Origin of the sequence: Kitasatospora sp. NPDC048715 (genome assembly GCF_043198905.1) — a bacterium.
In the GTDB taxonomy this organism is placed as follows: domain Bacteria; phylum Actinomycetota; class Actinomycetes; order Streptomycetales; family Streptomycetaceae; genus Kitasatospora; species Kitasatospora lactacystinica.
In genome coordinates this window covers 173,015-228,125 of sequence record NZ_JBICVH010000004.1, presented here as the reverse complement: position 1 = coordinate 228,125, position 55,111 = coordinate 173,015, and the positions used below count along the sequence as shown (strand labels likewise).

The window sequence follows — 55,111 nt, the reverse complement described above, 5'->3', positions numbered from 1 at the left end:
GGCCAAGGCGGCCACCTACATCCTCGGCCTCGGCGACCAGGCCAGCGACGCCCAACTCAAGCACCTCCAGGACATCCTGGACCACCACAAGAGCGACCCGCGGTTCGCCACGTCCTTCTACGGCAACCAGGACCCGGCGACCTTCATGGCCAAGTACGGCGCCATGGCGCAGAGCGGGGACTACGCCAACAGCACGGCCCGCAGCGCGGCGATCAAGGGCATCCAGCAGGACCTCGGCCTCACCCTGGCCACCGCGACCGACACCAAGCAGCCGCTGCACGTCTCGGACGAGTGGGAGAAGCGGTTCCGCGCGGCCGGCGCCACGCAGATCCCCGTCCCCGCCGGCGCAAACCCGGCGCACAGCCCGTACGGCTACCAGATCATGGCCAACCTGCTGCGGAACGGGAAGTACGACGACCACTTCCTCGTCCCGGTCGCCCAGCACATCACCCAGCTCACCCAGGAGAACCCGATGCGCTGGGACGCGGCCACCAAGGCCACGTACCCGTACACCGAGCTCAAGTTCATCGGCGTGCCCGACAAGGACGGCAACATCAGGGGCATCAACCCGATGTCCGCGATCCTGGACGGACTCGGCCACAGCCCCGAGGCCGCCACCAAGTTCTTCCACGACGCACCGACCACGTTCAACCCGGACGGCACGGTCAAGAGCACCGGCGGCGAGAACACCTACCTCAAGATGCTCACCGACACCGGTCCCCGGTCGATCCTGATCGACCAGCAGTACCCGCCCCGTCCCAACCCGGGCACCGCCGACCCGTTCGACGTCACCGCGCTCGGCCACGCCCTGGAGGCGGCCACGACGGGCAAGGCGTACGACGACGCCGACGGCAGGTTCCCCCCGCACACCGCCGCGATGAACGACATCATGAATGACGTGGTGAAGACGTTCGGCACCAAGGACGGCCCGGACCTACTCAAGGGCGGCCTGTTCGCGAACCTCAACGGCAGCCTCGGGAACATGACCGCCAACTACATCGGCGACGTCCAGAACGCGCTGGAGGGAGCGGGCGCCGACTCGAACCTCCTCGGCCAGCCCGAGGTCGCGCGCCTGCTCGGCGCGCTCGGCCAGGATCCGGACGCCTACGCGTCGATCGCGGCCGCGCAGCAGGCGTACACCACAGCCCAGCTCCAGGACGTCCTGGCCCACCCCGAGTTGCACAAGGATCTCGGCATGGCGGTCGAGAACGTCGCCAACCCGGCCGGGAAGGTCAATGGTCTGATCACCAGCGCCATGATCGACGCCATCTATGAGAAGCACACCGCCAGCGACGCCGAGTTCAACGCCGCCATCGACACCAAGCGGGAGATCGCCGGTCAGGTCTGGTCGTTCGCCGGCGACGCGATCAAGGGACGAGCGCCCCTGATCGGCGAGGGCATCGACACCGCGGTCAACCAGATCATGGACAACGTCGCCAACGGCTACAAGGTGGACACCCACAACGACGCCAGCGACGAGGCCGCTACCGCGAGGGCGGCAGCCGAGCGCAAGTCGCATCAGGCGATCATCAACGCCATCCACGATGCCGGCCGCAACGCGGGCGCCGACCCGAACTACATCAACGACGTGGCCCGCCGGGCCGCCCAGGAGGAGGACACCGGCTACACCAGCGGCCGGGGCTTGTACCACGATGCCACCCACAAGGGCTGACCCCGCGTCCCACCACCTGCCACGACCGAGAGCGCTGAGAAATGGTTGACGTCGCCCACATCATCCCGCCGTCCCCGGAAGACCCGTCCCCGCGCCGATCACGGGTCCGTCCCTGGCACGCCGTCGTCGCCCTCGCGGTGGCCGCCGCCGTGGGCGGCGGGCTGTGGGCCTGGAAGCCGTGGCAGTCGGTGGAGCTGCCACAGAGCGCGTGCTGGGGGGTACTGGATGCGAACGACCTCAAGCCGCTGACGGGCCCGGACGGGAAGGCCACCGAGCCCCGGCCGTCCCGCGAGATCGCAACCCCGGCGAAGCCCGCCTCGGGGAGCCGTGACTCCCGTTGCCGCGTCATGTGGCCGGACGCGACCATCCTGCTCGACGCGGAGGTGCGACCGGCACGCGACCGGATCGACGCCGACCGGAAGAACGACGCCGGCGGCGGATCGGTCACCCCGCTCGACTTCGGCCCCGGCGCGACCGGGTGGGTCACGGCCAGCAGCATCGTCCCCGGGAACGCGTCGGTCCGGCTCTACGTGCCGTGCGACTTCGACGCCCCGAGGGACGACAGCGACCAGCCCCCGCCGAAGTACTTCGGCGTGCTGGTTTCCGGGGACATCGTCCACGGCGCCTCCCTCGGCAAGGCCCATCAGGCGTATGCGGACATCGCCCTCAAGATCGGCAGAGCCGCCGCGACCGCGTACGAGTGCCGGAACACCATGACGCTGACCGCTACCGCCCCCCGCGTCGCTTCCTAGCACCCGGACAACAGGAGCTGACTGAACCGTGGTCGACGTCGCACACATCATCCCGCGCTCGCCCGACGACCCGCCGCCGCCACCGCCGTGGTGGCGGCGGCCCCGGGTGCTGCCGTGGCTGGCCGGGGGCCTCGCGGTGGCCGCCGCCGTGGGGGGCGGGCTGTGGGCCTGGCAGCCGTGGCGGTCGTTGGAGATCGCGCAGAGCGCCTGCTGGTCGGCGCTGTCACGCGATGACCTGAAGCCGCTGGCCGGGCGGTTCGGGAAGGTGTACGAGGCCGTGCCGCGGGCCCGGCTCCAGACGCCGGCCGTGCCGGACGAGCCCCGGGTCCGCAGTACCGACTGCCGGGTCGTCTGGAACGGGGACGACGGTTCCGGCGGCTTCCTCCTCGACGTCCGGGTCTACCCCGCCTGGGACGGGGTGGACGCCGACCGCGCCCGGGACACCGGGGAGCACCACGCCGTCGCCGACCTGGACTTCGGCCCCGGCGCGGTGGGGCTGGCCAGCGACGATTCGGATCACTTCGTCCGGCTCTACGTGCGCTGCGACTTCCAGGTGCCGCCCGGGGACCGCCCCGACCTGAAGGCCCCGCCGTACGTCCGCGTGGAGGCCGGGGGCGACCCGGTGGACGGCGCCTCGCCGGCCGGGGCCCGCCAGGCGTACGCCGATGCCGCGCTGAAGGTCGCCCGGGTCGCCGCCGCCGAGTACCGGTGCACCAACCAGGTGCAGCTGCCCGCCGCCGCCCCCGCCGTGCCGGAGCTGTCGAAGGGGAAGGCCGGTGGCTGAGCGCCCGCGCCGGCGTCGTGTCCTGCCGATCGCGCTCGGCGCTGCGGTGCTCGTGGCCGGGGTCGGCGGCGGGCTCTGGTACGTCAAGCCCTGGCAGGGGGTGGACGTGCCGCAGAGCGCCTGCTGGAACGCGTTCACCCATGACGACCTGGCCGCCCTGGTGGGCAAGGGACACAAGGCCGTCGCATGGCAGGACCGGAATGCGCTCACGGACCGGGAGTACTCCCACGACGCCGCCTGCGACGTCACGTGGGAGGACGACAATCCGCTGAACCACGCGGTCGCGAAGATCTCCACCGAGAATCGTGACGAGAAGTTCCGGCAGGCCAAGACCAAGGCCGAGTCGACCGGCTGGGAGCCGATCCGCCCCGCGCCGCTGGACTTCGGCCCGGGAGCCCAGGGCTGGTTGTTCCACGAGGGCACGGTGCAGTTGCTGGTCCGCTGCGACTACCTGGACACGGACGGGCAGCCCTCCGGCCGGCCGTACCGCCTGGTCACGATCACCGGCGACCGCTGGTCCTCGGACACCCCCGTCACCGAGGTCCACCGGATCCGTATCGCCGCCGCCCTGCGCACCGCGAGGGAGCTGGTTCGCGCCCAGGGCTGCACGAACGACCCGCAGCTGGCCGCGCGGGCACCCGCCGCGCCGTTCTGACGGCCTCCCGACCGGCCCGTCGCGGCCCCGGGCTTTGCCGGGGGTGGCGGCGAGCAGGCAAGATAGCCGGGTGACCCTCCTTGATCTGATGCCGAAGCCCGCCACCCCCGACGCGCTGTACGAGACGTTCGCAGCCTGGGCGGAGGATCGGGGGATCACCCTGTACCCGGCGCAGGAGGAGGCGCTGATCGAGCTGGTGTCGGGGAACAACGTGATCCTGGCGACGCCGACCGGGTCGGGCAAGAGCCTGGTGGCGGCGGGGGCGCACTTCGCGGCGCTGGCGGACGGGCAGCGGACGTTCTACACCGCCCCGATCAAGGCGCTGGTGTCGGAGAAGTTCTTCGACCTGGTGAAGATGTTCGGCACCGAGCAGGTCGGCATGATGACCGGCGACGCGAGCGTGAACCCGACCGCGCCGATCATCTGCTGCACCGCCGAGGTGCTGGCCCAGATCGCGCTGCGCGACGGCAGCCGGGCGGACATCGGCCAGGTGGTCATGGACGAGTTCCACTTCTACGCCGAGCCGGACCGCGGCTGGGCGTGGCAGATCCCGCTGCTGGAGCTGCCGCAGGCGCAGTTCCTGCTGATGTCCGCGACGCTCGGCGACGTCCGCCGTTTCGAGGAGGACCTGACCCGCCGCACGGGCCGTCCGACCACGGTGGTGCGCAACGCGACCCGCCCGGTGCCGCTGTTCTACGAGTACCGCCGCACCTCGATGCACGACACCCTGGAGGAGCTGCTGCAGACCGGCCAGGCGCCGGTCTACGTCGTGCACTTCACCCAGAAGGAGGCGGTGGAGCGGGCCCAGTCGCTGATGAGCATCAACATGTGCTCGAAGGCGGAGAAGGAGGCCATCGCCGATCTGATCGGCGGCTTCCGTTTCACCACCAAGTTCGGCCGCAACCTGTCCCGTTTCGTGCGTCACGGCATCGGCGTGCACCACGCGGGCATGCTGCCGAAGTACCGCCGGCTGGTCGAACGCCTCGCCCAGGCGGGCCTGTTGAAGGTCATCTGCGGCACCGACACGCTCGGCGTCGGCGTCAATGTGCCGATCCGCACGGTGCTGTTCACCGCCCTGTCCAAGTACGACGGGCAGCGCGTGCGCATCCTGCGCGCCCGCGAGTTCCACCAGATCGCCGGCCGGGCCGGCCGGGCCGGCTTCGACACCGTCGGCCAGGTGGTCGCGCAGGCGCCGGAGCACGTGATCGAGAACGACAAGGCGATCGCCAAGGCCGGGGACGACCCGAAGAAGAAGCGCAAGGTGGTCCGCAAGAAGGCGCCGGAGGGCTTCGTCGGCTGGACCGAGGAGACCTTCGAGAGGCTGATCGGCGCCGACCCGGAGCCGCTGGTCTCCCGGTTCAAGGTGAGCCACGCGATGCTGCTGTCGGTGATCGGCCGCCCGGGCAACGCCTTCGAGGCGATGCGCAAGCTGCTGACCGACAACCACGAGGACCGGGCCGCGCAGCGCCGGCACATCCGCACCACGATCGCCATCTACCGTTCGCTGCTGGAGGGCGGCGTGGTGGAGCGGCTGCCGGAGCCCGACTCCGAGGGCCGGATCGTCCGCCTCACCCTGGACCTCCAGGAGAACTTCGCGCTCAACCAGCCGCTGTCCACCTTCGCGCTGGCCGCCTTCGAGCTGCTCGACCCGACCTCGCCCTCGTACGCGATGGACGTGATCTCGGTCGTCGAGGCGACCCTCGACGACCCGCGCCAGATCCTCGCCGCCCAGCAGAACAAGGCGCGCGGCGAGGCCGTCGGCGAGATGAAGCGGGACGGCATCGAGTACGAGGAGCGGATGGAGCGGCTCCAGGAGATCACGTACCCGAAGCCGCTGGAGGAGCTGCTCACCCACGCCTACGAGGTGTACCGCCGGGCGCACCCGTGGATCGGCGACCACCAGTTGCAGCCGAAGTCGGTGGTCCGCGACCTGTACGAGCGGGCGATGACCTTCTCGGACTACGTCGGCTTCTACGAGCTGGCCCGCACCGAGGGCATCGTGCTGCGCTACCTGGCCGGCGCGTTCAAGGCGCTGGAGCAGACCGTCCCCGAGGACGTGAAGACCGACGACCTCAAGGACGTCATCGCCTGGCTCGGCGAGCTGGTCCGCCAGGTCGACTCCAGCCTGCTGGACGAGTGGGAGCAGCTGGCCAACCCGACCGAGCCGCAGTCCGCCGAGGTGCGGCTGGACGACAAGCCGGCGCCGGTCACCGCCAACGCCCGCGCCTTCCGCGTCCTGGTGCGCAACGAGATGTTCCGCCGGGTCGAGCTGTGCGCGCTGGAGCACTACGAGGAGCTCGCCGAGCTGGACGGCGAGTACGGCTGGGACGCGGACCGCTGGGCGGACGCCATGGACGGGTACTGGGAGGAGTACGACGACCTCGGCACCGGCCCGGACGCGCGCGGCCCCAAGATGCTGATCATCGAGGAGGAGGACTCCTCCTGGCGGGTCCGGCAGATCTTCGACGACCCGGAGGGCGACCACGACTGGGGCATCAGCGCCGAGGTCGACCTGTACGGCTCGGACGAGGAGGGCCGGGCGGTGCTGCGGGTGACCGCGGTGGACCGGCTCGGCGGCTGAGCCTGATCCCGGTCCGGTCACGGGTCCGGTCACGGGCCCGGCCACGGGTCCGGTCCTGACGATGACGAATCCCCCCGGAGGCCGCGGCTTCCGGGGGGATTCGTCATCGGGCCGCTGTCAGGCCGCCGTCATCGGGCCGCCGTCGGACCGTCACAGGCCGCCGTCAGGCCGCCGCCGTCACATCCAGGCGAACGGCGAGCCCGCCGCGTAGGAGAGCGCGCGGGTGGCCTCGTCCAGGGTCTGTTCGCTGCTGGGCGCCGTGCCGGTGGCCCCCGGGAGCGGCGTGGCCGGCGCCCCGGTGCCGCCGGGGGTGGTGGCCGCCGGCCGGCCGTCGCCCGAGCGCGAGCTGGTGACGGTCACGTAGTGCCCGACCGCCTCGATCCGCGGCTCGCCGCCGGTCCGGGCGCCGCCGGGCGGCTGGGCGGGGGCGGTGGTGGTGTCGGCGAGGATGAAGGCGACCGCGCCGGGCTTGGCCCGCAGGGCGTCGGCGGCCCTGGCGGCGGAGGGCTGGTCGGGGAAGCGCAGCAAGGTGACGCTGCTGAGCACCGGGCGGTCCTGGCCGCTGAAGCTGACGGTCAGGTAGCTCTGGCAGCCGGTGTCCTTGAGCGGGTCCTGGGCGCGGTCCTGGAGCACTTCGGCGCAGTTCTCGCCCTGCCGGACGCCGTTGCGCCGCGCCTTGAAGGCGCCGACCTCGACGGGCCGCTGGGCGGGGAAGAGGTTGTCGACGTTGAGGGCCTCGGGGTCGGTGCGCGGCGGCGGGGCGCCGACCACCTTCGGCGTCGCGGTCGCGTCCTTGCTGGACGGGCCGAGCCCGGGTATGTAGTCGCCGGGCATCGGGCGGGTGATGATCCATCCCCCGGCCGCGACCACCCCGACGACGACGATCCACCCGGCCGTTCGACGGACCGTCAGCCGACGGCCCCGCCTGCGGTCCGTCCCCCCATCGGTGTCGGCGTCGCCGCCGATCCGCTGCTCTGCCCGGCCTTCCCGGCCTTCTCCCGGAGTCGGGGTGCGCTCCCCCTGCGTGGTCATGGCGCAGATTCTAAGCACCCCGGGGGTGGCGTGGATCACGGGGTCGGGGGTTGTGGATCATCGTCCGCCGCAGGCCTCGGCCACCGGCCCGGCGCCACCCTCGCCGCCCGTTCACCACTCGCTCCCTACCCACCGGTAACCTCTGGCCCGACCTCGCGTCAAGCGCGTGACCAGCGGCGGAGCCGTGACCTTCGACACTGTGGCAATCGGCACATCCTCACACCGATCTTCTGGCGGGTTTGCTCTGGCGCCGCTCGATCACCACCAGGCAGGATCGGCCCCATGGATCTGCTCGATACCCTCACCGCCAAGGGCCTGCGCGGCGAAGTCCCGACCCGCGAGGAGGCCCTGGCCGTCCTCGCCACCACCGACGACGAGCTGCTCGACGTGGTCGCCGCGGCCGGCAAGGTGCGCCGCCGCTGGTTCGGCCGCCGGGTCAAGCTCAACTACCTGGTGAACCTGAAGAGCGGGCTCTGCCCGGAGGACTGCTCGTACTGTTCGCAGCGGCTCGGGTCCAAGGCCGAGATCCTCAAGTACACCTGGCTCAAGCCCGACCAGGCCGCCGACGCGGCCCGCGCCGGGGTGGCCGGCGGCGCCAAGCGGGTCTGTCTGGTCGCCAGCGGCCGCGGTCCGACGGACCGCGACATCGACCGGGTCACCGACACCATGGCCGCCATCAAGGACGCCGACCCGGAGGTCGAGATCTGCGTCTGCCTCGGCCTGCTCTCCGACAACCAGGCGGAGCGGCTCAAGGCGGCGGGCGCCGACGCCTACAACCACAACCTCAACACCTCCGAGGGCACCTACGGGACCATCACCAAGACCCACACCTACGCGGACCGGGTGGACACCGTGCAGAAGGCCCACGGCGCGGGCCTGTCCGCCTGCTCCGGCCTGATCGCCGGCATGGGCGAGAGCGACGAGGACCTGGTCGACGTCGTCTTCGCCCTGCGCGACCTGGGCTCGGACTCCGTCCCGGTCAACTTCCTCATCCCGTTCGAGGGCACCCCGCTCGCCAAGGAGTGGAACCTCACCCCGCAGCGCTGCCTGCGCATCCTGGCGATGGTCCGCTTCGTCAACCCGGACACCGAGGTGCGGATCGCCGGCGGGCGCGAGGTGCACCTGCGCTCGATGCAGCCGCTCGGCCTGCACATCGCCAACTCCATCTTCCTCGGCGACTACCTGACCAGCGAGGGCCAGGCCGGGCAGACCGACCTCGACATGATCAAGGACGCCGGCTTCGAGGTCGAGGGCGCCGGCGAGGCCACCCTGCCGCGCCACCGCGCGGACGTCGCCGAGGCAGACCGGGCGGGCGGCGGCTGCGGCACCGCGGCCTCGGCCTGCGGCAGCGGCGGCGGCTGCGGGCCCTGCGGCGGGCACGCCCACACCTCGGACGCCTCCGCCTCGGACGCCTCCGCCCCGGAGACCGTCCCCTCGGAGACCGTCCCCTCGGAGACCGTCTCCCCGGCGGCCGTCGCCGGATCCGGCGCCGAGGACGAGCTCCGCAGCGACCTCGTCAAGGTCCGCCGCCGCGGCGCCGGCACCGAACTCGCGCCCAACGCCTGACAGTTCCGACCCTCCGGAGAACGCACCATGCTCCAGCCGTCCGCGGCCGACCTGCTCGCCCTCGACCGCGCCCATGTGTGGCACCCGTACGGGCCGATGCCCGGGACCGTCACCCCGTACGTGGTCGAGTCCGCCTCCGGGGTGCGGCTGCGCCTGGCCGAGCCGGTCGCGGGCGGGCGGCGCGAGCTGGTCGACGGGATGTCGTCCTGGTGGGCGGCGATCCACGGCTACCGGCACCCGGTGCTGGACGAGGCGGTGCGCGAGCAGCTGGGGCGGATGAGCCATGTGATGTTCGGCGGGCTCACCCACGAGCCCGCCGTCCGGCTGGCCGCCAGGCTGGTGGAGATCACTCCGGAGCCGCTGCGGCACGTCTTCCTCGCCGACTCGGGCTCGGTGGCCGTCGAGGTCGCGATGAAGATGTGCCTCCAGTACTGGCAGTCCATCGGGCGGCCGGCCAAGCGCCGGCTGCTCACCTGGCGCGGCGGCTACCACGGGGACACCTTCCACCCGATGTCGGTGTGCGACCCGGACGGCGGGATGCACCACCTGTGGGGCGGGGTGCTGCCCGGCCAGCTGTTCGCCCCGGAGCCGCCGGCCGGGTTCGACGCTCCGCTCGACCCCGAATACGCCGCTCGGTTCGAGGAGTTGATGGCGCGTCATGCCGACGAGCTGGCCGCCGTCATCGTCGAACCGGTGGTCCAGGGCGCGGGCGGGATGCGCTTCCACTCCCCCGCCTACCTGCGGATGCTGCGCGAACTGTGCGACCGCTACGGGGTGTTGCTGGTCTTCGACGAGATCGCCACCGGCTTCGGGCGCAGCGGCGCCCTGTTCGCCGCCGACCACGCGGGCGTCTCGCCGGACGTGATGTGCCTGGGCAAGGCGCTGACCGGCGGCTACCTGACGCTGGCCGCCGCCCTGTGCACCGGCGAGGTCGCGGACGGGATCAGCCGCGGCGAGGTGCCGGTGCTCGCGCACGGGCCCACGTTCATGGGCAACCCGCTGGCCTGCGCGGTCGCCAACGCCTCGCTGGAGCTGCTGCTCGGGCAGGACTGGTCGACGGAGGTCAAGCGGATCGGGACCGGGCTGACCGAGGGTCTCGCGGCGGCCGCGGACGTCCCCGGCGTACTCGACGTACGGGTCCAAGGGGCCATCGGCGTCGTGCAGTTGGACCACCCGGTGGACGTCCCGGCGGCCACCGAGGCGGCGGCGCGCGAAGGCGTGTGGCTGCGGCCCTTCCGGGACCTGATCTACACGATGCCCCCCTATGTGACGGAGGACGAGGACGTGGCACGGATCGCTGCCGCCGTGACCGCCGCGGCGGTGAAGGGATGAGCGCGCGCATCCTCTTCGTGACGGGGACCAACACGGACGTCGGCAAGACCGTTGCCACGGCCGCCGTCGCCTCGGCGGCGCTGCGGGCCGGGCTGAAGGTAGCCGTGCTCAAGCCCGGGCAGACCGGCGTGACGGCCGAGGAGCCCGGCGACGCAGCCGAAGTCCGGCGCCTGGCGGGCGAGCTGACGATCCGTGAGCTGGTGCGCTACCCCGAGCCGCTGGCGCCCGACACCGCCGCCCGACGGGCCGGGATGCCGTACCTCTCCCCCACCGAGGTGGTGTCCGAGGTCGCCGAGCTGGCTTCCACACACGACCTGGTCCTGGTGGAAGGCGCGGGCGGGCTGCTAGTCCGCTACGACGACGAGGGCCGCACGCTCGCCGACCAGGCCCGGGCGGTGCTCGACGCCGGGCTTCCGGCCGAGGTCCTGCTGATCGCCTCCGCCGGGCTCGGGACGCTCAACATCGTCTCCCTCACCGCGGAGGCCCTGGCGGCCCGGGGCCTGCCGCTCGCGGGCGTACTCGTCGGCTCCTGGCCCGCCGAGCCCGGCCTCGCCGAGCGCTGCAACCTGGCCGACCTGCCCCGCTCCGCCGGCGCCCCCCTGCTCGGCGCCCTGCCGGAACGAGCGGGCGGCGCCGAGGACTTCGCCACTCTGGCGTACACCTCGCTGGCCCCTGAGCTGGGCGGCAGCTGGGACGCCGAGCACTTCGCGCACGCCCACCGGCCCGATTAGGCCGGGCTTCGTCGAGGGTGTGAGGCCGATCCCGGAACCTTCTCAGTGCGGCTGTCGGCCCATGCCGTTCCTTCCATGACAGACGGTCCCACCGCAGACGAGGCCCTGCGGGCCTTGGCCGCCCTGGAGGCGGCACGGAGGGACGACAACACGCACTGACCGCCCTGGCGGCGACCGGCGTCGGGAGCGGCCGGAACCTGCGGTGCCGCTAAGCGGCGTAGAACAGCCTCGTGGCGTCCTGGATCTCCGAGACGGCCGTGTCGAAGTCCTCCCGGGCGCCGCCCCAGGGGTCGGCGATGCCGGAGCCGAGGACGTGCACCGGCCGGTCCGGGTCGACGAGGGCCTGGACGGTTCCTGCGGTCTCCTCGTCCATCGCGAGCAGGTCGTCCGCCCAGTCGAGCTGTTCCTGGTTCAGGAGGACTCCGCGGTGCCCGGTGAGGTCGTAGCCGAAGCCGGCGGCGGCCTGGATCATGAGCGGGTGGGCGGGCTTGCCGACGTGCCAGTTCCGGGTGCCGGCCGAGCGCACGTCGAGCGTTCCGCCGGACCGCTCGGCGATGATCAGCGCGGCGATCGGGGACCGGCAGTGGTTGCCCTTGCAGATCACCAGGACGTTGCGGCGGGTCGGGCTCACTCGGGGTCCACCCGCTCGATCTCGAAGGTGAGCACGCCCAGCGCTTCCTTGTGGGGCGGGAAGATGGCGTGGATCGCTTCGAGCTGTTCGGCCTCGGTCGCCCTCGGGTTCACGGACTCCACCCGCTCGGTGCCGAACATCTCCTCGAAGGTGCGGTACTTCCCGATCCGGGTGACCCGGGTCAGGCAACTCGACTTGCGGCAGGTGAAGTTGATCCGGTCCCCGACCCTGATCCGCTTCATCGACTCGTAGGCGACGCGGACCTCGACGGTCTTCTCGCCGGAGGCGATCAGGTCGAAGTACTGCCGGTAGATCGGCATGTTGCGGGGGCGCATCGCCCGGGAGTCGTACGTGGCGGGCCGGCGGGTGCTCATCAGGGCTTCCAATGCGGTTGTGGTGTAGGACCGGAAGAAGTGCCTGGGGTCGCTCAGCACGAGTTCGCCGAGACCCGTCAGCGCTTCGACGTAGTCCTCCTGGGTTCCGGGCCACTCCGAGGGGTCGAGCAGCCACGCGGGGGTGGTCTCGTCCCGGGTGGCGGGCCCGGCTTCGGCGGTTTCGCGCAGCAGGCTCTTGGAGAGCTTGCCGCCGTCGCTGCCGAGGATCTGGGGGGTGAAGATCCGGACGGGCAGAGGGCCGCACGACAGGCCGAGGGCGGCGTGTGCGCCGTCGACGAGCTGGCACCCGAAGGCCCAGTCGCCGCCCTTGACCATGACGTGGAGCGTGCGGTCGCCGGGCCGGTAGGAGCGTTCCTTGACGACGTTGCGGTAGAGGGTGGCCAGGTCGAGGTAGCCGCCGCCCAGCGGCGTGATGTCGGCCTCGTAGCGGCCGTGTTCGAAGCAGAAGGCCTCGAACAGGCCGCCGGCCTCGTCCAGTTCCAGCAACCGTGTCCGGTCGGCGTGTTTCTCGGCCCAGCCGCACACCGGGCAGGGCAGCCGGATGTGCGCGCTGCCGCTGTTCGGCGACAGCCAGCTGCCGACCGCGTCCAGGAGCTCCAGCGTCCGCAGGAACTCGGCCCGGAAGGCCGGGGTTTCCTGCTGTTGGGTGTAGGTGGTGACCGCGTACGGCACGTTCGTCCGGGCGCGGCAGGCGTCGAACAGCGGCAGGTAGTGCCGGGCGAGGAGTGCCGTGATCTCGTCGGCGTTCAGGCTGTGGGCGTAGGCCCGCTGGTAGCGCCGGCCGTCGACCCTGAAGGTCCGGGCCGGGGAGTTGTCGAGCGCACAGAAGTCCACGCTGGTGTCGATGCCGAACTCGTCGCGGGCCCGCTCCGCCAGGAGGAAGGCGAGGCTCTGGACCAGGTGGGTCCCCAGGTGCGGGTGCCCGTTGATCTGTGTGCCCACCGAGAAGCCGATGCTTTCGATGTCGCAGTCCACGATGCGCGGCCGCAGGAGGTCCACGGCGTCCTCAACGGCGTTGGCGAGCACCGTGTTCGGGGAGCTCAACGTCGATACGGTCATGGTGCGCCTCCCTCGGGTCGGGATGGTGCAGTGGGGTGGGGTGGGGTGGCGGCGGGGGGTACGTGATAGACCGTAGGGAGACGGCTACGGGCGGTGCCACGTTCTTGCACCGTCTTGCACGAATTCACCCGAGAGAGGCGATGGCCTCTTCGATCAGATTCCTGGCCTGCGGACCGTACACCGCCATCGACGCGAGGACCTTGAACGCTTTGGCATAGGCCGTGATCTCTCCGGGCGTGGTGATGGTGACGGCTGCCGAAAGGAGCTCGGCGTTCACCTGCCGGTCGTCGAAGATCGAGAACGCCTCCAGGGGCCACATCCGGCGAGGTGCCGTAAAGGGAATCACGCCGAGGCTGACCCGGGTCGCGCTCATCACCTCGAGCAGGTGGCGCAGTTGGTCCACCATGACTGGGCGGCCTCCGATGAGGTAGCGCAGGACGGTCTCCTCCACCACGAGGGCGAAGGTCCGATTTCCCTCATGAAGGAAGCGACTGCGCTGGAGACGGCTTTCAACAGCCGCTTCGACGTCATCCGGCGTCTGCTGGAAGTCGGTGATGGTGGCCATCAGAGCCCGCGCGTATTCGCGCCGCTGCAGCATCCCCGGAACGACATTCGAGCAGTAGACACGGATCTGGCGGCTACGGTCCAGCACGGGAAGAACCATCTCCTGGGCATGCTTCATCCCGGTCCGGTGCAGCCGCTTCCACTCCACGTACATCTCGCCCGCCTGGCGGTTCGCGGCCACCAGATCCGCGGCCAGATGCACGACGCCGCACGCCTCGCACCACTCGCGGATGTCCGCATCGGACGGCGGAGTCCTGGCATTGGCGATCCGCGAGACTTTCGACTCGCTCCACCCCAGGAGAAGAGCAAGGCCGTGCCCAGACAGCCCGGCTTCCCTTCGCAGTTCCTTCAGGCGGGCGGCGATGGTCTCGCGGGCGTTCTGGGCACTTGACGACGGAGAGAGAGGCATGGCCCGGTGGTCCGTCGATCGGGCTCAGACGGTGTACTTCTCGTGGTCGACGGCCCGTTCCCAGACGGCCTCGAAGGCCGAGGCGCAGAGCCTCGCCACGTCGGCGTCGTCGGAGTGCTGCGGCCCCAACCCCCTCCCGTATCCGTCGAACAGGTTGAAACGCACCAGCTTTCCGTCGAACAGCCAGAAGTCGTTGCCGGGGAGGGCGAGGTCCGACGCCTGGCTTCGCGGGAGCCAGCGGACCCGTTCACCGGCAGCCACGTTCACCTGGGTGATGTGGTGCTCGTAGCGGATGTAGGTCGTCACCGGCTCCGACACGATCCGCGCCCGCCGGACGACGACCCCACGCGCGACCGAGCGGCGCACGGCCTCGGTCCAGTCCTGCCAGTACTCCGAGTCGGGATCCACGTCGACGGCTTCGCCGCGCTGCCACCGGGCGATCTCGTCGGACTCCTCCGTGATGCCGTACTGGTCCCGCATCTCCAGGTGGACGGCCGAGTGCTCGGCGGCGTCCAGGAGCTCATAGAAGCTCGGAACCTTCTGCGGCATCGCATGCCCTCCTGAGGATCGGCACCATCCGGCGCGGAATTCGAACCACCACTTCGCTGTCGGGGATCGAGTTGTCGTGGCCGGGTCCGTGCCCGGCCTCAAGGGCCTTCCCGATCAAGGTCTCGTCGGCCGCATAGGTCTGCACGACCAAGTCCCCGGACTCGTCATCCAGCCAGACGGTCGGACTCTGGTCCTTGCCCGTCTCCGGGTCGATCCCCACGAACCGTAGTGCCATGACTGCCTCTCCTGTCACTCGGCCTGCGCACTCTCGCGCTTGGAGTTGACGTGACCGTCAGTTTCCAGCGTCCGAGGCTGATTTGTCAGACGCTTCAGCGAAGCAGGCGCCTTCGACCGCCCGGTACAGGGCCTGGCCTTCGGCTGCGGACTCGCTGGAGTTGCCGGTCCGCTACGACGACGAGGGCCACACGCTGGCCGACCAGGTGACGGCCGGGCTCGGGACCGACCTGCCCGGCTCCGCCGGCGCCCCCCTGCTCGGCGCCCTGCCGGAACGAGCGGGCGGCGCCGAGGACTTCGCCACCCTGGCGTACGCCTCGCTGGCCCCTGAGCTGGGCGGCAGCTGGGACGCCGAGCACTTCGCGCACGTCCACCGGCCCGAATCGGCCCCGCTTCGCTCGAAGGGGTGATCCCGGCTTCCGCCCCTGTCGGAAGCCGGGACGGCTCAATACCGTTCTTTCCATGACAGACGGGCTCACCGCAGACGAGGCCCTGCGGGCCTTGGCCGCCCTGGAGGCGGCGTGGAAGGACGACGACGAGGCGCTGTTCGCCCTGGCGGCGGGCGGCACCGGTGAACGGCCGCTGCCGGCACTGGTCGCCGCGTACGGCGAGCACGCCATGGACACCCTGATGGCGCTCGCCTTCGGGCTGCGCGCCACCATGAGCGACGAGGAGATCGCCGAGATCTCCGACGCCGTCAGCTCCAACATCGGCGCCCGGATGAGCGCCCTGCTGACCCAGACCCTGAAGGCCTGGGGCACCCTCGCCCCGGCGGAGGACCTCTCGGTGACGAAGATCATCGCCCACACCGTGATCGACGCGATGCGGGCCGTCACCGAGGACCCCAGCAAGACCGAGGTGCTGCCGCTGCTGGCCACCTTCCGCAGCTACGCCCTCAACGGCACCTGAGGGGACAGGAATTCGCGAGTCGGCGCGGGCTTCGAGAAGGCACTCGAAGCCCGCGCTGCTACGTGTGCGCCCTCATCCACCCTGCGGCGAAGGCGAATCCGCCCGTAGAGGATGCGAGGAAGACGAGGACGAACACCATGGCACTCGCCGGGGTCGATACGCCCTCGGGAATCATGAGGGCGGCGACGGCGGCGACCGCGAGGCTCCCGACGACGATCACGCCGGCGGCGGCGACGGCCGCATACCTCTGCGGAGGACGACGACCAGCCGCTCGATGACGTCCGGCCGGGCGGCCCCGAGGTCGATCAGGACGACGCCGGTGGCCTTGGCCGAGCGCCAGTCGATCCCGAGGGACGGGAGTTTCACGTCGGCGGCGTTCAGGACGGCCTGGAGGTCGTCGAGGACGTCGGCCGCGGTGCGACGATCCTCGGCCGTGATCTTGTCGATCATGCTGCTCATCGGGCATCTCACTGTTCGGTGTTGGTGATCCAACGCGCTTCGGCGTCCCACTCGATGCCGCCGCCGAGGGGCCGGAGGTAGGCGCGGCCGTGCTGCCACCCCATGAAGGCGGCCCAGCGTCCCGAGCGGACGTCGAAGACCCGCTCGCCGACGATGGAGGGGCGGTAGGGGCTGGAGGGCGGCGCCACCCGCCGCGCGGGCGGCGCCGCGGGGGTCAGGGCGGAAGCGCTCACCCGCGCCTCGGGGACGGAGTCGCCGCACTGCGCGCAGCGGCAGGGCGGAAAGTTCCGCCGCAGGATGAGGCTTTCAGCAGCTTGATTGTTCGTCATATTCACCGACTAGTCTCTCTCTGTTGCCATCCCCTCACCAAGGGTGGCCAATCGGAGCTAGTATCGGAAGAGCTTGACTTTGACAACACACCTTGTGGAATGGGCGTGATGACCTTGCCCCAGCAGGAAATTGACCCGGCCTCCTCCCCCAACAAGGCCATTGGCGCCCAGCTGCGCCGGTTCCGCAAAGCACGAGGCCTCACCCAGATCGAACTCGGCAAGCAGACCAACTACAGCGACTCGCTCATCTCCCTGATCGAGACGGGCGCACGTCCCGCTCCGCTGAACCTCCTCCGGCGGTCCGACAAGGTGCTCGACACCTGCGAGGCACTGGAGCTCCTCTACTGGAGCACGAAGGGCAGTACTCTGATCGGCGGATTCCTCGCCTATATCGAGCACGAGCGCAAGGCCACCGCCTTCAAGATCTACGAGCTGAACGTCGTCCCTGGACTGCTCCAGACGCGCGCCTACGCCTCAGCGCTGATCAATGCCGCCGCCCAACGAAATGAGATCCCCCAGGACAAGGTCGGCGAACGCCTGAACGTCCGCATGGCTCGACAAGCCATGCTCTACCGGGAACCCGCCCCCTCGATCCACATCGTCCTGGAGGAGAACTGCCTGCGGCCCATCGGCGGTCCCGTCGTCATGGCCGAACAGCTTCGCCGACTGGAGAGCGTGGCGAGCCTCCCGCACGTCATGCTGCAGATCGCGCCGTCCAGCCTGGGCGAAGACCTCCCGACAACCTGGCCGTTCACGCTCCTGACCTCGCCCAACGGAGTATGGATGGCCTACCTCGAAACCATCCAACGGGGCTACGTCGAGCGTGAAGACCAGGACAACATCCGCTTCCTCGCCAGGACTTACGATTGGCTCCAGGCCCAAGCCCTCTCGTGTGCGGACTCGCTGACCCTCATCCGCACCCGTCTCAAGGAGTTCCACGCCATGTTCCCCATCACAGCCGCCAAGCCCAACTCCTGGATGAAGTCCTCGTACAGCAACGGCGGCGGCCAGTGCATCGAGGTCGCACCGGGCATCTCCGGCATCCTCCCCGTGCGGGACAGCAAGGACCCCGACGGCCCTCAGCTCGCCTTCGACATGGACGCCTGGCGGTCCTTCGTCGCCGGCATCAAGTCCGGCGAGTTCGGCAGCATCTGAGAAGTGGTGGCGGAGTGGGCCTCGCCCGCTCCGGGCGAGGCCCACTCCGCCCGCTCACCCCGCCGCAGGCCGCGTCAGGCGGCGCACCAGAGTGACCAGTGCCTCCCGGTCCGCCGCCGGGTCGGTCGCGCCGGAGAGGAGCAGCCGCACCATCTGCGGGAGCGTGAACCACGCGTTCACCAGGCCGATCACCGCGAACATCAGCCGTCCCGGATCCACGTCGTCGGCCAGCTCGCCCGCCCGCTGCGCGGCCGCGAGGACGGCGACCTTCTCCCCGTAGTGCGCGGTGCGTTCGGGCTCCGCCGCCAGCGCCTCGGACTCCGTGCCGCGCTGCAGCCCTTCCCAGGCCAGCAGGCGGGAGAAGTGCGGGTTGGCCGAGTGGTAGTCGAAGACGCGTCCGGCGTAGTCGCCGAGCTCCAGCCCCGGCGCCGGGGTGAGCGGCACCGCTTCGGCCAGCTTGCCGAGTTCGGACGCCAGTACCGCGGCGAAGAGCTGCTCCTTGTTGCCGAAGTACTGGTAGATCCGCTCCTTGTTCACTCCTGCCCGGGTGGCGACGCGGGCGATCCGGGCACCGTCCGGGCCGGATTCGGCGAACTCCTCGACGGCGGCGTCGAGGAGGAGTTGCTGCGTGCGTGCGGTGTCCCAGGCCATGGCACCACCTTAGCGCGAATCTCCAACCAAAGGGTTGGACATCCGCGTGCGCGCCTGCCAAACTCCAACCGACGGGTTGGAGTTTTGGGCACCCAAAGCCCCCAGCCGCTCACTCACGGGAGGAAACCGCCTTGACCACCGACAGCATCACCGCACCGGCCCCCGCAGCCCCGTCCGTGCACCGCAGGGCCCTGCTCACCTGGCTCGCCGTCTACCCGACCATCACCGCCGCCTTCGCCCTGCTCGGCCCCCACCTCGGGCGCCTGCCGCTGGTGCTGCGGACCCTGGTCATGACCGGTCTCGTCGTCCCGGTCGTCGTCTACGCGGTGCTCCCGCTGCTGCTCAAGGCGGAGAGGAAGCTCACCCACCGCCCCGGTCGACGGAAGTAGCGAGCACCCGGAACGGCGGCAGCCGCCGCACCGCTCCGGGCACCGGACGGAGGAGCTACCGCCCCTCGGCGACCAGGAAGCGGCCGGAGCGCCACTGCAGCCGCGCCGGGCCGCCGGTGGGCCAGTCGTGGTTCAGGTGGCGGCGGCCGCGGCCGAGGGCGCCGAGGTCCTGGGGCCGCAGCGTTCCGCTCCTCAGGCCGCTCGCCTCGACGGCCGTCACCGGCATGATCGTCACGTACTGGGCATCGTCCCCGCCCATCCAGTCGACGACCTCGGTGAAGATCCACACGAACTGCTGCGAACAGCCCAGGCAGCGCCGCAGGTTGACGGCGAAGCGCGAGCCGCCCACCACTTCCGCCTCATGTTCGAAGCCCTCCCGCTGCCGGCCCCACACGGCCTGCTCGTCCTCGCCGTAGCACTTCGCGCAGCCGAACTCCGCCATCGGCCTTCCCATCGGTCGACTCCCTGTTCCGCGAGGTCCCGTGTCGCGGCCCATGATGCCCTCAGGGCCCCGGGGGCCGGTCGGGCAGTTCACCCGACCGGGGAACAATTCACGGACCGTTCCCGCACCGTTCGCGCCTCAGGGCGGATACCCGAACGGCCGGTTGACGCCCCGGGGCCCGGCACGGGCTCCGGACCGCACACCTCGAAGTCCGCGCCGACGGCTCCCGCGCCCGAACGGGCCGTCGCGCCGAAAGGTGACGCGTACATGTCCCAGATTTCTGGGATTCTCCTCGCCCACCCAGCTGGCACGGAATCGGCGTCAGGCGCTCCGGTGAGAGCGGACGCTCGACAAGTCGCCTATCTGGAACAGGAGTTGATCAACGATGACCCGCTCCTTCAAGCACGCCGGTGCCGTCCTCGCGGCGGCGGCGCCTCGCTGTCCCCGTCCGGCGCGGACACGGCCGTCGCCCGGCCCGCAGCGGCCGGCGGCTCGGCCCGGAACTGCGTGGTGAGCGCGGAGGGCGGGCAGTCGAAGTGCTTCGGCGGCTACCGGGAGGCCATCAAGTCCGCCATCGGCGGGCGGGTCGTCGACGCTCCGTTGACCGCCGCCGCGCCCGCCCGGGACACCGGGGTCACCGAAGAGCTGAACTGTTCCAGCAACTCCTCCAACCTGATCGTCATGGGGACGATCCACCAGGGCTTCTTCTTCGAGGGCGAGTCCGTGACCTTCACCGGCCCGCACGACTGCATACAACGGCAACAACGCCGACCACTCCTTCGGCATCCCCGCCCCGCCCGGCGCGCCCCCTCCTCGGTGGCCGCCGGGGGGAGCAGGGTCGGGGCAGGGGGCGGCCGACCGGTAGCCCCGGCCGGCCGCCCCCGCCGTCGTTCTCCGGCAAACCGTTGGCGCGGGGCGGCCGGCGTGTCGACAATCACCGCATGGAGGAAGTGAAGCCGTCCGACGGCGTCGTCACCCTGTCCCCACTGTCCCCGGACGATGCCGAGGCCCATCTCCTGGGCGAGGACGAGGCGCTCGTCCGCTGGCTCAACGGCGGCCCCGGCACACGGGATGACGTCGAGACGTACCTCCGCCACTGCCGGGAACAGTGGGAGGCCTCCGGGCCGCTCCGCGCGTTCGGCATCCGCGTGGAGCCAGGCGGGGTGCTCGCGGGGACGGTCGACCTGCGGTTCGCGGGGGAAGGCCTGGCTCCCGGCCAGGTGAACATCGCGTACGGCCTCTACCCTTCCTGGAGGGGGCGGGGCCTGGCGACCCGGGCGGTCCTCCTGGCCTCCCGGTACGCGGCCGCCGAGGGCGGCGTGGAGGCGGTGATCCAGGTGGAGCCGGAGAACACCGCCTCCACCGCGGTGGCGCACCGGGCGGGGTTCCTCCTCGACCGGCGGACGCACCGCGGGGACGGCACCCGGTCGGACCGGTACCACCTGGACCTGCGCACCACCGACCGCTGACGGGACGGCCACGGGACGCGGGGCGCAGGGCGCCGGCCGCGGGGCGCAGCGCACGGGGCGTCCCTCAAGGTCTCCCGCCGGCGGCGCCTCGCGGCGGAACGCGGCGCCTCGCAGCGGAACGGCGCCGACCGGTCGCCCGACCGCCCCGTCAGTCGGTCTCCAGCAGGACCGCCGGGAGCGCGCCGTCCAGCACCAGGGCCCGCGGCAGGGTGAGGCCGAAGTGGCGGCCGAGCACCTCCAGGCAGGTGCGGTGGAGGTCGTCGCTCTCCCGGTCGTGGTCGGGCAGCCCGGCGGCGGCCAGTTCGGCCGTCAGGGCGGCGACGGTGGCGGGCTCGCCCCGGACACCGTCGGGGCCCCAGCTGGCGTCCAGGTGGAGGTTGAGGAAGCAGGTCTCCCGGCCGTCCCGGTAGCCGCGGAAGAACGGCGGCACCGGCTTGCCGTTCTCCTCCTCGAACTCCAGGTGGTAGACCTCGGCGCCGCCGCGCGAGGCGGACGGCGACACACTCAGCTCGCCCTGCCAGTAGCCGTACACCACCGCGAAGGCGAGGTCGCCGCTGCGCCCGTGGTGCAGCCCGATGTCCTCGACGTCGCCGGGGAATTCGAGTTCGTACTCCTCGACCAGGTCGTCCGCCGTGAGTTCGCCGAGCGGGCGCACGGTGCACCCCGGGAGTTCCTCGGCGATCCGGGCCACGAGCTCCTCGGGCTCCAGGCCGCGGGCCAGGACCACGCTGTAGCCGCCGAAGGCGATCGACTGGGGTTCGGCGAGCCAGGTGAGTGCGTCCGTCATGGTGATCATCATGACGCACGGGTCAACCGTTCGGTATTCCGAACGGCCGGGCAGCGCGGCCGAACCCGTTCCGCCCGCTCAGTGCCAGAGCCCCCACGAGGCCGGCCGGACCGGTTCCGCGAGGTGGCCGTGCTGCTCGGCCCGGTACTGCAGCACCAGCACCGAGCGGACCTGTTCGCCGTCCAGCGCGGTGTAGGCGTGCGGCAGCGCCGCGTCAAAGCCGATGTAGTCGCCGGGGCCGAGTTCGATCTCGCGCCCGTCGACCCGCACGCCCAGCCGGCCGGTCTGGACCACGGTGTGCTCGGTGCCGGTGTGCCCCCCGGAGTCCTGGGCGGCTCCGGCGCGCACCACCTGGTCGTACAGCTCGAACACCGCGTCCCCGGACTCGATCCGGCGCAGCGGGCGCAGGTCGACGCCCCGCCCGCTGAGCACCTCGGTCTCGGCCGCGCGCACCACCGTGACCTCGCCGCCCGGCCGGGCCTCGACCAGGTCGGAGATCGGCACGCCGAGCACCCGGGAGAGCCCGAGCACCGTCTCCAGCGTCGGGTTCCCGGCCCCGGACTCCAGCTGGGAGAGCGTCGCCTTCCCGACCCCGGCCTGCCGGGACAGCTCGGACAGCGACAGTCCGCGCTGGGCCCGCACCCGCTTCAGGTTGGCGGCGAGGACGCCCCGGACGGATTCCTCGGCATCGTTCACTCTCGACCTCTTCTCACCCGGCACTGTTCGATATACCGTACGGGACGCACACCGACGGACGGGGAAGCGTAGCGAAGCACCGCGCTTCCCTCACCCTCACCAGGAGACCTCAGTGACCGAGCCCGCCGAGCCCGCCGAGACCACGCAGCCCGCCGAGACCATCAAGTACCGGAAGAACGGCCTGACCCGCGGGGTCACGGACGAGCTCGCGGAGAGCATGACGCAGGGCTGGGCCGACGCCGAGCGCACCGCCCTGGAGCCCGTCCCCCAGGCCGCGCACACCGCCCGCCGCCGCGCGGAGCTGTCCGCCGCCTTCCCCGGCGAGCTGCTGGTGGTCCCGTCCGGCAACCCCAAGGTCCGGGCCAACGACACCGACTACCCGTTCCGCCCCTCCTCCGACTACGCCTACCTGACCGGCGACCAGTCCCAGGACGGCGTCCTGGTGCTCACCCCGACCGGCGCCGCCGGCCACGAGGCCGTGCTCTACCTGCGCGACCGCTCCCGCGTCGACAACGGCGAGTTCTGGCTGGACGGCCACGGCGAGCTGTGGGACGGCCGCCGCAACAGCCTGACCGAGAGCGAGCGGCTGTTCGGCCTGCCCTGCCGGGACGTGCGCACCGTCCGCGCGGACCTGCGCGCCGCCACCGGCCCGGCGCGGGTGCTGCGCCGCCACGACGCGGGCGTGGAGGAGGCCCTCGCGGACCGGGCGGTCGCCGAGCGGGACGAGGAGTTCGAGGTCTTCCTGTCCGGGCTGCGCCTGGTCAAGGACGCGTTCGAGATCGAGGAGCTGCGCTTCGCCTGCGCCGCCACCGCCCGCGGCTTCGAGGACGTGGTGCGCGTCCTCGGCACCGACACCGAGACCGCCGAGCGGCTGATCGAGGGCACCTTCTTCGTCCGGGCCCGGGTCGAGGGCAACGACGTGGGCTACAGCACCATCGCCGCGGCCGGCCCGCACGCGACCACCCTGCACTGGGTGCGCAACAGCGGGCACGCCCGGCCCGGCGACCTGCTGCTGCTCGACGCGGGCGTGGAGACCAACCACCTCTACACCGCCGACGTCACCCGCACCCTGCCGGTCAGCGGCCGCTTCACCGAGCTGCAGCGCAAGGTCTACGACGCCGTGTACGCGGCCCAGGAGGCCGGTATCGCGGCCGTGCGCCCGGGCGGGCAGTTCCGCGACTTCCACCACGCCGCCCAGCGCGAGCTCGCCGAACACCTCACCTCCTGGGGCCTGTTCGGCGACCTGAGCGCGGACAAGGTGTACGAGCTGGGCCTGCACCGCCGCTTCACCCTGGCCGGCACCGGGCACATGCTGGGCATCGACGTCCACGACTGCGCCCACTCCCGCACCGAGGAGCACGTCGACGGCCCGCTCGTGGCGGGCATGGTGCTCACCGTCGAGCCGGGCATCTACTTCCAGGAGAACGACCTGACGGTGCCGGAGGAGTACCGGGGCATCGGGGTGCGGATCGAGGACGACATCCTCGTCACCGAGGACGGCAACGAGAACCTCTCCGCCGGCCTCCCGCGCCGCTCCGACGAGGTCGAGGCCTGGCTGGCCCGCCTGCGCGGCTGATCGGCTGATTCACGAAGAGCGGCACCGGGGCGTACCCGGTGCCGCTCGCCGTACGGCTACTTGAGCCGCTTGAGCCGCTTGAGCCGCTTGAGCCGCTCCGGCTACTTCAGCTGCTGCAGCGCCACGGCCACCCGCCGCACCGCCGCCTCGACGTCCTCGGGCATCCGGCTGGTGAAGCAGAGCCGGAAGAAGCCCGGCTCCGCGTTGTGCATGGTCCCGCCGGGCAGCAGGGAGACCTCGGTGGGTTTGGCGGCGAGGTAGCGGAACAGCCACTCCTCGTTCGGGTCGAGCCCGTCCGGCCCGATGGCCGGAAGCCCGTTCACGTGCTCACCGGGCGCGCGCTTGCCCAAGTACCTGCTGAGGTCGAGCCAGAAGAACATCGCGGCGTTGTCGCCGTCCCGGTGGACGTACTCGATCCCGGCGGCGTCCAGGGCGTCCTTGGTCCTGCGGAAGCTCGCGCTCAGCAGTCCGCGGTAGTCGCGCATCGCGCGCACGGGGTACGGCTCCCCGTCGAGGGTGGTCTTGAACAACTCCCCGACGACGTAGGTCTTCAGCGAGTCGAACGGGGTGAACCAGGGCAGTGCGCGGGTCTGCTCGGCCGGGTCGTCGCTGCCGAGCATGGCGCGGTGCACGGCCTCGTTCTTGGAGACGACGAATCCCGTGCGGAAGCCGGACAGCCCGAAGTCCTTGGCGAAGCCCCAGACCACGTGGATCCGGTCGGCATGCCGCTGGTACGCGTCCAGGGCCATCGCGCTGGTGAACGGCGTCGTACCGGTGTCGAGTTGGGAATGACAGTAGATCTCGTCGGAAATGATGTGCAGATCGGTGTGCGCGAGCGCCCAGTCGTAGATCTCGTCGAGCAGTTCCTTGGGGTAGTTGACACCCAACGGGTTGTGCGGATTGGTGAGGACGAGCAGCCGCGGGTTGTGCCCCGCCTCCTTCCGCGCCTCGTAGGCGTTCATGATCAGGTTGAGGGTGAGCCGGTAGCGGTCCTCGCCGTGGGTGGGCAGGTGCACCGGGACGCACTTCAGCTTGGGCCGTTCCTGGAACGACCAGTTGAAGCCCTGCCAGTACGGCGCCGGGATCAGCACCTCGTCCCCCGGCTTGAGCGGCTCGCCGCCCGTCCCCTGCCGCCGCATGAGCCCGAAGGCGATGCACTCCAGCGCGGAGGAGACCCCGGCGCAGCCGAACACGTCGTCCATCGCGACCGTGCGGCCGAACGCCCGGGTGAGCAGGTCCGCCACCTGCTGACGCAGCCACGGTATGCCGACCGGGGCCATGTACTTGATGTTCGCCTCGGGGATCAGCCGGACCTTGTCGAAGACGTCCCGCTGCATCGAGTGGTGGTACAGCAGGACGTTCTCCGCGACGGACAGGTCGATCGCGGTGTCCGGTGCCAGGTGCTGGTGGTAGAAGGCGAGGGCCTGCTCGAAGTCGGGCAGGCCGGCGTGCAGGTCGGCGACCGCCTGGGGCGGGGCGAGCCTGAGTCCGTTCACGGTGGTGGTCATGGTGGTCCCCTGTCGGGTGAGCGGGTCCGGCGGTGCGCCGGAACGGTGCCGAACGTCACCGGACGATGCCGTTCGCACACGCATCGCTCCCAGCCGACCACGCCCCGGAACCGGCCGCCAGCGCTCGGCGGCCGTCCGGACGGCGCCCCTGCCGCCACGCCCCCGACCGTCAGCCGAGCCGCCACACCGTCGTGGTCTTGACCGCGGTGTCCTCCAGGTCCGCGACCACCGGCACCTGGTAGGCCGCCACCGCGGTGAACCGCTCGCGGGGCAGGTAGGCCCGGCCCGGGTCGCCGACGACCACGGTCGCGCCGCGCGCCGCGGCCCGCTCCAGGAAGGGCAGGAAGCGGGCGGCCATGACCCGTTCGTAGAAGACGTCGCCCGCGAGCACCACCTCGGCGGGACCGCCGTCGCCGTCCACCAGGTCCACCAGCGCGCCGTCCACCCGCACCCCGTTGGCCTCGGCGTTCAGCCCGATCGCGGCCACCGCGTAGGCGTCGATCTCGGCGGCGCGCACGTCCGTGGCCCCGCGCAGCGCGGCGGCCACCCCGACCAGCCCGGAGCCGGCCGCGACGTCCAACACCGTACGGCCGGCGACCAGTTCGGGGTGGTCCAGCACGTAGCGGGCGACCGCCACCCCGCCCGCCCAGGCGAAGGCCCAGAACGGCGGCGGCAGCCCGTCCTCCCCGCGCGCCCGCTCGGTGGTCTCCCACAGGGCGATGGCGTCCTCGGCCATGTGCAGGCTGATCTCGGGCACGAAGGGGACGGGCTTCAGCTCGGTCTCCCGCCGGACGAAGGCGAGGTCCTCGGCGGGCTGAAGAGTGCGCAGCTCACTCGGCATGCCCCGCAGCATAGAGCCCGCGCGGGGGTGCTCCCCGCCACCCGTCCGGCGGGACGCCCCCACCCGTGTGCCCGACGGCCGGGTTCACCCCCGCTCGTTCACCCGCGCTCGTCCACCACCCGCTTGATCTTCCCGACCGAGCGCTCCAGCGTGTACGGGTCCACCACCTCGGCCGCGACGGTGATCCCCACCCCGTCCTTCACCGCCCGGACGATCGCCGCCCGCGCCGCCGCCCGCTGCTCGGCGGAGGCTTCCGGCCGGGCCTCCACCCGGACGGTCATGTGGTCCAGCCGCCCCTGCCGGCCGAGCCGCAGCTGGAAGTGCGGCGCGACGCCCGGGGTGCGCAGCAGGATCTCCTCGATCTGGGTCGGGAAGACGTTCACCCCGCGCAGGATGATCATGTCGTCGCTGCGCCCGGTGACCTTCTCCATCCGGCGGAAGGCCGGCCGCGCGGTGCCGGGCAGCAGCCGGCTGAGGTCGCGGGTGCGGTAGCGGATGATCGGCAGGGCCTCCTTGGTGAGCGAGGTGAAGACCAGTTCGCCGCCCTCCCCCTCCGGCAGCACCTCGTCGGTGAACGGGTCGACGACCTCCGGGTAGAAGTGGTCCTCCCAGATGTGCAGCCCGTCCTTGGTCTCCACGCATTCCTGGGCGATGCCGGGGCCGACCACCTCGGAGAGGCCGTAGATGTCGACGGCGTGCAGGTCGAGCCGTTCCTCGATCTCGCGCCGCATCTCCTCCGTCCAGGGCTCGGCCCCGAAGATGCCGACCCGCAGCGAGGTGCCGCGCGGGTCGACGCCCTGCTTCTCGAACTCGTCCAGGAGGGTCAGCAGGTAGGACGGGGTGACCATGATGATCTCGGGTTCGAAGTCCAGGATCAGCCGCACCTGGCGGGCCGTCATGCCGCCGGAGGCCGGGATGACGGTGCAGCCGGCCCGCTCGGCGCCGTAGTGGGCGCCGAGGCCGCCGGTGAACAGCCCGTAGCCGTAGGCGATGTGCACCTTGTCGCCGGGCCGGCCGCCGGCCGCGCGGATCGAGCGGGCGACCACGTCGGCCCACATGGAGAGGTCGTTGTCGGTGTAGCCGACCACGGTCGGCAGCCCGGTGGTGCCGCTGGAGGCGTGGATCCGGCGGACCTGCTCCATCGGGACGGCGAACATGCCGAAGGGGTAGCCCTCGCGCAGGTCGGCCTTGGTGGTGAAGGGGAAGCGGGCGAGGTCGTCCAGGGTGCGGCAGTCCTCGGGGCGGACCCCGGCGGCGTCGAACTTGCGGCGGTAGAGCTCGACGTTGTCGTACGCGTGCCGCAGGGTGGCCCGCAGCCGGGTGAGCTGGTGGGCGCGCAGCTCGTCCGGGGTCATCCGCTCACCGGCGTCCAGGAGCTCCGGCGGGATCGCCTCCCCGAGGTGTCGGTGCGGGACGGGTGCGGTGCCGGTCATCGTCGCTCCTTCGCTGCTCGGCCGGGGTTCCCCTGCCAGGGACACCGACCGATCGTTCGGTCAGCCCCGTTCGCTCCATTGATCCAGTACCCGAACCACCTGTCAAGGGATCGCACGAGGCTTCCGGAATGTGAAGTTCCGACCGCTTCGAGGCGACTTCGCCTCGACAGCTTGGCTGTCCGATATGAAAATCATTACAGAAGTTTGACTTGCCACCGGCCTTCACCGCCCCGCCCCCATGGTTCAGTAGTGCGGTTTCCGCCCCGCACCCCGGAGTGATCACCGTGCCCACGACTCCCGCCCTGGTCAGCGCGCTGCGCGAACTCGGCGACCGACCCGCCGTCGTCGCCGACGGGCGCGCGATCAGCGGCATCGGCCTGCTGCTCGGCGTCTCCCCGCCGGGCGGCCTGCCCCGCGCCCTCGCCCGGCGCGTCGCCGAGCACGCCGCACTCCCGCCCTCCGCCGCCCGGGCCGCCGAACAGCGGCTGCGCTACTGGGCCGGCGTCCTCGGCACGCCCCCCATCCGGCACACCGTGCTCCACCCCGTGACCGACCTCGCCGTCGACCTCGCCCTCGCCACCCTCCTGGCCGGCGGCACCGTCCACTGCGGCGACCCCGACCAACGGCCCGAACAGCAGCTCCGGGCCGTCGCCGCCGCCCGGACCACCCACCTCAGCCTGCCCTCCGCCCTGCTCTGGCCGCTCAGCCGGCAACCCGACCTCACCGCCCACGACCTCGGCGCGCTGCGCCTGGTCCTGCACGTCGGCCCCGAACCCCGACAGGAGGACGTCTACACCGCCGTCGACGCCCTCGGGGCCGTCCTCGCCCACGTCCGCGCCCCCGACAGCAACGCCGAGGCCGCTGACCGCCGGCTGCGCGCCGACACCGAGAACGCCACGGCCGCCGCCTGGAAGCACAGCATCGGCATCACCGCCGCGCAGATCCGCGACTTCGGCGCCCAGCTCGACCGGGCCGTACTCGCCGCACTGCTGCACACCCTCCAGCAGAGCGGCGTGCTCACCGACCCCGCCCGCGGCCACCCCGAGGCCGAAGTGCTCGCCGCGGCCATGGTCACCCCCGCCCAGCGCCCCCGCGTCGCCCGCTGGCTGGACGCGCTCGCCCGGCACGGCCTGATCACCCGCCAGGACGGCGGCGCCCAGGGCCCGGTCTTCCGCGGCCGGCCCGGCAAGGCCGCCGCCGAGGTCCGCGACACCTGGCGCCCCGCGGTCGAGACCTGGGCCGACGGGCTCGGCCCGGCCGCCGCCCTCACCCGGGTCCGGCGCGACGCCCTGCGGCTGCCCCGGGTGATCACCGGCCAGGAGGCCCCCCGGCCGGCCGCCACCCCGGTCCGCCGGGCCGCCGCCCGCGGTTACCTCGGCGCCGCCCTCGGCGCGCTGGTGCGCGGCACCGCCGAGGCCCACCAGGGGCCCGGGCCGCTGCGCGTGCTCGAACTCGACCCCGAGGGCGGCGAACCCGCCGTCGCCCGCGCCCTCGCCGCCGCCACTCGGCCCCGACATGCCGTCGAGCACCACGCCGTTCCCGACGGCGGGCGCTACGACGTCGTCGTCGCCACGGTGACAGCGGCTCCGGCTCCGGCCCCTGTTCCGGCTTCGGCCTCTGCCTCTGCCTCTGCCTCTGCCTCGACCGTGGCCGCCACCGTGGCCGGAGAACCGGAGCAGGAGGTGACGGCCCTGGTCCGACTGCTCTCCCCCGGCGGCCGGCTGCTGCTGCTCGCGCCCACCGCCGAACAACTCGACCTGCTGATCACCGGCGACGCCCACGGCCCCACCGCCCGCCCGGCGGAGCACTGGCGGGCCGCACTGGCCGCCGCGGGCTGCCCGACCGTGCTGACCCTGCCGGAGGACGAGCACCCGATGGCACTGCTGGGGCAGCGGCTGTTCGCGGCCCGGGTGGACTGACGGACGCCCGGGGGTGCGGCTGGCTACTCTCAAGGGTCATGACCACTTCCGCGCTTCCGGCCCGACCCGCCCGCGGGTCCATCGGCTCCCTCCGCTCGATCGGCTCCATCGTGTCCGTCCGGTCGATCGGCTCGATCGGGTCGGTGCTGTCGACCGGCTCGATCGGATCCGTCCTCTCCCTCGGCTCGATCGGGTCGGTGCTGTCCATCGGCTCGATCGGGTCGGTGCTGTCCATCGGCTCGATCGGATCCGTCCTCTCCCTCGGCTCGATCGGCTCGGCCTGCTCCGCCCTCAGCGTCCTGTCGGCCGGCTCCCGGCGCGGCCTCGGCTCGCTGCTGTCGGAGCGTTCCCTCCCGTCGGTGCTGTCCCGGCGGCTCGCCCACCCGCCCACCGTGGCCGAGCGGTGAAGTCCGGATCACGCACCGCCACCCGATCCGTACCATTTCGATACCGAAGCCTGGATGAGCTGCGAGGATCCTCGCCGCCCGGCTCCGTCCCCGGGTAGGCTCCGCATGTCCTCCGGCCCTCGCGCAGGCGGCCCCCTGCCGCCGTGCCGCGTTCTCCGGGGGTTGCACCCCCGCGGGCCACTCGGTGGGCACCGCGCACTCGACACCGCGCGCCAGGGCAGTCGCGCGAACGGCGAAGGGCATCGCATTGGCGGATCGGCTCACCGGAGGAGACTCCTCGCTGCTGCGGCGGATCAACGCGGCGGTCACGCTCCGGGCGCTGCGCAACGGCCACTCCGTGACCCTCACTCAGCTCGTCGGCGAGACCGGGCTCTCCCGCCCGACCGTCGAGGGCGTGATCGAGGGTCTGGTCGAGACCGGGCTGGTCGCCGAGGTCGAGCAGCCGCGGGAGGAGGGCCAGCCGGGCCCCGGCCGCCGCGGCCGCCCGGCCCGCTGGTTCCGCTTCCGCGCCGAGGCCGGGCACATCCTCGGCATCGAGATCGGCGTGCACGACATCCGGGTCATCCTGGCCGACCTCACCGGCGAGGTGGTGGGCAGTCACTTCAAGCCGGTCGACGAGACCCTCGACGCCGAGGACCGGCTCGCCGCCGTCCGCACCGCCGTCGCCGAGGTGCTGCGCAAGGCCGGCATCTCCCGGGACAACCTGTGGTCGGTCGGCATCGGCACCCCCGGCATCGTGGACCGCGAGGGCACCGTCCAACTGGGCACCGCGATGCCCGGCTGGACCGGGCTCGACCTCGGGGCCCGGCTGCGGCGCTCCTTCCGCTGCCCCGTCCTGATCGAGAACGACGCCAACCTGGCCGCCATCGCCGAGCACTGGCAGGGGGCGGCGGTCGGCGCCGACGACGTCGTCTTCGTGATGGCCGGCCTCAGCCCCGGCGCCGGCTCCCTCATCGGCGGCAGGCTGCACCGCGGGTTCGGCGGCGCGGCCGGCGAGATCGGCGCCCTGCACCTGCTCGGCCAGGAGGTCACCCCCGAGCGCCTGCTGTCCACCACCGGAAAGCCCCTCAACCCGCTGGACGAGGCCGCCGTGGCCCGTGTGCTGCGGCTGGCCCGGGAGGGCGACGAGGTCGCCAAGGTCGCCATGGACCGCTTCCTCACCCGCCTCGTCCAGGGCGTCGCCGCGCTGGTCCTCGCCATCGACCCGCAGCTGGTGGTGATCGGCGGCTGGGCGGCCGGCCTCGACGGCGTCCTGGACCCGCTGCGCGAACGCCTGTCCCAGTTCACCCTGCGCGCCCCGGAGGTCGCCCTGGCGGCCCTCGGTTCGGAGGTGGTGGCGATGGGCGCCCTGCGCGTCGCCCTGGACCACGTCGAGGAGCAGCTCTTCGCGGTGGACCCGCCCCGGGCCTGACGTCGGGCGCGGCGCGGGGCCGGCCTGCGGGGCCGGGGAGCTGGGGGCCGGGGGGCTGCGGGGCCGGGGGGCTGGGGGGCTGGGGGGCTGGGCTGTCATCGGAACCGCTCCGCCGTCACGGTGCGTAGTCCGGGTCGGTCAGGTCGAGGGTGAGGACGGTGCCCCAGTCGTTGACGAAGTGCGCCAGCGGCCACTCGACGGACACCCGGAGGAACGGGTTGCCCTCGGTCGACGTCAGCACCCACACCAGTCGGCGCCGCCCGTCGAGCCGGGCGAGGAAGCCCTCGTCGCCCATGCCCCCGCTGCCGCAGCAGACGAACCCCCGCCCGTCCGGCAGCTCGGCCTCGCCGTCCACGTCGATCTCGTGCTCGTACCTGGGCTCCTCGACCTCGAACGGCTCGCCCAGCTCCAGGTGCAGCGAGCCGGGCCCGTCGAAGAACACCTCCCGCGCCGTTCCGTCCGCCCTGAACAGCCCGCCGTACGCCGGTATCTCCGACTTCGCCCACAGCTCCACGACCAGGTTCACGACCCCGTCCTCCCCCTCCGCACTGCCGGAGCCTCCGATGCTATGCCGGTCAACGGCAAAGGCCCGGACGCCAGTTGGCGTCCGGGCCTCGACCTGAGGGTGTTCGGAGGATGGTTCAGGAGGCGGTGCGGACCTCGGCCGTCGCACCGACCGGGGTGACCTCGACGAGTCCGGCCTCGCCGAAGGTCAGCTTGCAGGTGTCCGCCCGGTACGTGGCGACGCCCAGCGCCACCAGCCGGCCGGCCGCGGCGTACTGGGTGGTCATGACCAGGACCGGGGCGCCGGGCGGGCGCTCCAGCAGAGCGGCCTGTTCGGCCTCGGCGACGCCCAGCTCGACCGAGCGGGACTCGCCGTCCACCTCCAGGCGCTCCAGCTGGCGCAGCACCGAACGGGCGCGGTCGCTCTCGGCGCGGAAGCCGGGCAGGTGCGGCAGGGCGGCGGCCGGAACGTGCAGCGCCTCGGTGGCCACCGCGCGGCCCTCCACCAGCCGGACCCGGCGCACGGTGTGCACCGTCGCACCCTCGGCGATGCCCAGGCCCTTGGCCAGCTGCGCGGAGGCGGGGGCGGTGGTGCAGTCGAGCGTCCGCCAGGACTGGCTGCGCGCGGCGCCGGGCCAGCCCTCCTCCTGCCGGTTGACCGGGACGCCGACCCGCGGGGCGGCGATCAGGGTGCCGATCCCCCGGCGGCGCACCAGGCGGCCCTCCAGCTCCAGCTGGTCGAGCGCCTGCCGCAGCGTGGCCCGGGCGACGCCGAAGCGGGCCGAGAGCTCGCGCTCGTTGGGCAGCACCTGACCGATGGAGAACTCCGAGTCGATGGCCCGCAGCAGCACCGTGCGCAGGTGCCAGTACTTCGGCTCCGGCACCGCAGAAAGCTGTCCTGTCGTCCCCACCGCGTCCTCCACCCTGATGCTGTCCGCCCTGAGACAAGGAGGGCGGATCCCGGGCCCACCGTCCGCAGTTGCGGCAGGTGGGAGAGCGGGCCTTTATCCGTCCTTCTTTATTAAAGGTCCTTGCAGTAAGTGACCCTAGGCGCTCCGTCCGAAGATGGTCAAGACCAATGGCGCGGCTTGATGGGACTGTCGCACATCTTCATGCCGCGTTCACGACAGGTCCTGTCAGTCACTGTCACCATCCACCTCCGCATCCACCTCCGCCGGAATCCCGGAGTCCACATTCCGCGGGGCCCGGCCACCCCGGCCATCGGCCCCGCGCGTCACGATTCGGGTCGGGAACGACCAGTCGGTAGGCTGCCCGGGTGATCGTGGTGACGAGTGTGAACGTGAACGGAATCCGGGCAGCGGCCAGGAAGGGCTTCGTCGAATGGCTGGCCGGCACCGAGGCCGACGTGGTCTGCCTGCAGGAGGTGCGCTCCGAGCCCGAGCAGCTGCCCGCCGAACTGCGCGACCTCGACGGCTGGCACGCGGTCTGGGCCCCGGCCGCCACCAAGGGCCGGGCCGGCGTCGCCATCCTCTCCCGCGAGAAGCCGCAGCGCACGGTGATCGGATTCGGCTCCGAGGAATTCGACGATGCGGGCAGGTACGTCGAAATCGACCTCCCCGGCCTGACCGTCGCCAGCCTCTACCTCCCCTCCGGTGAAGTCGGCACCGAACGCCAGGACGAGAAGGAACGCTTCATGGCGGAATTCCTCGTCCACCTCACCGCCCTGCGCACCCGCGCCGCCGCCGACGGCCGCGAGGTCGTCGTCTGCGGCGACTGGAACATCGCCCACCGGCCCGAGGACCTCAAGAACTGGAAGGCCAACCAGAAGTCCGCCGGATTCCTCCCCGAAGAGCGCGCCTGGCTCTCCCGCGTCTACGACGAGGCCGGCTACGTCGACGTCGTCCGCGCCCTCCACCCCGACCGCACCGGCCCCTACTCCTGGTGGTCCTACCGCGGCCGCGCCTTCGACAACGACTCCGGCTGGCGCATCGATCTGGTTGTTTCCACGAAAACCCTGGCCGACAAAGCCGTCGAGGCCTACGTCGAACGCGCCGCCACCCACGCCGAGCGGTGGTCCGACCACGCACCCGTCACCGCAGTGTTCGACTTCGAGCGATAACTGAATAGCCAAACGACAATGGCCTCCAAGCCGGGTCCCGTGGCTAATCAGCAGCAACTTCATGACGGCGGTACCCGGACGTGAGCACCTCGACTCAGAACCCCCTGCATGCGAGACAGCTCCGCGGGCGGACCGATGCTCTGGCCGGCCGACGAGCCGTGGCCCGTGTGTACGCACCCGCGCAAGCAGAGCACGGGTGAGCGGATGGAGGAGGTCCGGCTCCGGCGGCAGATTCTGACCAAGGCCTGGGGCGCACTCTCGAGGACGGAATCGACCCCGGGCTGACGGACCCCGAGCGGGAGGTTCTGGCTTCGCTGGACGGCATGCCCCATGGCTGGCGAGAACCGACCCAATCCCCATGACAGCTGTCGCGCAGCTGTACCGGCGGGACGTGCCCGACCTGGCCGGCGGGGCCCACCGACTGCGGCCTGCTCCAGGTGTCTGGTGCCGTTCGACGCTCGGCGGCGATCGTAGGCGGGCAGGCCTGCCTACGATCGCCGGTAGGAGGTGAAGTCCGGGCCGGTTGTACTGCGTGGGGTGTCGGGCAGGGTGGGGGTGCCGACGAGTTCCAGGGCGGCGTCGACGCCCTGCGGGTATAACTTCCGTACGGCGTCGGAGATTTCGCCGGTGTCCAGGAGCGGGTGGTCGATGCCTCGGCGCTCGAGGTCGTCGAGCCGGTCCGAACGACGGGTGGTGGCAAGGACTGAAATTCCGCCCTGGGGCTGGACACCTGGAGGCTGGGACATGTGAGCCCGGAGGAAGCAGTTTCAGGTGGGAAGCAACGGCAACATGAGTAAGCGGTACACGGCGGAGTTCAAGAGGGACGCGGTCGCGCTCGTCCGGTCTTCTCCGCACCGGAACGTCACCGAGATCGCCCGGGAGCTGGGGGTCAGCCCGGAGGGGCTGCGGGGCTGGGTCAAGCAGGACCGCACCGATCGGGGCGAGGGCCGGCCCGGTGACCTGACCAGCCCCGAGCGCGAGGAGCTCGCCCGACTTCGTCGGCAGAACCTCGAGCAGCAGAAGACGATCGAGATCCTGCGCAAGGCGGCCGCCTATTTCGCGGCCGAGACGAATCGGTGATCCGCTTCCGTTTCGTTGAGGACCACCATGGCGCCTTCGGCGTCAAGCGGATCTGCCGGGCGCTGGGGATCGCCCGCTCCTCCTTCTACGCCTGGCGGGCCCGCGAACAGGACCGTCGCGCCCGCGAACGGGCCGAAGACCTCCTGGCCGCCGAGATCGCGGTGATCCACCTCGCCTCCCGGGGCGCCTACGGCGTCCGCGCGTTCACGCGGAACGACACCCTCGCAGCGTAGACGGAGAGTGTCCAACCGCAGGGTGGAACTTCACTACGGCGCTTCCCCACCGGCCCGGACCTTCTCACCACTCGACCAGCGCGAATCCCGCCGACATACCGCCGCCGAAGCCGGCCAGGAGGATCAGGTCGCCGGGGGTGAAGGCGCCAGCGCGGGCGGCCGCGTCCAGGGTGATCGGGATGGAGGCGGCTCCCGTGTTGGCGTAGTGCGTCAGGGTGCGGTGCATGGTCGCGCGAGGCAGTGCCAGGTCGGCGAAGACGCTGTCCAGCATGGTGCCGTTGGCCTGGTGCGGTACGAAGTGGTCGATGTCGCCGGGCGCGACACCGCATTCGTGCAGGAATCCCTTGACCAGCTGCGGCAGGTGGTCACCGACGAAGTTCCGCACGCCTCGCCCGTCCATCGCGAAGTACTGGAGCCCTGCGTCGAGGACCGTCTGGTCCACCGGCATGCGGCTGCCGCCGGCGGGCACCTCGATGAGCCCCGACAGTTCGCCGAACGAGTGCAGTGAGAGGTGCCGGACACGTGGTCCGTGGTCGACCGGCGCCCCCAGGACCACGGCTCCGGCGCCGTCCCCGAACAGGATCACGGTCCTGCGGTCGGCCCGGTTCAGGATGCGGGAGTACAGGTCCGCACCGATGACCAGCGCATGGCCGCCGGTGCGGGCGAGTACGCCCTCGGCCGCGGAGAGCGCGAACACCGTGCCGGAGCAGACCGCGTTGACGTCGAACGCGGCCGCGCCGCTCGCGCCGAGCCGCTGCTGGACGTAGGCGGCGGTGGGCGGTTGCGGCCGGTCGGGTGTGGACGTGGCGACCACGATCACGGACAGCTCCTCGGCGGAGATGCCGGCCGACCTCAGCGCGGCACGCCCCGCGGCGGTGGCCAGGTCCGAGGTGGCCTGGCCGTCGGCAGCCCATCGCCGTTCCCGGATGCCGGTCCTGTCGGTGATCCACGCGTCGTCGACCCCCGCCGCCGCCGCGGCCTCGTCATTGGACACGATTCGCTCCGGCACATAGGCACCCGTACCGAGAATCCTGACGTCGGTCATACGGCTGCCCTCCCCTCAAATGGATGGAGAACGGTGTGTGTAGAACTGGCCTGCGGCCGTGGCGGGCGCGTGCGGGAGCAGCCGCGGAGGCTGCCCCCGCACGCATGGGACCGCAGGTGTTCGGGATCGCAGGTGTTCTAGCCCGCCTGGTAGATGCGCTTGTGACCGCTGACGCCGGCCAGCCGGAAGGGCCCGGTGGTCTGCTGCGGGGTGGGGTGGTCTCCTCCGTCGGCCGGGAAGGACCACTCGTGCAGCTCGCGATAGCGGGCGTGGTCGACCGGCTTGCGCCTGGCTATCGCCGCCAGGTTCGCTGCGGTCCGCAGGTGTTCGCGGTAGCCGGGGACGGCCGTGCCCGCGAAGAACTCGGCGACGCTGCCGGAACCGTAGCTGAGGAAGCCGATGGGCCAGTCGGTCAGGTCGTCCGCCTGGTCGAGCAGCGCGGCGAGAGCGAGGTACACCGAGGCGGTGTAGCTGTTGCCGATGGAGGTGTTGTAGGCCACGGTCTGCCCGATGGCGTGCTCGATGTCGGCCTGGTCGGCGCTGTGGCCCGCGTGGTTGAGCAGGTGGCGGTGTGCCTTGTAGGCCATCTTTGTGAACGGCTGGTGGTAGCAGAACGCGGCGAACTCGTCGAGTGTGCGCCCGCCCTGCTCGCCGTAGTCCTTCCAGCTGCCTGCGACCGCCTGCAGGTACGCTTCGACGGATTCCTGCCCGTCGACGAGGGCGGTGGTGCGGTAGTTCGGCCGCCAGAAGTCCATCACGTCGGCGGTGAACAGGCCCGAGGCGTTCTCGATGCAGACCAGGGCGGGGTCGGCGCTGACCAGCATCGCCACCGCGGCGGCACCCTGGGTCGCCTCGCCGGGGCTGTCCAGTTCGTACTTGGAGACGTCGCTCGCGATCACCAGGACCTGCTGGTCGGGGTCGCGTCGTACGAGTCCGATGGCGAATTGCAGGGCGGCCGTGGCTCCGTAGCAGGCCTGCTTCAGTTCGACGACGCGGCAGGCCGATTGCAGGCCGAGCAGTGAATGCACGTAGATGCCGGCGGACTTCGCCTGGTCGATCGAGGATTCCGTCGCGAAGACCACCGTCCGGATCCGTTCGGAACCGTGCCGGGCGATGATCGGGGCCGCGGCGGCGGCCCCCAGGGTCACGATGTCCTCGTCCGCGGCGCACACGCTCATCGACCGCTGGCCGATGCCTATGTGGTACTTGCCGATCTCCGTGCCGTTGTACTCGGCGAGTGCCGCGTGCGACAGGACGTATTCGGTCGTCGCGAAGGAGAGATCGTGGATTCCGAAGGAAGCGGCGTTGGACATGTTCAGGCACCGACCTTTGCTGTCTTGTTGTCGCGCTCCAGTTCGACGTGTGCACGCATGAGTTCACCCGGGTTGGTCTGCGCCGCGAGCAGCGAGAGCTCGCCGCAGAGGACCGTCGCCGCCGCGATGACGGCGAGCCGGCGCGCGTTCTCGCCGGGGGCGCGGTCCGCGCGGCAGCCGAGGCGGGTCAGGTTCGTCTCCACGAACTCCAGGCCCTTGCCGTTGCCCACGGTGCCGACGATCAGGTTGGGCAGATTGCAGGAGAAGTAGAGGTCACCGTCGCGGTCCTCGGCCAGGGTGACGCCCTGGGAGCCCTCGACGATGTTGGCCGCGTCCTGCCCGGTGGCCAGGTAGAAGCCGAGCAGCATGTTGGCGTAGTGGGCGTTGGCCGAGCGGATGCCGCCGGCCAGCAGGGTCCCGAGCAGGTTCTTGCGGATGTTCAGCTGGACGATCCTGGCGGCAGTGGTGTGCAGGACGCCTTCCACCACGTCGCGCGGGACGAGCAGTTCCGTGACCACGTTCTTCCCGCGGCCGAGGATGCCGTTGATCGCGGTCGCCTTCTTGTCCGTGCAGTAGTTCCCGGAGATCGATCCGTAGGAGATTCCCGGAACGGTCCGCAGCAGGTGCGTCAGCAGATTGTCGGAGGCGAGCGTGGCCATGTTGTGGCCGGAGGCGTCGCCGGTGCTGAACTCGAACCGGATGAACAGCAGGTTGCCCGCGATCTCGTGCCGGACGGTGAGCAGCTCGGCGAACCGGCTACAGCTGCGGACCACGGCGCGCAGTTCCTCGATCTGCGCCTCGATGGCGCGGGCGGCCGTGTACGCGGTCTGGGCGTCGGTCGCCTCGACGAGCACCGAGCGGGTCATGCGCTCGTCAACGAGGGTGGCGACGATGCCCTGCTCGGTGAGCATGGACACCTTCGCGCCGCGGCCCACGGAGGGCCACAGCGGTGTCTCGTAGGTGGCGAGGGGAACGTGGGTCTCGGTGTTGGCGACGTTCCCGGAGACTCGAAGGGGTCCGACCCACTTCATGGGGACCCTGGCAATGGCGTGTGTGTCGGTCACTGTGCTTTTCCTGTCGCGTTGTGAAGGGTGTCGGCCGATCGGGAACGCCGGGCGAGTCGCCCCGTGTCGATGCCCCGGTCGGTGCAGAAGGAACGGAGGGTGCCGTGGATGATCAGGTCGTTGCTCGCGAGGTCCGCGGGAGTGCGCGCGCCGAGCATGGTCTGGAGGGCCGCGAGCTGGTCCAGCCAGTTCGTGAGCTGCTCGATCAGCGCCTCGGGACCGCCGTCGAGCAGGGTGCGCAGGAACACTCCGGAGGCCCCGACGCCGGAGGCGCCCAGGGCCAGGGCGCGGGCGACGTCGAGGGGATGGCGGACGCCGCCGGAGGCGAGCACGGGAAGACCGGCGCTCTGAGCGTCCAGGAGACAGGCGGCGGTGGACTGGCCCCAGTCGTGGAGGAACGCGTAGTCGCCGAGCGGTCGCCGGCCGTTCTCGATCCGGGCGAAGTCGGTGCCGCCCCGGCCGCCGACGTCCGCCGCGTGGACCCCCAGTTGTCGCAGCAGCAGGACGGTTTCCCGGCTCAGGCCGTTGCCGACCTCCTTGACGATCACGGGTACGTCAACGGCCGCCGCGATCTTCTCGATCTGCGGGACCCAGGACCCGAAGGACCGGTCGCCTTCCGGCATGGCCGTTTCCTGCGCCGTGTTGACGTGGATCTGCAGGGCGTCGGCCTCCAGCAGATCGAGGGCACGCCGGGTGTCGTCGACCGATGCCGTCGCGTTGACATTTGCTATGACAAAACCGTGGGGGTTCTCCTGGCGCAGGACGCGGAAGGTGTCGGCGCACGTCGGGTCCTTCAAGTAGGCGTGCACCGAGCCCGACGCGATGGGTACCCCGGTCTCGCGGGCCGCTATCGCCAGACCTCGGTTGATGACGCCGGTCTTGGCGGTCCCGCCGGTCATCGCGTTGATGTAGAGCGGCACCTGCCAGGAGATCCCGGCGAAGGTCGTGTCCAGGGACACCTGCGGCCGGTCGATGCCGGCCAGGGCGTGATGGACGAAGGACACCTCGTCGAACTGGTTGATCCCGCTGCGGGTGTCCTGCTGCTCGATGGCGAGCCGGACGTGGTCGTCCTTGCGCTGAGCGCTCATTTCTCGGTCCCTTCCGGGGCGGGCCGGACGGGCAGGGGCAGCACCCCGGCCGCGGCCCACCGCTGCCGTACATGTGAGATGTCGTGCATGGCCTCGGCATCGAGCAGCGCGATGCCGCAGTCGCCGCCGCCCGCGCCCGACGGCTTGGCGGCACCGCCGACGGTTTCGGCGACCGTGCACAGGGCCGTCAGCTCGGGTGTGAAGATGCCGAGCCCGACTTCGTCGTCGAGGCGGGCCAACTCCCGCCGGGCACGGCGGATCTGGTACAGCAGGCTTTGGTCGTCGCCGGCCTCGAGAGCGGTGATCGAGGCGCGTACGAAGTCGGTGGAGGTCTCCACGAACGCGCGGTGCGACGCGGTGCCGCGCCAGATCCGGCGGTGCAGACCGGACACGAGCGAGGCGGTGGAGGCCGGGTTGCCGGTCCAGCCGACTTCGAGGGCGAGGCCGCGCGGGGCCGGAAGCCTCCGGACCGAGTGGCCCGGCCAGGGCGTGCGCAACGCCTCCTCGATGCCGTACCGGCGGGTGAGGTCGAGCACGAAGGCCCGGTCGGGTGCCTGGTACGCGATCCAGCCGCCCCAGGTACTGGCGGCGAGGTCACCGCCGGAGCCCACGGGGTCGATCCCGACCGAGGAGATCACGGCCAGGCGGTACCGGGCGTCAGGTGAGAGGTCCAGTCCGCACAGGGACGTGATGGCGTCGATCGTGGCCACGGTCACCGCGCCGCTCGACCCCAGGCCGTACTTGCGGCCGTTGTCATGCAGCCGGCTGCCGATCGAGAGGTCCAGCCCGGGCATGGGCAGGCCGCGTTCGGCCAGCAGTCGTCCCACGGTCTCGACCGCTGCCACCACGTGCCCCAGTGCGCCCCGCGCGCCGTGTCCGTCGGCTTCCCCGTTCTCCGTGCCGGGAGCGTGGAGCCGGCCGTCGAGCCATCGCCAGTTCACCGCCCGGGGGACGAGATCGGAGGAGATCACGATGTCGGCCGTTTCGGAGAGGGTCACCGTGGCGGTGATCTCCCGGTCCACGGCCACCACGATGGCCGGGGTACCGGGCTCCACCACCGCGTACTCGCCCGTGACGAACAGCTTGCCGGGCGCACTGCGGACGACCGTTCGCCCGGAGGTCATCGTCCGCCCGCGTCCACCAGGCGGGCGCCCTGTCCGGGCCCGGCGATGTGCACGGTGCCGCCCGCGGCAGCGTCGCGCACGGCCTCGGCGACCCGGTCGGCGTCCGTACGACGGCAGAGCACCTTGACGTTCGGTCCGGCGTCCATGGTCGCGTAGGCCGGTATGCCGTCGCGCCGCAGCCCCAGCACGCTGTCGAGGACGGTGAGCGAGGCGGGCGCGAGGTAGCGCACTGCAGGGCGCGCGCCCAGCATGGTCGCGTGCATGCCGAGAGAGTTGCGCTCAGCGATCTCACCCACCGTGTCGAGGTCGCCGCGCAGGAGCGCCGCCCTCATCTCGGTCAAGTCGTCCCGGCTCGACGCGGCCCAAGGCTCGAACAGGGGCGAGGTCTCGACGGTGCGGCGCATCGCCGCGCGACTGGACACCTCCTTGGGGCCAGCGTTGACCACCGCGATGACCAGTGCGGGGTCGAGGTCGCCCGTCCGTACCGGCTCGGCGTAGGAGCTGAGGTCGGCCTCCGCGGGCGGCGCCGTGGGGTTGCCAGCGTTCCAGACGGCGAAGCCGCCGAAGATCGACCGCGAGGCCGAGCCGGAACCGCGGCGGGCCAGGCGGGAGAGACCGGTGCCGTCGAGGTCCAGTCCGTACGCGGCGGCGGCGGCGACGGCGAGCGCGGCGAAGCCGCTGGCGGAGGACGCCAGGCCCGCCCCGGTGGGTACGATGTTGCGGGTGTCGACGACGGCCCGGTGCGTGAGCCCGGCCCGCCGGCGCACCAGGTCGAGGAACCCGGCGATGCGCCGCCGCTCCTCGCCCGCCGCGGGTACGCCGTTGAAGGTCACTTCGTCGTCCGAAGCCTCGGCGTCGAGGTGGACCCGGGTGGTCGTGGGGAAGATGTCAAGAGTCATCGACAGACTGCTGGTCCACGGCAGGAAGAGGCGCTCGTCGCGCTTCCCCCAGTACTTGATCAGCGCGATGTTCGGGTGCGCGACGGCGGTGGCCCCGTTCGCGCCCTGCCGGTCCTGCAGGCGGCGCACGGTGATCTGTTGCTCAGACATGCGTGACGAGCCTCCTCAGTGGGACGATCCACGTCTGCACGGCCCCCGCTTCGTGCAGCCGCCGGGTGACCTCTCTCGCCTGCTCGGGCTGGGTCAGAGCGAGCACGCAGCCGCCCAGTCCACCCCCGGTGATCTTGGCGCCGAGGCTTCCTGCGGCGAGCGCGGCACTCACCATCCCCTCGATCCGGTCAGTGCTCAGCCCGGCCTCGCGGAGCATTCCGTGGTACTCCGTCAGCAGGAAGCCGAGCTCCTCCGGCCGGCCGGCGGCGAGGGTGGTCACGGCTTCGCTGGTCAGTTCCGACGCCCGGCGGACGAACCGCTCCTGTGCTCCGGCGTGGAGTCGGAACCTCTCCCGCAGCTTGTCGACCGCTTCCTTGGTGCTGCCGACGGTGCCGCTGTCCGCGATGACAAACAGCGCGTCGCAGCCCACCAGCAGCGTGCGGGCCTCGCCCGCGTGGAACAGCAACGGCGCGCTCGCGCCGACGGTGATGGCGTCGACGCCGCTGGCCTTGCCGTGCACCACGTTCTCGGCGGTCTGCACCAGGTCGAACACCGTCCGCTGCGAGACCTCGCGGCCGCAGAGGTCGGCCAGGGCGAGGACGACGGCACGGGCGCAGGCCGCGCTGGAGCCGAGCCCCCTGCCGAGCGGGATCGAACCGTCGATGATCACATCGAGATGCCGGCCGTCGTCGATGCCCGTGGATGCCCTGAAGTCGGTGGTCAGCCGACGCAGCCCCTCGGATGCCTGCGTTCCGACCTCCTTCCAGGCGGATCCGGTCATCGTGAAGGACACACCTGCCGGTTCTTCACCGCGGGTGGAGAACCCGACGCTGGCGGTGATCGACAGCTGCGGAACGGGCAGGGCGAGCGCCGGGGCTCCGTAGACGACCGCGTGCTCCCCCAGCAAAATGGCCTTGGCATGGGCGTGGCCGGTGCCGACCGAGCGAGCACGGCGGCTGTCCGCTGTCCCTGCCGCCGAGGCCGGTGGAGTCGACGTGCTCAGCTCCCCTTGTCGAAATTCCATTGAGATCGCGTCATCCAGATTTCTAGGAAGGAATGAAGTAAGCCCGTTCGACCGCGCGCCGCGTCATGCCCGGGCCACCCCCGGACCACCGTGGCCGGCGGTCGCGGCCGCCGGCCCGAGCGATGTCATCGCGCAGGGCGGGCCAGGGCGTCGAGCCGCACCCGACGGTGCGTGCTCGCGGAACCGCGTCCCTGGCGGGTGCCGGGCCGGTTCTCCCCCGGTCGCCCCCGGCAGCGGGTTCCGGACGGGGTGGGCTCGCGAGGCGAGCGACGCGTGTGGCGGCGCCGGGACGGTGGCGACCCGCGCCGACGTGGTGCTCAGGTGGTCCGGAGTGTCGTGGTGGTGACGAAGGTTTCGAGGGTCTTCCTGACCTCGTCCGGGAACGGGGTCTCGTCCAGGACCCGCCGGGCACGCTGCACACGATCGGTGATCATCTGCTCTACCTTGTCGGCGGCGCCCGTGGCCCGCAGGATCCCGCGAACCGTCTCGGCGCCTGCCTCGTCCAGGTCCGGGTCGCCGACCAGGGACCTCAGCACCCGCGCCTGCTCGGCGCCGGCGGCGTGGAGGGCGTGTGCCATCAGAGCGGTCGCCTTGCCCTCCCGCAGGTCGTCCAGGACCGACTTGCCGGTCTTGGACGGGTCGCCGAAGACGCCGAGGAGGTCGTCGCGCAATTGGAAGGCCTCGCCGATCGGAAGGGCGTAGGCGGTGAAGACGTCCAGCAGGGCCTGGTCCGCTCCGGCAAGGACCGCGCCGATGTGCAGCGGCCGCTCCACGGTGTACTTCGCCGTCTTGTAGCGGATCACGGCCAGCGACCGTTCGACGTCCTCGTTGGGCTTCCCGGTGGCCAGCAGGTCCAGGTACTGACCGATCATCACCTCGGTGCGCATGGCGTCCAGCAGCGGTCGGACGGCGACCAATCGCTCGTGCTCGATGCCGCTGGAGTACAGCAGCTCGTCCGACCACACCATGACCAGGTCGCCGAGCAGGATCGCGCTATTGGTGCCGAACCGCTCGGCGGTCGTGGCGTCCGCACCCGTCTCCAGCGTCCGGTGGAGGGTCGGACGGCCACGCCGGGTGTCGGAGGCGTCCATCACGTCGTCGTGGATGAGGGTGAAGGCGTGGAAGAGTTCGAGCGAGGCCGCCGCGCCGATGACGGGCCCCGTGTCGCCGTATCCGCCCGCCGCGTGCCAGCCCACCATGCACAAGAGCGGCCGGATGCGCTTGCCGCCGGCGGTCAGGAAGCCACGCAGGTGCTCGATGAGCGAGACCAGGTGGGGTTGCCTGTCGCAGTTGGCGTCGAGGAAGGCGTTCAATCGCTCGTCGATCAGGCCGCGCAGATGAACCGAGTCCAGGGCGTCGGCTCCCAGCTCGCGAAGGCTGGTGATCGAGTTCATGTCGTTACTCCTGTTCGTCAAGACCATGTGGCCGCGTCCGCGAGGACGTGGCATGGGAGGGAAAGCGCCGAGAGGCATCACTTTCCGGCCGGGCGAAGGAGGGTCCCGGCAGTCGCCGGGCCGCACCGCAGGTGCGGGTCGCCGAGGGAGGGGCGAGTGGTGGGTGTTCGGGCCGCGCCGGATGGCATGCCCTCCGTACATGCGGGTTCACATGGTGGAGGGCATGCCGGGCAGGGGTGGGCCCGGTGCGGCACCCGCCGGGCCCCTGTCGGTCGAACGGAACGGGTTCAGCTCGCGGCGGACTGCGGCTCGCGTGCCGGCTGCCGACGGGTCGGCACCACCGTGAGCTGGTCGGGACGCAGGCTCATCCGCACGAGGGCGCGCGTGGGGCGGGTGCCCGGGGCGCGGTCCAGCTTCCAGTACTGGGCCACGGTGGCCACGATGACCTGGGCCTCGGTGAGGGCGAACGCGTCACCGATGCACTTGCGGTTCCCGGCGCCGAAGGGCAAGTAGGCGCCCTTGCGCGGAGTGGTCGACATGGTGAGCCACCGGTCCGGCTCGAAGCTGTCGGGGGCGTCGAAGTAGCGGGCGTCCCGGTTCAGCAGGAAGGGACTGTACGACAGCTCGGTGCCGGCCGGCACGGGCAGCCCGCCGAGCGTGGTGTCGACAGCGGCACGACGGCTGAGCAGCCAGGCCGGCGGGTAGAGGCGCAGACCCTCGGCGACGACGTTGCGGGTGTACAGCAGCTTCTTCAGGTCCTCGGCCGTCACCGGGCGGCCGGCCAGCACCTCGTCGAGCTCCGCGTGCAACTTGGCGGCGACCTGCGGGTTCTCGTGCAGCAGGTGGAAGATCCACGACATCAGGACGGCGGTGGTCTCCGCGCCTCCGAGGAGCAGGGTGATGGACTGGTCGTGCAGCTCCTGGTCGGTGAAGCGGTGCCCCTCCTCGTCGACCTCCGTCATCATCGTGCGCAACAGACCGCCGCCGTCGCCCGAGCGGCGGTAGCGGTCGATGGTCTCGTTCACCACCTGGTGCAGCTGCGCCTCCGCCCGCTTGTAGCGCTGGTTGCCGGGAGTGGGCAGGAAGGACAGCGCCGGCAGCGGGTTGAGCATGCGGAAGAACATGCCGTCGATCACGGTGTTCAGGGCCGTCGGGAGACCGTGGTGACCGCCCCGGCGCACCTCGCCCTCACCGGGCTCGGAGAAGAGGCAGCTCAGCGCCACGTCGGCGCTGAGGTTGCCCATCTGCATCAGGAGGTCGACGTTCTTGCCTTCCGGCCATTCATGAGCCGACACGGCTGCCTGCTTCTGCATGATGCCGACGTACTCGGCGATGCGCGCAGGGTGGAAGGACGGCTGGATCAGGCGTCGCTGCTTGCGATGGACGAGGCCGTCGACCGTGACCAGCCCGTCTCCGAGGACCGTGCGCACGCGGTCCATCACGGGACCGCCCTTGACGAAGTCCTTGACCTTGTCGGTCAGCATCTCGTGGACCAGATCAGGGTGGCACGCGATGTACATGGGGGTCGGCCCCACCATGATCTTCACGAGATCGCCCTGCTCGGGCAGTGATCGGAGGAAGGTGAGCGGGTCGCTGCGCAGCTGATTCGCGTGCCCGAGCACGGGCAGGGCATTCGGTGCGCTGCCCTTCGTGTAGCTGCGGGTTTCCTGGCCTGTCACGGAACAAACCTCCATGCGGTTAGTGGCGAACTTGTGGACCTGTCGGACTTTGCTTCGCCGCTGTCACTTCTCCAACTGGTCCCACCACCAGGCGATCTGTGGAATCGGCAGGGGCGCAGGGTTGGCGTCAGCCGGCTCGTCGGCCCAGAGCAGGCCGTAGCCACCGAAGTCCTGTTCTTCGCCGGTCTCCGGGTCGACAGGCGCGCAGTAACGGGTGGTGAAGTCCGCCCAGATGATGTGCCCGCGAATCCAGTAACCGATCTCGTGGACGTATCGTCGCAGTTCCGGGCGGGCGGTCGCGGAGACCTGGTCACGCAGATTCAGATAAAGGGACATGATTCGGTCGCGCAGCGCGCGGACCTCGGCGACCGCTTCCTCGGGCGTGCATTGCCGGTCGCGCACCATGATGCTGATGGCGTTCTGGTCGAACAAGCCCTGGAGATTCTCCCGGTGAATGGAGATCAGGTCGTTGTCGAGACCGACGATGACGGATACGGCTTCGGAGGCGGCGCGCACCCGGGGATCGAGGCGTTCGGCTGCGGTCAGTTCGTAGCCGGCGCCGATCGGAGTGAGTGCGGTCAGCCAGGGGCCGGCCACATCGTTGCCACGCATGATCAGGTAGTCGCCCAGTTCGGGGAGTTCACCGAGGCTCTGGTTCGCACATTTCCACAGCACGCCGTCGAAGTAGCTGCAGAAACCCTGGCGCAGGTGCTCGAGCTGGCCCGGGGTCGACACGGTGGAGATGTGGTTCCAGAAGTCCTGGAAGGAGGAGAGGTACGCGTCTCCGGGCGGCACGACGGACTTGGGCGAGGCGAGGATGTGCTTGAGACGGCTGACGTGGACCGTCAGCGGTGCGGGCTGGTCCAGCCCCGGGATCACGTCGAGGTCGTCGTCCCAGGCGCCGCCCCAGTACATGACATAGGTGATGATCTCGGCGCACCGGTCGAGGACGTACGGCATGCAGTGTGCGGTGTACGAACCCGCATTCATGCGCGGCAGCCAGTCACCCTCCTTGCGGAACCCTTGCCGGAACATCCAGGCGACGGCGCCGGCATCTATTTCCTCCGGCTTGTCGTACACGGCGTCGGGCAAAGGGCAGAAAAATGGCGGAACGCCAAGTGTGCGGCGCACGGTTGTCATGCCAAAAATCCCTTCGGGCAGGACTGAGCGGCAGGAATGTCACAGTAATGCTGGGGTGGCCCCCGGAATAAACCCGGAGCATTGGACGGCCTTGGGCGACGGGGCTGTGTGCGACCCACTACGGACCCCAAATGGCGCGGACTCGAGGAACAGCACTCAATGTCAGCGCCTCAACCCCCCCGCGGCATTCATTGACGTCCCACTGCCGCACCCCTCGGCAGTCATCGACGTCTCGCTGCCGTCCCCCCTCGGCAGTCCTCGATGCCTCACTGCCGTCAGAAACTGAACAGGACAGTTAGATTCGGGGAATACGGGACATGCGAGTCCTCCTGAGTCGTCCGCCGGCGGCCCCGTCCGGAAGCCGCCGAGTCCGCGACCGGACCTGATATACGGTCAGGGATACTGGTAGACACACGATCAACGACCTCGTCGGCATGCAGTCAACGCCCTGGTCAACACGGTCGCGGCACCCCGGGCAGCACCTGAGCCCAGCCTCCCGGCAGACAATCGATGGACAACGGGCCGGCAACAAGGCGCGGCCGTCAGCGTCGGCGGCGGGGAGCCCGCTCGGTGATCCGCTCCACCAGCACGGCCCGACGGACGCGGCGGGGCGGCACCGGTGTGAATCCGCGGCACGAAGAGCCCGCCAGCCGGGCACGAAGGGGCAGGGCTGCTCATGCTGGTGGGCATGTCTCATCACCTCAGCGGCCCCAACCTCCGCTCCCCTGGACGACGCCCGCCTCGACATGACGGACCTGTTCGCCTTCACCGTGCCTGACCTTCGGACCGTGCTGATCCTGAACGTCAACCCGGTCGCCCCCATCGGCGGCCAGGCGTTCCACCCGGACGCCGTCTACCGCGTCAACGTCGACACCGACGGCGACCACCGCTCCGACGTGGCGTACAGCTTCGTCTTCTCCCCGCCTGAGGACGGCCGCCAGAGCGTCACCGTCCTGCGGGCCACGGGCGAGCAGGCCCGCTCCCACGAGGCCCTCGGCCAGGAGCTCTTCATCGACGTGCCGGTGAACTTCGGCGCCGAGACCACCGCGGCGCACTCCGCCGGACAGGCCCTACGCACCGTCCTGCCGGGCGTCGGGCCGAGGCGGCTTCGTGCCGTGCCGCCCCCGGAGCCCGGGGAGGACTGCGGGTGCCGTACTCGGCTTCCGCCATCAGTTGCTCAAGGGCGGCCCGACCAAGCAGCCCCCGGGGCGGCGACCGGCCCCCGAGGGGCGCGGCGCGGCCCCGGGGGCTGCTTGCGATTCAAGGATGGAGGGACTTCGTGGAGCAGGTGTCACATGGCGACGGCCTTCACCGCGTCGGGGGACTTCTCCCGAACACCGGGACGGTACAGCGCGAAGGTCACGACGAGCCCGACGGCTGCGAGGCCGGCCGCCCACCAGTACGCGGTGGAGTAGCCGTGCAACGCCGCCCCGGCGATCACCTCGGGCGTGGCCTGCCGGCTGCTGAGATAGCTGCCCGCGGCGGTCGCCGCGAGCGTGTTGAGAACGGCGATCCCCAACGAACCACCGATCTGCTGCGAGGTGTTGACCGCCGCGGAGGCCACCCCGGCGTCGTCCTCGTGAACCCGGTAGGTGGCCAGGTCGATCGCCGGCGCGTAGACCAGGCCGAGGCCGAGGCCCAGGACGAGCAGCGGCGGCAGAATGCCTCCCGTGTAGGTGCTGTCCAGATCCAGGCGGGTGAACCAGACCATGCCCACGCCCAGCAGCGCCATCCCGAGGGGAATCACGATCTTCGGCCCCACCCGGGGCATCAGGACCCCCACGGCCAGGGCGGAGGCAACGACCAGTGCGGCGGGGATGGGCAGGAAGGCGAGCCCCGCCTCGACCGGGGTGTACTTGAGCGTCTGCTGCATGTAGTAGGCGAGGAACAACGCGACCGCGTACATGCCTCCGGTGGCGACCAGAATGGCGATCTGGGAGGCGCCTCGATCCCTGTCGAGGAGGATGCGCAGGGGCAGCAGTGGCCCGGCCGTCGTCGACTGCCAGTACGCGAAGAGGGCGATCAGGGCGAGGCCTCCGACCAGCAGACCCCAGCTGGCGGGAGAACTCCACCCGCGCGACTCGGCGTTGGAGAACCCGTAGACCAGGCCGAAGAGCCCCAGGGTGACGAGTACCGCACCGGGGACGTCGAGCTTGGGGCGCTGCTCCGCCCGCGACTGACGCTCGATCAGCAGCAGACCGCCCAGGAGCGCCACCGCCGCGAACGCCAGGTTGATATAGAGGGTCCAACGCCAGGTGAGGTACTCGGTCAGCAGGCCGCCGAGCAGGTTGCCGAGCGCGCCGCCGGCGCCCGCGATGGCACCGAAGATCGCGAAGGCCCGGCCCCGCTCCTTGACGTCGGTGAAGATGGTCGTCAGCAGGGAGAGGGCCGCCGGGGCCAGCAGGGCACCCGAGATGCCCTGGATCGCCCGGGCCAGCACCAGGAGTTCGAAGCTGCCGGCGGCTCCGCCGAGCGCCGAGGCGGCGGCGAATCCGATGACACCCGCGAGAAAGGCCTGCTTGCGGCCGAAGAGATCGGCGACACGCCCGCCGATCAGCAGCAAGCTGCCGAAGGTGAGTGCGTAGGCGGTGACGACCCACTGCCTGTCGTTGTCGGAGAAGCCCAGGTCGGCCTGGGCGGACGGCAGCGCGATGTTCACGATGGTGGCGTCCAGCATGATCATCAACTGGGCCAGGCCGATCACGGCCAGCGCCCACCACCGCAGCGAGGACCGCGGGGACGGGGGTCCTGATTCGGGCGGGATGCCGGTGAGCTCAGTGGTGGATGCCGACATGGCGGTACCACTCCGTTCGAAATAGATTGACTAACTGGATGGTTAATATTCCGAGGCAAGGCTGCCCGAGATCCGACGGTCCGTCAACACGACTTCGGGCGAAGAGCGATGGCCGGATGCGACGGAGGTCCGCGAGGGTCACTCCGCGAGTCGGATCCGGATGCCCACCGCGCGGCACCCGGACCCCTTCAGTCGGCTGCCCAGCAAGCCGACCCGCGCGACGAGGCCGTACTTGCGCTTCATCAGGTCGAGGTAGTGGACGGTGTCCCGGTCGGCGGGCAACTCGGCGACACCGGGCACGGATTCCCCCTTCGGGACTCCCCGCCAGTTGCAGGGGGCGACGGTCACTCGGCCGCTGTTGCGGATCCGTTTGACCTTGCCGGCGTCGGCCGCGCTCCACACGGCCAGGCAGTCCCCGTCCCCCATCACCCACACCGGAGTGGGCACGGCCCGCCCATCCCGGCGGAACGTCGTGAGAAGTACGTACCTGGATGCCGCCAGTCGTTCAACCGAACTGCCCGGCAAGGATGCTGAGGCGGATGGTGAGGTGGTCACCGCGATAGCGTAACTGGTTAGTTAACTCACTGTCGCCGCGAACCGACGTGGCGCCCGTCCCCAAGATGAGGAGTGCTGCGTGCTGAACTTCGCCTTGGCCGTGCTCGCCGGATTCGCCCTGGGCACCCCGGCCGTACCCTTCGGCCTCTCCTCCCTCCCCCCGCCCGTCGCGCTCGTCGCCGTACTCCTCGGCGCGGCCGGATGCCTGCTGTCCGCCGTCTTCGCGGCCGGGTGGCTGCGTACCCGCTGGCTGCTCTGGCGCTCGAAGCGGCGGCCCGTCACCGCCGGGCCGCCGCCCGAGAACCGCCGCAACCGCCGCAACCGCCGCAACCGCCTTGACGGCCCCACCGGCCGACGGGCCCGGCGCCTGGTGAACCGGTACGGCGTGATCGGCTTCGGCATCATCGGGCCTGCGCTCTTCGGCACCTGGGGATCGGCCATGCTTGGCACGGCGCTGGGCCTGCCCCGGTGGCGGCTGATCGGCTGGCTGATGGCCGGTGTCACCCTGTGGTGCACCGTCATGCTGCTCGCCTCCGAGGCAGTGATCGACGCCTTCGGACTGCGGTGACGACACACGCTGCGTACCGGTCCCTGATCGCGAGGAGCACGTCGCCGCGGCCCCCGGCCTGCCTCGTCGTGGGTCTGCGCATCGCGCCTACCGTCGGCCCGGTCATCGTCGGGCGGTGGCAACTCACCGTTCCGGCGAGGCACTTCTCCCCCTCACCGGTTCACCCGGAGCAAGACCACCGACGGGACTCCCGAACGAATCGCCTCATGTCTCAAACGAATCCACCGTGGTTCCAGCGGCGAACGCGCTCACCTGGCGAGGGCACCGGGTCCTACGCCCCGGCAAGATCCAGTAGGCGCTGTTAGCATGACTCCCATGTCCCGAGCCGAGGCCACGAAGGCGCGCATCCTCCACGCAGCAACCCAGGAGTTCGCGGCGTACGGGATCGCGGGAGCCCGCGTCGACCGGATCGCCAAGGTCGCCTCGGCGAACAAGAACCTCATCTACGTCTACTTCTGCAACAAGGACGGGCTCTTCGACGCCGTCTTCGACGCACACCTCGGGCGCGGCCTCGACATGGTGCCCTTCACGCCTGACGACCTGCCGGGCTACGCCGGGCGGCTGTTCGACTTCTACCAGAAGCACCCCGAGGTGCTCCGCCTGGCGACCTGGCACCGACTGGAACGCAGCACTGCCGTGGAACGGGACCCTGCCGTCGCCAAGCAGACCCACGACGACAAGCTCGCCTCCTTGGAAGCGGCTCGGAAGGGCGGAGTGGGCACACCGGGCTTCACCCCGGCCACACTTCTCACCCTCGTCCTGGCCATCGCCTCGGCCTGGAGCCCGACGAATGCCGCGAGCATGCCGGCGACGACTGTCCTGGCGTCGGACCCGGAGGACTGCCGGAACGCGATCATGGAGGCCGTACGGCGCCTCCTGTGAGGGGCGGCGTGCATCACTCGCCTCCGCCACGTACCGCGGTGACCGCACACGTTCGCCGGGTTGCCGGGTCACGCGGCGGGGATGGGTCGGGATGCGCGCACCTGACCCGCTACGTTGCCGTGCCGGCGTCAGGGCGGTGCGTTCACGGGCGCCGGAGCGCCGGGTCCGCCCAGTGCGCCACGTCCGCACAGTCCTTGGCCGACCGGAACGCCCTGTCCGCCTTCGCCCACACCAACGCGTCCCACTCGCTCTGGCGATCGGTGAGCCACGGCCCGAGGTCCGGACGCTTCCACGGCGTGATCTCCGCCGAGACGTCGAGATCCTCGAACGACCCGACAACCTCCCACTCCTTCGAGAGCGCGTGCCGGGTCGCCGACTCCGCCTGCACCAGGTGCGAGACCTTGCCCTCGTCCCCGTGCGTGTCCGACACACGCGAACCCACCACCGCCCGAACCGGCACCGAAGCCGTCATGATGCTCACACGAGGTCCCCTACCGCCCAGGCCAGCGAGCACCCTCGAACAGGCTGCACTCGAACGGGTGGACCTTTTTCGAAAAGGTGTCGTTCCACTGGCGCATCGACCTGGTTATTTCTACAAAAACCCTGGCCGACAAAGCCGTCGAGGCCTACGTCGAACGCGCCGCGTCCCACGCCGAGCGGTGGTCCGACCACGCACCGGTCACGGCAGTGTTCGATCTGAGCAACTAGTCCGCAGAAACGGGTAGTTCGACAGAATCAAGAGGCGGCCCCGACGCGCAGCACTCCACACGTCGGGGCCGCCTCTCGGTAGCAAATACGCCAGCGGCGAAGGAAGTCGCACGGCACTCCCGCAGTGGATTTTTCAGCAAAGCCATTCACGTGACCCTGCTTCCACAAGCGACGCATCTGTCCGCCCCAGATCGGCTCCCCCGACGATCCAGACCCGAACATCCCTCTAGATGTGGCCAGCGCCCGCAACCCCTTGCCCCCCAGCCGCATCGGCCTGTCCGTCGGAGTCGTTCTGGCCAGCGGGTTTCGCGGTTGTCCCTCCGAGGTGTCCACCAGTGTTGTCCTGCGGCCGTGTCCACATCCTCTGCCGCCGCCGGCTGCGGTGTCGCCCGGGCTGGGCACGGGGACGTGCTGAGCTGCTGGTGCAGCTCGGGGTGGTGGCGGTGACGGGGCTGCCGATTCTGCGGCTGCCCCGGGTGGCCGGCCGAGCTGAGACGCGGGTGGTCGGCCGAGAGCCGAGCGGAACCGGCCGCGCCCGGTACGGCAGCAGGGCTCGGACCGCGCGTCGCGGTCCGAGCCCTGCCCCGTGCGGTGCCGCGCTGCGGCGGCGGTGCGTCAGCCCTGTACGGTGTCGCCGCCCGCCTGCCCGGCACCCTCAGCCGTTCCTGCCTTCTCGCGCATCTTGCGCACCAGCTCCGCCTTCTGGTCGGCTGCACCCTGGCGGTCGAGGTTGCGGTGCGGACCGTTGTTCTGCCGTTCGGCGCGGGACTGCCTCTTGCGCTGGCCGCCGCCCATGCCCACGGGGTTGTTGATGTTCTTGCTCATGGTCGTGGGTTCTCCCGGTGGTGAAGTGAAGTGAAGTGATCTACGGATTCATCGGTGGGGGACGGGCGGCGACGTCGAAGGACGTCAGCGGGGGCCCATCACGCGCTCACTCGTAAATCGGGGTCTGGAAGAACATGACCAAGACGTTACCCGGTTCCGTCGGCCTTGCACACCAACCTTTTCGCCGCCCCCTCGTCGGCCGGGCCTTCGGCGAGCGCCCGGGGCCGGCCGGTTCCTTCGGAATCCCAGCACCGCCAGCACCCGCCAGCATCCGCCGGTCGTCGCCGCCCGCCCTGTCCAGATGGGCGTTGCCGGGCCGCGGGAGCGCTGCCAGTGGTCGCGAGCACACTGATGGCATGAGAGGTCATCTCACGTGCGTCCTGCCGCTACGGGACAACCCTTGGCTCGGGCAGCGGCGATTCACCTGCCGGTTTCCGTTCCCGTGTCCTTCTGGCCACGCGGTGGACATCGCCCATGGGGAGAGGACATGGAATCTGGGATCCCACACCGCCTGCCGACCGACCGGGACACCCTTCGCTGCCACTCGCCAGCCCGGGCGGATCAGGGGCGACTACCCACCGGATACTGATGGTGATCTTCCGGACGGTGTGTCGTCTTGAGCGTGTCCTCGCCGGCTGGTTCTGACGTGCCTCGCGCACAGCCCCGCACACTCTGCCGCCACGCCCGGCCGAACGGCAAGCCTTGGACCAGAGTCACCACGTTCAAGAAGGAGAAGCACACGGGACAGCGTGCGCAGCGGGGCAGGGTGTACCGGCGGTGCGGGTGCAAGGACGGGCACGGGCGGCAGTTGGGTGCGTGGTGTGCGCGGTTGCTACAGGAGGCGGGTCACGGGTCGTGGACGTACTGCGTCGACCTGGCTCCGGAGGACGGCAGACGGCGCACCCGGAACCGTGGCGGGTTCGCGACGGAGGCGGAGGCCGCGCAGGATCTGGCGGCGGTCCTGGACGGTGAGCTGAGCGAGGCGTACGAGGAGCGTCGTACCACCGTGGCGGACTACCTGCGGGAGTGGCTGGCCGCGCGGAACGAACGTACAGGTGGTGGTGGGGCCCGAGACCGTGCAGGTGCCCTGCGCGTGGGCGGTCCCGGACAGCGCCACCGGGGCGATGCCGGCGACACAGAGCATGCTAGCCGCACCGGCCGGCGCGGATCCGCGGCGACCGGCCGAACCGGCACGGCCCCCGCTCGCACCCGGGCCCGGCTGACCGGCGGCAGCCGGCCCTTCGCGCTCCAGGCCAGCGACCCTTGTCGCCCGCCCGGTCGGCGGCACCGAGCGGGCGGAGGGCAAGGATCGCCAGCCGCCGGTGGCCGTCACCCCCGCTGGGTGACGGCCACCGGACAGGGCTCACACCGTGGTCACTAGCACGACCACGGCGTGGTGACGTGGCCCGTCACGGTGTCCACCGCCACCGTCCTGCCCTCGCTGGGAATGCAGAAGTAGTAGGTGGGATGCGGGTTCTGCACGACGGGCTCATTGAGGTACAGGGGCTTGAACGCACCGGTGTGCCCGGCCTTGACGGCCAGATCGTGGGCCTGGACCTCCGTCATGGTGAACGGGGAGATGGCCTGGAGCCCGATCGGGACGCTCCACCGCTGCGTGCTCTGGTACTGACCGGT

Annotated in this window: 54 protein-coding genes and 3 pseudogenes (2 of these 57 cut by a window edge); 24 read left to right on the top strand and 33 right to left on the bottom strand. The window is 71.0% G+C overall.

Annotated features, from left to right (window positions below; all coding sequences use genetic code 11):
• From ACGFSC_RS10070 to ACGFSC_RS10050, 5 genes are all read left to right on the top strand, one after another.
• Positions 1-1,672, top strand: partial view of a hypothetical protein gene (locus tag ACGFSC_RS10070; RefSeq protein WP_359913329.1) — the 3' portion only. 560 nt of this gene lie to the left of the window's left edge; the window shows 1,672 of its 2,232 coding nt (coding positions 561-2,232); the start codon falls outside the window, past its left edge; the stop codon is at positions 1,670-1,672.
• Between the two features lie 41 nt (positions 1,673-1,713).
• Complete coding sequence (locus ACGFSC_RS10065) at positions 1,714-2,424, top strand: hypothetical protein (RefSeq protein ID WP_359913332.1); 711 nt, start codon at positions 1,714-1,716, stop codon at positions 2,422-2,424.
• Positions 2,425-2,452: 28 nt separating this feature from the next.
• Positions 2,453-3,208: a hypothetical protein gene (locus tag ACGFSC_RS10060; RefSeq protein ID WP_359913335.1), complete on the top strand. Its 756-nt coding sequence runs from the start codon at positions 2,453-2,455 to the stop codon at positions 3,206-3,208.
• Entirely contained in the window at positions 3,201-3,863 is a 663-nt protein-coding gene (locus ACGFSC_RS10055; RefSeq protein ID WP_359913338.1) for a hypothetical protein, read from the top strand. The genes ACGFSC_RS10060 and ACGFSC_RS10055 overlap by 8 nt, the downstream gene beginning before the upstream one ends.
• An 88-nt stretch (positions 3,864-3,951) precedes the next feature.
• Entirely contained in the window at positions 3,952-6,444 is a 2,493-nt protein-coding gene (locus tag ACGFSC_RS10050; protein ID WP_380350683.1) for a DEAD/DEAH box helicase, read from the top strand.
• 177 nt (positions 6,445-6,621) lie between these two features.
• Here ACGFSC_RS10050 and ACGFSC_RS10045 read toward each other — a convergent pair whose 3' ends face one another.
• Positions 6,622-7,476, bottom strand: coding sequence for a hypothetical protein (locus tag ACGFSC_RS10045; RefSeq protein WP_359913343.1), 855 nt, complete (start codon positions 7,474-7,476; stop codon positions 6,622-6,624).
• Between the two features lie 282 nt (positions 7,477-7,758).
• On the opposite strand from ACGFSC_RS10045, the gene bioB reads away from it, so the two are divergent.
• Genes bioB through bioD form a run of 3 tightly spaced genes read left to right on the top strand, consistent with a single transcriptional unit; the run spans position 7,759 to position 11,105 of the window.
• Positions 7,759-9,042, top strand: coding sequence for a biotin synthase BioB (gene bioB, locus ACGFSC_RS10040; protein ID WP_359913346.1), 1,284 nt, complete (start codon positions 7,759-7,761; stop codon positions 9,040-9,042).
• Between the two features lie 27 nt (positions 9,043-9,069).
• Positions 9,070-10,374 (top strand): adenosylmethionine--8-amino-7-oxononanoate transaminase, encoded by a 1,305-nt coding sequence (locus ACGFSC_RS10035; protein WP_359913348.1) that lies wholly within the window; start codon positions 9,070-9,072, stop codon positions 10,372-10,374.
• Positions 10,371-11,105 carry a dethiobiotin synthase gene (gene bioD / locus ACGFSC_RS10030; protein WP_359913351.1) on the top strand — a complete coding sequence of 245 codons (735 nt, stop codon included), beginning with the start codon at positions 10,371-10,373 and terminating at the stop codon, positions 11,103-11,105. The genes ACGFSC_RS10035 and bioD overlap by 4 nt, the downstream gene beginning before the upstream one ends.
• A gap of 208 nt (positions 11,106-11,313) precedes the next feature.
• Here bioD and ACGFSC_RS10025 read toward each other — a convergent pair whose 3' ends face one another.
• The 5 genes from ACGFSC_RS10025 to ACGFSC_RS10005 all read right to left on the bottom strand — a co-directional run bounded on the left by ACGFSC_RS10025 (position 11,314) and on the right by ACGFSC_RS10005 (position 14,947).
• Positions 11,314-11,736, bottom strand: a complete 423-nt coding sequence (locus ACGFSC_RS10025) for a low molecular weight phosphotyrosine protein phosphatase (protein ID WP_359913354.1) — start codon at positions 11,734-11,736, stop codon at positions 11,314-11,316.
• Complete coding sequence (locus ACGFSC_RS10020) at positions 11,733-13,190, bottom strand: ASCH domain-containing protein (RefSeq protein WP_359913357.1); 1,458 nt, start codon at positions 13,188-13,190, stop codon at positions 11,733-11,735. Before ACGFSC_RS10020 ends, ACGFSC_RS10025 begins: the two co-directional genes overlap by 4 nt.
• 124 nt (positions 13,191-13,314) lie before the next feature.
• Positions 13,315-14,163 carry a helix-turn-helix transcriptional regulator gene (locus ACGFSC_RS10015; RefSeq protein ID WP_359913360.1) on the bottom strand — a complete coding sequence of 283 codons (849 nt, stop codon included), beginning with the start codon at positions 14,161-14,163 and terminating at the stop codon, positions 13,315-13,317.
• Positions 14,164-14,187: 24 nt separating this feature from the next.
• Positions 14,188-14,712 (bottom strand): DUF6879 family protein, encoded by a 525-nt coding sequence (locus tag ACGFSC_RS10010; protein ID WP_359913363.1) that lies wholly within the window; start codon positions 14,710-14,712, stop codon positions 14,188-14,190.
• Positions 14,684-14,947: a hypothetical protein gene (locus ACGFSC_RS10005; protein ID WP_359913366.1), complete on the bottom strand. Its 264-nt coding sequence runs from the start codon at positions 14,945-14,947 to the stop codon at positions 14,684-14,686. The genes ACGFSC_RS10010 and ACGFSC_RS10005 overlap by 29 nt, the downstream gene beginning before the upstream one ends.
• A 160-nt stretch (positions 14,948-15,107) precedes the next feature.
• Between ACGFSC_RS10005 and ACGFSC_RS10000 the strand changes: the two are divergent.
• Both ACGFSC_RS10000 and ACGFSC_RS09995 read left to right on the top strand, forming a co-directional pair.
• Positions 15,108-15,356 (top strand): annotated as a pseudogene (locus ACGFSC_RS10000) (hypothetical protein); the annotation flags it as partial.
• A 52-nt stretch (positions 15,357-15,408) separates the two neighbouring features.
• Entirely contained in the window at positions 15,409-15,855 is a 447-nt protein-coding gene (locus ACGFSC_RS09995) for a hypothetical protein (RefSeq protein ID WP_359913369.1), read from the top strand.
• 216 nt (positions 15,856-16,071) lie between these two features.
• Here ACGFSC_RS09995 and ACGFSC_RS09990 read toward each other — a convergent pair whose 3' ends face one another.
• Positions 16,072-16,314: a hypothetical protein gene (locus ACGFSC_RS09990; protein WP_359913372.1), complete on the bottom strand. Its 243-nt coding sequence runs from the start codon at positions 16,312-16,314 to the stop codon at positions 16,072-16,074.
• Between the two features lie 8 nt (positions 16,315-16,322).
• Positions 16,323-16,547: a hypothetical protein gene (locus tag ACGFSC_RS09985; protein ID WP_359913376.1), complete on the bottom strand. Its 225-nt coding sequence runs from the start codon at positions 16,545-16,547 to the stop codon at positions 16,323-16,325.
• A gap of 195 nt (positions 16,548-16,742) precedes the next feature.
• Between ACGFSC_RS09985 and ACGFSC_RS09980 the strand changes: the two genes are divergently transcribed.
• On the top strand, positions 16,743-17,798 hold the full coding sequence (locus ACGFSC_RS09980; protein ID WP_392862883.1) for a Scr1 family TA system antitoxin-like transcriptional regulator: 1,056 nt from the start codon (positions 16,743-16,745) through the stop codon (positions 17,796-17,798).
• Between the two features lie 54 nt (positions 17,799-17,852).
• On the opposite strand, the gene ACGFSC_RS09975 is transcribed toward ACGFSC_RS09980, so the two are convergent.
• Positions 17,853-18,449 (bottom strand): TetR family transcriptional regulator, encoded by a 597-nt coding sequence (locus ACGFSC_RS09975; protein ID WP_359899599.1) that lies wholly within the window; start codon positions 18,447-18,449, stop codon positions 17,853-17,855.
• 131 nt (positions 18,450-18,580) lie between these two features.
• Between ACGFSC_RS09975 and ACGFSC_RS09970 the strand changes: the two genes are divergently transcribed.
• The gene (locus ACGFSC_RS09970) at positions 18,581-18,838 is read left to right on the top strand and encodes a hypothetical protein (RefSeq protein ID WP_359899601.1); all 258 of its coding nucleotides are present in this window, start codon (positions 18,581-18,583) and stop codon (positions 18,836-18,838) included.
• 55 nt (positions 18,839-18,893) lie between these two features.
• Here the strand turns inward: ACGFSC_RS09970 and ACGFSC_RS09965 are convergent, their stop codons facing one another.
• Positions 18,894-19,292, bottom strand: a complete 399-nt coding sequence (locus ACGFSC_RS09965) for a hypothetical protein (protein ID WP_359899602.1) — start codon at positions 19,290-19,292, stop codon at positions 18,894-18,896.
• Positions 19,293-19,828: 536 nt separating this feature from the next.
• A complete protein-coding gene (locus ACGFSC_RS09960) occupies positions 19,829-19,963 on the bottom strand; it encodes a hypothetical protein (protein ID WP_359899604.1) in 135 nt (44 codons plus the stop codon).
• A 258-nt stretch (positions 19,964-20,221) separates the two neighbouring features.
• Here ACGFSC_RS09960 and ACGFSC_RS09955 point away from each other — a divergent pair, with 258 nt between their 5' ends.
• Positions 20,222-20,749: a GNAT family N-acetyltransferase gene (locus ACGFSC_RS09955; RefSeq protein WP_359899606.1), complete on the top strand. Its 528-nt coding sequence runs from the start codon at positions 20,222-20,224 to the stop codon at positions 20,747-20,749.
• 148 nt (positions 20,750-20,897) lie between these two features.
• On the opposite strand, the gene ACGFSC_RS09950 is transcribed toward ACGFSC_RS09955, so the two are convergent.
• Together ACGFSC_RS09950 and ACGFSC_RS09945 are read right to left on the bottom strand one after the other, a co-directional pair.
• Entirely contained in the window at positions 20,898-21,536 is a 639-nt protein-coding gene (locus ACGFSC_RS09950; RefSeq protein ID WP_359899608.1) for a hypothetical protein, read from the bottom strand.
• A gap of 78 nt (positions 21,537-21,614) precedes the next feature.
• Positions 21,615-22,232 (bottom strand): XRE family transcriptional regulator, encoded by a 618-nt coding sequence (locus tag ACGFSC_RS09945; RefSeq protein ID WP_359899610.1) that lies wholly within the window; start codon positions 22,230-22,232, stop codon positions 21,615-21,617.
• 112 nt (positions 22,233-22,344) lie between these two features.
• Here ACGFSC_RS09945 and ACGFSC_RS09940 point away from each other — a divergent pair, with 112 nt between their 5' ends.
• Entirely contained in the window at positions 22,345-23,808 is a 1,464-nt protein-coding gene (locus ACGFSC_RS09940; RefSeq protein ID WP_359899612.1) for an aminopeptidase P family protein, read from the top strand.
• 101 nt (positions 23,809-23,909) lie between these two features.
• Here ACGFSC_RS09940 and ACGFSC_RS09935 read toward each other — a convergent pair whose 3' ends face one another.
• The 3 genes from ACGFSC_RS09935 to paaK all read right to left on the bottom strand — a co-directional run bounded on the left by ACGFSC_RS09935 (position 23,910) and on the right by paaK (position 27,590).
• The gene (locus ACGFSC_RS09935) at positions 23,910-25,316 is read right to left on the bottom strand and encodes a pyridoxal phosphate-dependent aminotransferase (RefSeq protein ID WP_359899614.1); all 1,407 of its coding nucleotides are present in this window, start codon (positions 25,314-25,316) and stop codon (positions 23,910-23,912) included.
• A 169-nt stretch (positions 25,317-25,485) separates the two neighbouring features.
• A complete protein-coding gene (locus ACGFSC_RS09930; protein ID WP_359899616.1) occupies positions 25,486-26,157 on the bottom strand; it encodes a 50S ribosomal protein L11 methyltransferase in 672 nt (223 codons plus the stop codon).
• 98 nt (positions 26,158-26,255) lie between these two features.
• A complete protein-coding gene (gene paaK, locus ACGFSC_RS09925) occupies positions 26,256-27,590 on the bottom strand; it encodes a phenylacetate--CoA ligase PaaK (RefSeq protein WP_359899617.1) in 1,335 nt (444 codons plus the stop codon).
• Positions 27,591-27,874: 284 nt separating this feature from the next.
• Between paaK and ACGFSC_RS09920 the strand changes: the two genes are divergently transcribed.
• From ACGFSC_RS09920 to ACGFSC_RS09910, 3 genes are all read left to right on the top strand, one after another.
• Positions 27,875-29,509, top strand: coding sequence for a hypothetical protein (locus ACGFSC_RS09920; protein WP_359899619.1), 1,635 nt, complete (start codon positions 27,875-27,877; stop codon positions 29,507-29,509).
• 38 nt (positions 29,510-29,547) lie between these two features.
• Positions 29,548-29,916 carry a hypothetical protein gene (locus ACGFSC_RS09915; protein ID WP_359899621.1) on the top strand — a complete coding sequence of 123 codons (369 nt, stop codon included), beginning with the start codon at positions 29,548-29,550 and terminating at the stop codon, positions 29,914-29,916.
• A 247-nt stretch (positions 29,917-30,163) separates the two neighbouring features.
• Positions 30,164-31,327, top strand: a complete 1,164-nt coding sequence (locus tag ACGFSC_RS09910; RefSeq protein WP_359899623.1) for an ROK family protein — start codon at positions 30,164-30,166, stop codon at positions 31,325-31,327.
• A 115-nt stretch (positions 31,328-31,442) separates the two neighbouring features.
• On the opposite strand, the gene ACGFSC_RS09905 is transcribed toward ACGFSC_RS09910, so the two are convergent.
• Together ACGFSC_RS09905 and ACGFSC_RS09900 are read right to left on the bottom strand one after the other, a co-directional pair.
• On the bottom strand, positions 31,443-31,853 hold the full coding sequence (locus tag ACGFSC_RS09905) for a hypothetical protein (protein WP_359899625.1): 411 nt from the start codon (positions 31,851-31,853) through the stop codon (positions 31,443-31,445).
• A gap of 115 nt (positions 31,854-31,968) precedes the next feature.
• On the bottom strand, positions 31,969-32,742 hold the full coding sequence (locus tag ACGFSC_RS09900; RefSeq protein WP_359899721.1) for a GntR family transcriptional regulator: 774 nt from the start codon (positions 32,740-32,742) through the stop codon (positions 31,969-31,971).
• A gap of 365 nt (positions 32,743-33,107) precedes the next feature.
• Between ACGFSC_RS09900 and ACGFSC_RS09895 the strand changes: the two genes are divergently transcribed.
• From ACGFSC_RS09895 to ACGFSC_RS09885, 3 genes are all read left to right on the top strand, one after another.
• A complete protein-coding gene (locus tag ACGFSC_RS09895; protein ID WP_359899627.1) occupies positions 33,108-33,911 on the top strand; it encodes an exodeoxyribonuclease III in 804 nt (267 codons plus the stop codon).
• 789 nt (positions 33,912-34,700) lie between these two features.
• Positions 34,701-34,991, top strand: coding sequence for a transposase (locus tag ACGFSC_RS09890; protein ID WP_072653749.1), 291 nt, complete (start codon positions 34,701-34,703; stop codon positions 34,989-34,991).
• Entirely contained in the window at positions 34,988-35,224 is a 237-nt protein-coding gene (locus ACGFSC_RS09885; protein ID WP_359899629.1) for a hypothetical protein, read from the top strand. The genes ACGFSC_RS09890 and ACGFSC_RS09885 overlap by 4 nt, the downstream gene beginning before the upstream one ends.
• Before the next feature lie 64 nt (positions 35,225-35,288).
• On the opposite strand, the gene ACGFSC_RS09880 is transcribed toward ACGFSC_RS09885, so the two are convergent.
• The 10 genes from ACGFSC_RS09880 to ACGFSC_RS09835 all read right to left on the bottom strand — a co-directional run bounded on the left by ACGFSC_RS09880 (position 35,289) and on the right by ACGFSC_RS09835 (position 47,144).
• Positions 35,289-36,269 carry a ketoacyl-ACP synthase III gene (locus tag ACGFSC_RS09880; protein WP_359899631.1) on the bottom strand — a complete coding sequence of 327 codons (981 nt, stop codon included), beginning with the start codon at positions 36,267-36,269 and terminating at the stop codon, positions 35,289-35,291.
• A gap of 137 nt (positions 36,270-36,406) precedes the next feature.
• Positions 36,407-37,582, bottom strand: a complete 1,176-nt coding sequence (locus ACGFSC_RS09875; RefSeq protein ID WP_359899633.1) for a hydroxymethylglutaryl-CoA synthase — start codon at positions 37,580-37,582, stop codon at positions 36,407-36,409.
• A 2-nt stretch (positions 37,583-37,584) separates the two neighbouring features.
• Positions 37,585-38,646, bottom strand: a complete 1,062-nt coding sequence (locus ACGFSC_RS09870) for a hydroxymethylglutaryl-CoA reductase (protein ID WP_359899635.1) — start codon at positions 38,644-38,646, stop codon at positions 37,585-37,587.
• Entirely contained in the window at positions 38,643-39,734 is a 1,092-nt protein-coding gene (gene fni, locus ACGFSC_RS09865) for a type 2 isopentenyl-diphosphate Delta-isomerase (protein WP_359899637.1), read from the bottom strand. The genes ACGFSC_RS09870 and fni overlap by 4 nt, the downstream gene beginning before the upstream one ends.
• A complete protein-coding gene (locus ACGFSC_RS09860) occupies positions 39,731-40,858 on the bottom strand; it encodes a phosphomevalonate kinase (protein ID WP_359899639.1) in 1,128 nt (375 codons plus the stop codon). The genes fni and ACGFSC_RS09860 overlap by 4 nt, the downstream gene beginning before the upstream one ends.
• Positions 40,855-41,907 (bottom strand): diphosphomevalonate decarboxylase, encoded by a 1,053-nt coding sequence (mvaD, locus tag ACGFSC_RS09855; RefSeq protein ID WP_359899640.1) that lies wholly within the window; start codon positions 41,905-41,907, stop codon positions 40,855-40,857. Before mvaD ends, ACGFSC_RS09860 begins: the two co-directional genes overlap by 4 nt.
• Entirely contained in the window at positions 41,900-42,931 is a 1,032-nt protein-coding gene (gene mvk, locus ACGFSC_RS09850) for a mevalonate kinase (protein ID WP_224279311.1), read from the bottom strand. The genes mvaD and mvk overlap by 8 nt, the downstream gene beginning before the upstream one ends.
• Before the next feature lie 317 nt (positions 42,932-43,248).
• A complete protein-coding gene (locus ACGFSC_RS09845; RefSeq protein WP_359899642.1) occupies positions 43,249-44,325 on the bottom strand; it encodes a polyprenyl synthetase family protein in 1,077 nt (358 codons plus the stop codon).
• A gap of 287 nt (positions 44,326-44,612) precedes the next feature.
• Positions 44,613-46,004 (bottom strand): cytochrome P450, encoded by a 1,392-nt coding sequence (locus ACGFSC_RS09840; protein WP_359899644.1) that lies wholly within the window; start codon positions 46,002-46,004, stop codon positions 44,613-44,615.
• A 63-nt stretch (positions 46,005-46,067) separates the two neighbouring features.
• Positions 46,068-47,144: a terpene synthase family protein gene (locus tag ACGFSC_RS09835; RefSeq protein WP_359899646.1), complete on the bottom strand. Its 1,077-nt coding sequence runs from the start codon at positions 47,142-47,144 to the stop codon at positions 46,068-46,070.
• A gap of 434 nt (positions 47,145-47,578) precedes the next feature.
• Between ACGFSC_RS09835 and ACGFSC_RS09830 the strand changes: the two are divergent.
• Positions 47,579-48,109: pseudogene (locus ACGFSC_RS09830) on the top strand (DUF4331 family protein); the annotation flags it as partial.
• Between the two features lie 326 nt (positions 48,110-48,435).
• Here ACGFSC_RS09830 and ACGFSC_RS09825 read toward each other — a convergent pair.
• Entirely contained in the window at positions 48,436-49,938 is a 1,503-nt protein-coding gene (locus ACGFSC_RS09825) for an MFS transporter (protein WP_359899647.1), read from the bottom strand.
• A gap of 138 nt (positions 49,939-50,076) precedes the next feature.
• A complete protein-coding gene (locus tag ACGFSC_RS09820) occupies positions 50,077-50,493 on the bottom strand; it encodes a PPOX class F420-dependent oxidoreductase (protein WP_359899648.1) in 417 nt (138 codons plus the stop codon).
• A gap of 79 nt (positions 50,494-50,572) precedes the next feature.
• Here ACGFSC_RS09820 and ACGFSC_RS09815 point away from each other — a divergent pair, with 79 nt between their 5' ends.
• Positions 50,573-51,061 carry a hypothetical protein gene (locus ACGFSC_RS09815; protein WP_359899649.1) on the top strand — a complete coding sequence of 163 codons (489 nt, stop codon included), beginning with the start codon at positions 50,573-50,575 and terminating at the stop codon, positions 51,059-51,061.
• 315 nt (positions 51,062-51,376) lie between these two features.
• Positions 51,377-51,943 carry a TetR family transcriptional regulator gene (locus ACGFSC_RS09810; RefSeq protein ID WP_359899650.1) on the top strand — a complete coding sequence of 189 codons (567 nt, stop codon included), beginning with the start codon at positions 51,377-51,379 and terminating at the stop codon, positions 51,941-51,943.
• A 142-nt stretch (positions 51,944-52,085) separates the two neighbouring features.
• On the opposite strand, the gene ACGFSC_RS09805 is transcribed toward ACGFSC_RS09810, so the two are convergent.
• Complete coding sequence (locus tag ACGFSC_RS09805) at positions 52,086-52,415, bottom strand: recombinase family protein (RefSeq protein ID WP_359899722.1); 330 nt, start codon at positions 52,413-52,415, stop codon at positions 52,086-52,088.
• 98 nt (positions 52,416-52,513) lie between these two features.
• Between ACGFSC_RS09805 and ACGFSC_RS09800 the strand changes: the two are divergent.
• Positions 52,514-52,651: pseudogene (locus ACGFSC_RS09800) on the top strand (exodeoxyribonuclease III); the annotation flags it as partial.
• A 615-nt stretch (positions 52,652-53,266) separates the two neighbouring features.
• On the opposite strand, the gene ACGFSC_RS09795 reads toward ACGFSC_RS09800, so the two are convergent.
• Both ACGFSC_RS09795 and ACGFSC_RS09790 read right to left on the bottom strand, forming a co-directional pair.
• The gene (locus ACGFSC_RS09795) at positions 53,267-53,476 is read right to left on the bottom strand and encodes a DUF6243 family protein (RefSeq protein WP_063352004.1); all 210 of its coding nucleotides are present in this window, start codon (positions 53,474-53,476) and stop codon (positions 53,267-53,269) included.
• Positions 53,477-54,853: 1,377 nt separating this feature from the next.
• Positions 54,854-55,111, bottom strand: partial view of a hypothetical protein gene (locus ACGFSC_RS09790; protein WP_359899651.1) — the end only. It continues 345 nt past the right edge of the window; 258 of the gene's 603 nt are visible here — the last part of the coding sequence; its start codon lies beyond the right edge, outside the window; it ends in the stop codon at positions 54,854-54,856.

Excerpts from the sequence above, each read along its gene's own strand:
- ACGFSC_RS10065 (WP_359913332.1), top strand. The coding sequence starts at position 1,714 with ATGGTTGACGTCGCCCACATCATCCCGCCGTCCCCGGAAGACCCGTCC.
- ACGFSC_RS10050 (WP_380350683.1), top strand. The coding sequence starts at position 3,952 with ATGCCGAAGCCCGCCACCCCCGACGCGCTGTACGAGACGTTCGCAGCC.
- ACGFSC_RS10045 (WP_359913343.1), bottom strand. The coding sequence starts at position 7,476 with ATGACCACGCAGGGGGAGCGCACCCCGACTCCGGGAGAAGGCCGGGAA.
- bioB (WP_359913346.1), top strand. The coding sequence starts at position 7,759 with ATGGATCTGCTCGATACCCTCACCGCCAAGGGCCTGCGCGGCGAAGTC.
- ACGFSC_RS10035 (WP_359913348.1), top strand. The coding sequence starts at position 9,070 with ATGCTCCAGCCGTCCGCGGCCGACCTGCTCGCCCTCGACCGCGCCCAT.
- bioD (WP_359913351.1), top strand. The coding sequence starts at position 10,371 with ATGAGCGCGCGCATCCTCTTCGTGACGGGGACCAACACGGACGTCGGC.
- ACGFSC_RS10020 (WP_359913357.1), bottom strand. The coding sequence starts at position 13,190 with ATGACCGTATCGACGTTGAGCTCCCCGAACACGGTGCTCGCCAACGCC.
- ACGFSC_RS10015 (WP_359913360.1), bottom strand. The coding sequence starts at position 14,163 with ATGCCTCTCTCTCCGTCGTCAAGTGCCCAGAACGCCCGCGAGACCATC.
- ACGFSC_RS10010 (WP_359913363.1), bottom strand. The coding sequence starts at position 14,712 with ATGCCGCAGAAGGTTCCGAGCTTCTATGAGCTCCTGGACGCCGCCGAG.
- ACGFSC_RS10005 (WP_359913366.1), bottom strand. The coding sequence starts at position 14,947 with ATGGCACTACGGTTCGTGGGGATCGACCCGGAGACGGGCAAGGACCAG.
- ACGFSC_RS09995 (WP_359913369.1), top strand. The coding sequence starts at position 15,409 with ATGACAGACGGGCTCACCGCAGACGAGGCCCTGCGGGCCTTGGCCGCC.
- ACGFSC_RS09990 (WP_359913372.1), bottom strand. The coding sequence starts at position 16,314 with ATGAGCAGCATGATCGACAAGATCACGGCCGAGGATCGTCGCACCGCG.
- ACGFSC_RS09980 (WP_392862883.1), top strand. The coding sequence starts at position 16,743 with ATGGGCGTGATGACCTTGCCCCAGCAGGAAATTGACCCGGCCTCCTCC.
- ACGFSC_RS09975 (WP_359899599.1), bottom strand. The coding sequence starts at position 18,449 with ATGGCCTGGGACACCGCACGCACGCAGCAACTCCTCCTCGACGCCGCC.
- ACGFSC_RS09965 (WP_359899602.1), bottom strand. The coding sequence starts at position 19,292 with ATGGGAAGGCCGATGGCGGAGTTCGGCTGCGCGAAGTGCTACGGCGAG.
- ACGFSC_RS09960 (WP_359899604.1), bottom strand. The coding sequence starts at position 19,963 with ATGACGATCAGGTTGGAGGAGTTGCTGGAACAGTTCAGCTCTTCGGTG.
- ACGFSC_RS09955 (WP_359899606.1), top strand. The coding sequence starts at position 20,222 with ATGGAGGAAGTGAAGCCGTCCGACGGCGTCGTCACCCTGTCCCCACTG.
- ACGFSC_RS09950 (WP_359899608.1), bottom strand. The coding sequence starts at position 21,536 with ATGACGGACGCACTCACCTGGCTCGCCGAACCCCAGTCGATCGCCTTC.
- ACGFSC_RS09935 (WP_359899614.1), bottom strand. The coding sequence starts at position 25,316 with ATGACCACCACCGTGAACGGACTCAGGCTCGCCCCGCCCCAGGCGGTC.
- ACGFSC_RS09930 (WP_359899616.1), bottom strand. The coding sequence starts at position 26,157 with ATGCCGAGTGAGCTGCGCACTCTTCAGCCCGCCGAGGACCTCGCCTTC.
- paaK (WP_359899617.1), bottom strand. The coding sequence starts at position 27,590 with ATGACCGGCACCGCACCCGTCCCGCACCGACACCTCGGGGAGGCGATC.
- ACGFSC_RS09915 (WP_359899621.1), top strand. The coding sequence starts at position 29,548 with ATGACCACTTCCGCGCTTCCGGCCCGACCCGCCCGCGGGTCCATCGGC.
- ACGFSC_RS09890 (WP_072653749.1), top strand. The coding sequence starts at position 34,701 with ATGAGTAAGCGGTACACGGCGGAGTTCAAGAGGGACGCGGTCGCGCTC.
- ACGFSC_RS09880 (WP_359899631.1), bottom strand. The coding sequence starts at position 36,269 with ATGACCGACGTCAGGATTCTCGGTACGGGTGCCTATGTGCCGGAGCGA.
- ACGFSC_RS09875 (WP_359899633.1), bottom strand. The coding sequence starts at position 37,582 with ATGTCCAACGCCGCTTCCTTCGGAATCCACGATCTCTCCTTCGCGACG.
- fni (WP_359899637.1), bottom strand. The coding sequence starts at position 39,734 with ATGAGCGCTCAGCGCAAGGACGACCACGTCCGGCTCGCCATCGAGCAG.
- ACGFSC_RS09860 (WP_359899639.1), bottom strand. The coding sequence starts at position 40,858 with ATGACCTCCGGGCGAACGGTCGTCCGCAGTGCGCCCGGCAAGCTGTTC.
- mvaD (WP_359899640.1), bottom strand. The coding sequence starts at position 41,907 with ATGTCTGAGCAACAGATCACCGTGCGCCGCCTGCAGGACCGGCAGGGC.
- mvk (WP_224279311.1), bottom strand. The coding sequence starts at position 42,931 with ATGGAATTTCGACAAGGGGAGCTGAGCACGTCGACTCCACCGGCCTCG.
- ACGFSC_RS09845 (WP_359899642.1), bottom strand. The coding sequence starts at position 44,325 with ATGAACTCGATCACCAGCCTTCGCGAGCTGGGAGCCGACGCCCTGGAC.
- ACGFSC_RS09835 (WP_359899646.1), bottom strand. The coding sequence starts at position 47,144 with ATGACAACCGTGCGCCGCACACTTGGCGTTCCGCCATTTTTCTGCCCT.
- ACGFSC_RS09825 (WP_359899647.1), bottom strand. The coding sequence starts at position 49,938 with ATGTCGGCATCCACCACTGAGCTCACCGGCATCCCGCCCGAATCAGGA.
- ACGFSC_RS09810 (WP_359899650.1), top strand. The coding sequence starts at position 51,377 with ATGTCCCGAGCCGAGGCCACGAAGGCGCGCATCCTCCACGCAGCAACC.
- ACGFSC_RS09805 (WP_359899722.1), bottom strand. The coding sequence starts at position 52,415 with ATGACGGCTTCGGTGCCGGTTCGGGCGGTGGTGGGTTCGCGTGTGTCG.
- ACGFSC_RS09795 (WP_063352004.1), bottom strand. The coding sequence starts at position 53,476 with ATGAGCAAGAACATCAACAACCCCGTGGGCATGGGCGGCGGCCAGCGC.